The sequence below is a fragment of the Aeromicrobium sp. Leaf289 genome (assembly GCF_001423335.1).
GTDB lineage: Bacteria > Actinomycetota > Actinomycetes > Propionibacteriales > Nocardioidaceae > Aeromicrobium.
Genome location: NZ_LMNK01000002.1, coordinates 1,341,774 through 1,396,813, shown reverse-complemented (window position 1 = coordinate 1,396,813; position 55,040 = coordinate 1,341,774). Strand labels below are relative to the sequence as shown.

Genomic DNA, 55,040 nt, shown 5'->3' with positions numbered 1-55,040 from the left:
GGCCCGACGACGCCGACGATGCCGGCGCGCGGCAGCGAGAAGCTGATGTCGTCCCAGAGCGTCCGGCCCTCGAAGCCCTTGGTCAGGTTCTTGGCGTCCAGCACCACGTCACCCAGTCGGGGGCCGGCGGGGATGTTGATCTCGCTGGTGTCGATCTTGCGGTCGCGCTCGGCGGCGGCGGCCAGCTCCTCGTAGCGGGCCAGACGGGCCTTGCTCTTGGCCTGGCGTCCCTTCGCGTTGGAGCGGACCCACTCCAGCTCCTTCTCGAGCATCTTGGCGCGCTTGGCGTCCTTGGCCCCCTCGACCTTGAGCCGGTCCTTCTTGGTCTCGAGGTAGGTGGAGTAGTTGCCCTCGTAGCCGTGGATGCGACCGCGGTCGACCTCCGCGATCCACTCGGCCACGTTGTCGAGGAAGTAGCGGTCGTGGGTCACGGCCAGGACGGCGCCCGGGTAGGTCTTCAGGTGACCCTCGAGCCACTGCACGGACTCGGCGTCCAGGTGGTTGGTGGGCTCGTCGAGCAGCAGCAGGTCGGGCTGCTGGAGCAGCAGCTTGCACAGCGCCACCCGGCGGCGCTCACCACCGGACAGGTGGTCGACCAGCTCGTCCGGCGGCGGGCAGCGCAGCGCGTCCATGGCCTGGTCGAGCCGGGAGTCGAGGTCCCAGGCGTTGACGCTGTCGAGGAAGGTCTGCAGGTCACCGGTCTCGGCCATGAGGGCGTCGTAGTCGGCGTCGGGCTCGCCCATCTCGGCGTACGCCTCCTCGAGGCGCTTCATCTTGCCCTTGACCTCGGAGACGGCCTCCTCGACGTTCTCGAGCACGGTCTTGCCGTCGGTGAGCGGCGGCTCCTGCTGCAGCATGCCGACGGTGGCGTCGGGGTCGCGCACGAGGTCGCCGTTGTTGGGCTGGTCGAGCCCGGCCATCAGCTTGAGCAGCGACGACTTGCCCATGCCGTTCGGGCCGACGACGCCGATCTTGGCGCCGTGGAGGAAGGAGAGGGTGACGTCGTCGAGGACGACCTTGTCGCCGTGGGCCTTGCGGACGTTGCGGAGGGAGAGCACGTAGTCAGCCATAGGCGTCCCAGCCTAGCGAGACGTTCCTGCCGCGCGACCGTCGCGGGTCTCAGCCCAGGGCGCGGACGATCCCGCTGCGATACCGCTCGTACCGGTCCAGCTCCGCCTGGAGCGGCGCGAGGACCTTCTCCTGCGCCACCTCGTCGACGGCGCGACGGAGCACCGCCTCGGCCCGCTGGGCGCGTCGTCGAGCACTCGCGCGGACGGTCACGCGGGCCAGCACCGCCAGGACGACGCCCACGGCCAGACCACCCACGAGGAGCAGCAGCGGCAGGGAGAAGCCCACCACGACGGGCGCCTCGGGGACCTCCCACCCGGCGACCCGGCTCGCGAGCTCGACGGCGCCCCAGCCCACGCCGGCGACGAACGCGGCGAACGCGAGCCACTGGAGGACGTCGACGAGCCTCCACCACACGGGGGTGCGGGACAGCCCGAGGTCGATGCGGTCGATCGTGTCGTCGAGCTCGCGGACCACGTCGTCGCCGGTGCGGACCGATGCGTTCCGCACCGCGTCGCGCCAGGGGCGCTCGAGGCCGACCGCGGCCTTCTCGGCGATCTCGCGGACCGCGGACTCGGCCTGGGCCCGTTGGACGTGACCGATCGACGGCCGTACCGCCCGCGTGAGCGACGCGACCGACCCCGTCGGGTCGATGCCGAGCTCGCGGAGCGGGTCCTTGCGGAGCCGTCCCACCCAGCGCAGGGGTGGCCAGCCCGTGTGGCGTCGGGCCGTGCGCAGCGTCGAGGCCTCGACGGCCTCGACCAGCTGCGGGGCGCCCACGCTGTCGAGCAGGGCGAGGTCGAGGGCCTGCCGGTCGATGTCGGTGAGGCCGGGGATGTCGGCGCGGCCGCCGGTCGCGACGACCCGCTGGGCGGCCTCGGCCACGTCCTGGGCCAGCCGGTCCTTGGCCGACGCCTTCGCGCGGATGCGCCGCGCCAGCTCACGCTTGAGGTCGTCGACGCCGTCGCCCCGGTGCGCCGAGACGCCGATGACCGGGACGTCGGGCAGCCCCTCGCGCTCGAGGATCGCGCGCACGTCGCCGAGGGCGCGTTCGCGGTCGGAGTAGTGGATGCGGTCGATCTGGTTGAGCACCACCAGGGTCACGTCGCTGTAGCCGGCCATCGGTCGGATGTAGCGGTCGTGGATGGCGGCGTCGGCGTACTTCTGCGGGTCGAGCACCCAGACCAGCAGGTCGGCGTACTGCACCAGGCGGTCCATCTCGAGGTGGTGCGACACCTCGGTGGAGTCGTGGTCGGGCAGGTCGAGCAGGACGAGGCCGTCGAGCTTCGTGTCGGCCGAGGAGCGGTCGAGCATGCTCATCCGCGACACCTGGTGCCGCGCCGGGATCCCCATCCACTCGAGCAGCTCCTGCGCTCCGTCGGGGCCCCAGGAGCAGGCGAGCGCCCACGACGTGGTGGGCCGACGCACGCCGACGCCGGCGAGCTCGAGGTCGGTGAGGCAGTTGAACAGCGACGACTTGCCCGACCCGGTGGCACCGGCGAGCGCGACGATGGTGTGCTCGCCGGACAGCCGCAGCCGGTCGGACGCGCGCTCGGCCAGCGCCGCGGCAGGGTCGAGGACGTCGTCGGCGAGCCGGTCGCGCGCGGCCTCGACCGCCTCGCTCAGGCCGTCGAGCCGGGTGGCGACGTCGGATCGCTCGCCGCCGAAGACCTTCTCCGCGGCACGCGCGACGGGGCCGGGGCGCTCGGTCATGAGGCGGTCTCTCCGTCCAGGAAGTCGATGTGTCGTGCGTAGTCTGCCCGACGCGCGGCCTCGCGGAGCCTGGTCTGCGCCGCCTCGATCGTGGTGGGGTCGGTCAGGAGGTCGAGGTAGCGCTTCTGCTCGCTCTGCACCAGCGCCTGCATCGATGCGACGAGCGACGTGTGGGCCCGCTCGGCGAGGTCACGGACGGCCTGGTCCCCGAAGATCGCCTCCAGCAGCTTCTGCGCCACGACCGCCGTGCCACCGGCCACGCCGACCTCGGCGCCGGTGAGGCCGGCCGAGCCGCCGACGAAGACGACCACCATGAGCGCCACGCCGATGCCGTTGACGCCGAACGCCAGGAACTTGGCGGTCATGCGCTTGTCGGCACCCTCGGCGCGCACCATGTCGAGCACCTCGGCCTGCCAGTCCCGCACCAGGCGCTCGGCCTTGACCCGCACGTCGCGGGACGCGCGGTCGAGGCCGCGCTCGGTGGCGATGAGGGCACGACCGGACTCCAGGGACGACCAGGAGCGGTACACGGCCTCGGCCGCGGACTCCAGCTGCTCGACGACGATCGTCTGCAGACCGCTCTCGACGGCCTCGCTGACCTCGGCCGAGCGGGTGCGCTTGCCGGTGACCTGGTCGACCAACCGGTCCCGGATGCGGCTGACCCGCTCCTCGACCGACCGGAGCAGCTCGCCGTTGCCCACGTAGTCCTGCCAGCGCGACAGCACCTCGCCCCGCATCACGGTGCCGTCGCCCGCCTTGCGGGCCAGCAGGTCGGCGGCCTCGCGGTACACGCCGGTGGCGTCGTCGTGCAGGCGCTGGGCGGTGGCGCGCTGCTCGTCGAGCGCGTCGGCCACGCCGTGCGACCGCATGACGTTGTGGCGGACGGCGCCGTCGAGGGTGCCGAAGACCACCGCAGCGCGTCCCTCGGGGTCGGCCGCGAGGTCACGCAGCCACCCGATGATCGGTGCGACCGCCGCGCGGGGCAGCAGCCCGTCCTCGCCCACGGCGGACTCGGGCACCGTGAACAGCGGGGAGTCGGAGAGCCCGCGTGAGGTCATCATCCGGGCCAGGTGGCCCCGGACCTCGACCACGGCATCGTCGTGGGTGCGGTCGAGCACGACGGCCACGGAGGTGCTCCGCTCGGCGGCCTTGCCCAGGTAGTCCCACGGCACCTGGTCGGCGTAGCGCGCCGCGGAGGTGACGAACAGCCAGAGGTCGGCGGCGGCGAGCAGCTGGGACGCCAGCTCGCGGTTGCCCTGGTCGATGGAGTCGATGTCGGGCGCGTCGAGGATCGCCAGGCCCCGCGGCACCCCGGTGGACTCGGCGAGGCGCAGCGCGTGGACGTCGTTCGTCACGGCCTGCGTGCGCGGCAGCTCGGGCAGGATGCGGTCGGGCTGGAACCACTCGGCGTCGGCGGGGTGGTGCACCAGCACCGGCGAGCGGGTGGTCGGACGCAGCACGCCGGACTCGGTGACGGGCTCGCCGACGAGCGAGTTGACGAGCGTCGACTTGCCGGCACCGGTGGAGCCGCCCACGACCGCGAGCAGCGGAGCCTCCAGCTGCACGAGCCGCGGGATCACGTAGTCGGACAGCTGGTCGACGATCTCGGCGCGGGTCGAGCGCACGTCGGAGACGCCGGGCACCTCGAGTCCGAGGGGGGCGGCGGTCACGTCGGTGAGCAACCTGCTCAGCGCTCCCAGCAGCTCAGCCGAAGCATGTTCGCTGGGCACCGGCGGTCCTCCCGTCCTGACGTCGACGACCTGGGTTCTCTCCCGCCCCAGGGCTGGGGACCAGGTTAGTGGACCGGACACCACTCGCGCGCCGCTCCCACGCCCTCACGCGTGCGGGACGGCGCGGTGGGCCACCGGCAGCGGCGGTGGGAGCCTGAGCGCGGGCCGCAACGCGTACATGGCGTCGAGCAGCGCGTACGTCCGTTCGACACCGTGCGGCTTGGCGTGGCCGCTCATGATCGCGTCGTGCAGGAAGGCCATCTCGGTGGCCAGGCGCTGGTAGCGCCGCACGACCTTGGCGGCCACCCGGCCGTGGTTGGAACGGGCGTGCTTCCGGGCCTTCTTGCGGTACGAGAACCGCGAGAGGTAGGGGATCTCCGCCGGGTGGATCCAGCCACGCTCGGCCACGTAGGACAGCGAGCGCTCGAGCGTGCGCACCTGCCGGACTCGCGTGACGACGGCGATCACGCCGACGACCAGCAGCACGAGGCCGAGGGCCAGGTACACCAGGACGAACCCGGCGCCGCCGCCGTAGGACAGCGAGGCGTTCCAGAGGCCGTGCAGGGCGACGCTGACGGCCATGCCGAGCACCCCGATCACCACCTTGAGGACCTTCGAGCGGACCAGGACCGCCAGGCCGAGGGCGATGCCGAAGGCGGAGGTGAACAACGGGTGCGCGAACGGGCTCACGACGCCGCGCACGAAGAACGTGCCCGCAGCACCTTCGGCGCCGGCGACGGGGATCTCGGGCGATCCGAGGTAGCTGGCGGCGTAGTAGCCGATGTTCTCCACGAAGGCGAAGCCGAGGCCGACGAGCCCGGCGACGACGAGCCCGTCGAGGAAGCCGTCGATGATGCGGCGCCAGCGCAGGAAGGTGAACAGCAGGAAGAGGCCCTTGGCCGGCTCCTCGGACAGGGGCGCGACGAACGAGGCCAGCTGCTGGTCGGTGAGGTCGGCCACCTCGGCCACGACGAGCTGGACGACGAGCGCGATCGCGACGGCCCCGACACCACCCCACACGAAGGCCGCCACCTTGTAGCGACGGGGCTCCGGCTCGTAGCGGTCCAGCCACCAGTACACGAGCCACAGCACGGGCAGCGGGATGAAGGCGTACAGGACGGCCAGCCGCGCGCCCTCGGCGTCGCCCGCGCTGGCGGCGAAGATGCCGACCGCGACGAGCCCGATCACGACGCCGATGCCGACGAGCACCATGAGGAGGGTCCGGCCGCGCTGGCGCGGTGTCTCGCGGTAGCGGGGCAGACGGCGCGGGATCTCCCCGCGGCCCGCCTCCTGCGGCACGGCGACGTCGTCGGCGTAGGGCTGGCTCACCCGCAGGAGCCTAGGCGAACCGGTCCTCCCCCGCCCTCTGCCACGCAGGCCGTCCTCCGGCCTTCCCCGTGCATCGGGGCACCAGCGCCCGGATCCGAGCGCGTGGTGGGCCGCGGTGCTCCGAAACGCAGCGCCGTCGCGGCCACTACGCTGGTCCTCGGCCCCCGTAGCTCAGTCGGATAGAGCAGAAGCCTTCTAATCTTCGGGTCGCAGGTTCGATTCCTGCCGGGGGCACTCACCCCCTGACGGTGGATCCGCAGCCGCAGAACGCCTCCTGACGTTGCTCAGGCACCGACGGGGGCTCAGGCCGGTGCGTCGAGGGCGGTGAGCTCGTCGGGCGTGAGGTCGACGTCGGCGACGCGGAGGGCGGAGTCGAGCTGCTCGACCCCGCTCACCCCGACGATGGGGCGGATCTGCGGCCGTGAGGCCAGCAGCCAGGCGAGCACGACCACCGAGCGGGGCACGCCGTGGTCGGCTGCGACCTCGTCCAGCACCGCCAGCCGCCGGGTGGAGCCCGGGTGCTCGTACGGCTCCGGGAACGGACGGTCGGCGCGGTCGTACGCACCCTGGACGAGCGGCGAGTACGCCCACAGCTCCACGTCGGGGTGCTCGGCGACGTAGTCGATCGTCTCGTCGGTCACGAAGCCGAAGCGGTGGTCCTTGCCCTCCACCGCGGCACCGGGCCGGGGATGCAGGTACGACGTGGTCAGCTGGAGCGCCGTCCAGGGCTCGAGCCCGCGGTCCAGCGCGATCGAACGCCCGCGCTCCACCCGCCACGTCGGGTGGTTGGAGACCCCGAGCCGTCGGACCGACCCGGCCTGCACGAGGGCGCCGAACGCCTCGACCGACTCCTCCAGCGGCGTTCCCCGGTCCTCGCCGTGCGCCCAGTACAGGTCGATCACGTCGACCCCGAGCCGACGCAGGCTCGCCTCGCAGCCGGCCCGCACGACGTCGGCCGACAGCCCCTCGACCGTGGCGCCGTCGGGGCGCGGGTGGTCGAGCGGCTCCACCCCCACCTTCGTGGCCAGCTGAACCCGGTCACGCCGGGAGCCGTCGGCGGCGAGCCACCGACCGAGCGTCTCCTCGCTCTGCCCGCCGTGACCCGACGCGTCGGACCAGAACGAGTAGCAGTTCGCGGTGTCGAGGGTGGTCCCCCCGGCGTCGACGAAGCGGTCGAGGAGCGCCCGAGAGGTCCGCTCGTCGGTCCGGGTGCCGAAGTACATGGTGCCGAGCACCAGCCGACTGACGTCCATGCTCCCGTTCTACCGCAGGAGCGCCGCCGTTCGCGCCGGCCCTCGGCTGCCCGCGGTGGCTAGACTTCGGTGCGGCGATGGATCCCGCCGGGGGCCACGTGCTCCGAACCGCCGACCGTGGCTGATGGTTTCCTGTCCGACGACAGGAGAGGTATGTCCGCATTCCCCGAGATCCCCGACGATCCCGATCTCGACGTCGCCGATCCGCGCACCGCGGGTGCCGCGCCGCGACCGGCGCACCTGCGACCGTCGCTCGTCGCGCTGGTGGCGCTGGGCGGCGCGGCCGGGTCGGCCGCACGCCACGGCGTCCAGGTCGCGCTCGGCTCCGTCGACCGCCTCCCGGTCGGCACCCTTGCGGCGAACGTGGTCGGCGCCTTCGCCCTCGGCCTCCTGCTCGAGCTGCTCACCCGCCCCGGGGCCGACCACGGCCGCCGTCGGGACCTGCGCCTGCTCCTCGGGACCGGCTTCCTCGGTGGCTTCACCACCTACAGCGCCTTCGCCCTCGAGACGGAACGACTGGTCGCGACCGGGGAGCCGGCACTCGCGCTCTCCTACGCCCTCGCGACGGTGGCAGGCGGCTTCGCGGCTTCCGTCCTGGGCGTGGCGGCGGGGCGGACGTGGCGCAGGAGAAGGGCCGCTCGGGGGCAGGCCGGTCGAGGACGGGCCGGTCGAGGACGGGCCGGTCGAGGACGGGGGTGGCGACCGTGACCACGCTGCTCATCGCACTCGCCGGCGGGCTCGGCTCCGCCGCGAGGTTCGTCGTCGACGCCGTCGTGACCGGGCGACTCGGGTCGCGACTCCCCTGGGGCGTCGTGCTGGTCAACCTGACCGGCTCGTTCGCCATCGGCGTCGTGGTCGGCTCGGCGTCGGGCCTCACCCAGACGGTGGTCGCCACCGGCTTCCTGGGCGGCTACACCACCTTCAGCACCGCGAGCCTGGACTCCGCGCGGCTCGCCCTGCGCGGGCGCGGAGGTGCTGCCGTCGCCCACGCCGCGGGCACGGCGTGCGCGTGCGTCCTGGCCGCAGCGGCCGGGATCGCCGTCGCGTGACGCACGAAGGGCCCCGCACGAGGTGCGGGGCCCTTCGGGACGAGCGGAGTCAGGCAGCGGAGGTGATGGCCTGCTGCAGACCGGCCGGGCTGACGTCCTCGACCTTCTTGCCGCCGACGTAGACGGTCGGGGTGCCGCTGACCTCACGGTCGCCGTCCTGTGCCGTCTCCTTGGCCTTCTCGATCCACGGGACGAACTTCTCCGTCTTGACGCACTGCTCGACACCCGTGATGCCGAGGCCGTCGAGCGCCTCGACCAGGGCCGAGTTCTCGGGGCCGGCGGTGCCCTCGTCGGGCTGGTTGGCGTAGAGGTAGTCGTGCACGGCCACGTAGTCCTCGACGCCTCCGGAGTCGAGGGCACAGATCGCCGCGTTGGTCGAGCGCGAGGAGTACTCGTTCAGGCTCTGGCCGTCGAGGAACGAGAAGGGGCGGTAGACGATCGTGATGGCACCGGACTCGACCTGCTGCTTGAGGAAGGCGCCGGACGCCTGCTCGAAGGAACGGCAGGCGGGGCACTGGAAGTCCTCGTACAGCTCCACCTCGACCGGCTCGGCGTCGGCGGTCGCCTCACCACCTGCCGCGGCGGTGTCGTAGACGATGCCGTAGTCCTCGGTGGCGTTCTTGGGCGCGACCAGGTCGGTGTTCTTGGCGTTCTGGTCCGACGTCGTCTTGATGGCGTAGCCACCGACGGCCACCAGCGCGATCACGACGACCACGATGGCCACCGTGATGACGTTGCGCTGGCGCTTCTCGGCCTTCTCGCGCTCCTTGCGCATCTGCTCGGCTCGCTGCTTGCGGTCGTTGCTCACGTGGTCTGGCTCCTGTGCGGCGTCGTGGGGCACGGCGGAAGCAGGGGCGGTCCGCCTGTCGTGGGGCACAACGATCGTCGCGTCCCCTCGGTTCCCCGGAAGGCTACCCGCCGTGGTCCCGTGCCCGGCGGCCTCGTCGGCCCCGCGCCATGGCCTAAGGTGCCAGGCGTGAACGACAAGCTGGTGTGGATCGACTGCGAGATGACCGGACTCTCCCTCGAGGACGACGCCCTCGTCGAGGTCGCGGCCCTGGTCACCGACTACGAGCTCAACGTGCTCGGCGACGGCGTGGACCTGGTGATCAAGCCGCCGGCGAAGGCGCTCGAGCAGATGAACGAGGTCGTCACCCGCATGCACACCGCGTCGGGACTCATCACCGAGCTCGACGCCGGGACGACGCTGCGCGACGCCGAGGAGCAGGTGCTCGACTACGTGCGCCAGTTCGTGAAGGAGCCCCGCAAGGCACCCCTCGCCGGCAACACCATCGGCACCGACCGCGCCTTCCTCGCCCGCGACATGACCGAGCTCGAGGGCTTCCTGCACTACCGGGTCGTCGACGTCTCCTCCATCAAGGAGCTGGCGCGCCAGTGGTTCCCCCGGGCCTACTTCGCCGCTCCCCCGAAGGCCGGCCACCACCGCGCCCTCGAGGACATCGCCGACAGCATCGACGAGCTGCGCTACTACCGACGCACCGTCTTCGTGCCCGACCCCGGGCCCGACTCCGACACCGCTCGCACCGTCGCCACGCAGATCACCGAGAAGCCGACGTTGGGCCCGTCCGACTCCTGACGGGCCACCGTCCAGGACCCCCACGACCGTGGGCTATGATCGTCCACGCCGTGGCGGGGTTCCGCCGCGCATGGTGGGCGTAGCTCAGTTGGTAGAGCACCGGCTTGTGGTGCCGGTGGCCGCGGGTTCAAGTCCCGTCGTCCACCCCGTCGAACGAAGCCCCCGGACCCGCCCGGTCCGGGGGCTTCGTCATCGGCTCGGGCACCGTGTAGGCTGGTCAGCAGTTGTAGACGTTGGTTGTGCCAGAAAGATCGAGCACCCGGGTTCCCCCGGATGCTCCGCTTCTCCCGGTTGATGCGCGTCGCGACACCCCCGTCGCATACGACACGCGTATGCGCACCACCGCAAGGAGAAACATTATGGCTACTGGAACCGTCAAGTGGTTCAACGCTGACAAGGGCTTCGGCTTCATCGCTCCCGACGAGGGCGGCGAGGACGTCTTCGCTCACTTCAGCGCCATCCAGGCGAACGGCTACCGTTCGCTCGAGGAGAACCAGAAGGTCGAGTTCGACGTCGAGCAGGGCCAGAAGGGCCTGCAGGCGGCCAACATCCGCCCCGTCTGATTCCTTCTCGTCACCACGACGAGACGCACGACGCCCCCACCGCTCGCGGTGGGGGCGTCGTCATGTTCGGGGCCGTGTCAGGGCCCGCGGTCGATCTCCACGTCGCCGGAGTCGCTGCGCACGAGCACGAGGCGCGCCCCCTCCTGCACGTCGCCGTCCCCGGCCGGGGCTCCGTCGGCTCCGGCTCCGGCGCCGACCCCCTCGACGTCGCCACTGCTCGACGTCGCCTCCACCTCGTAGGGCCGGTCCCCGTCGGGCAGGCCGAGGTCGACGTCGCCGCTGCCCGTGGTCACCTTCACCGCGAACGGCTGCTCGGCGAAGGTGGCCTCGACGTCACCCGACCCGGTGGTCACGGTCAGGTCCTGGACACCCAGGCCGTCGAGGTCGACGTCGCCCTCGCTCGCGCGGATCGTGACGACGCCGGCGGTGAGACCGGCCACCTCGACGTCGCCGCTCCCGCCGACGACGTCGACCTGCAGACCCTCCGGCACCGTGATCGTCAGGTCGACACCGCAGCCCGGGCTCAGCCACGCCCGGCAGTCGGCCACGACCTGGACCACGCTCCCGCGGCGTCCCAGGGCGAAGTCGGTGTCGAGCAGGCCGCTCGTGACCCGGGCCGAGTAGGTCGGCGACGCCACGTCGCCCTGCACGACGCGCACGTCGGCCGAGGGCACCTGGAGAGCGAGCTGGCGTGCGTCGCCGAGGTCGATGCTGCCGGTCTCGGTGCGCACGTCCTTCGTGAGGTGCGAGATCAGCGCGAACCCACCGACCGCGAGCGCGACCAGGACCAGCGTCGCCACCACGGGGACGAGCGTGCGCAGGAGGGGAGACGGACCCGCGTCGGGGTCGTCGGCGAGATCCAGGCCGTCGAGAGCCCCCGGCGGCGGATCGTGCATCACGACGCCGTGTCCGCTCCTGGGCCCGCTCCCCCGCCCTCGGCCGTGGCGACCGGCACGACGTCGGCCGCACCCATGCGTGCGGCGTCCGCGGTCTCGTCGTCGGGCATCGTCTGGGACTCCCGCTCGGCGGCGACCCGCTTGAGGTAGTGCTCGACCTCGAGCTCGCGCTGGTCGTCGGTCCAGCCGAGCGCGTCGCCCATGAGCGACGCCACCTCGCGGGCGACCTCGGTGCCACGGTCGAAGGTCTCGATGGAGATGCGGGTACGTCGGGCGATGATGTCGTCGAGGTGGCGCGAGCCCTCGTGGGTGGTGCCGTAGACGACCTCGGCGCGCAGGTAGTCGTCGGCGCCGGTCAGCGGCTCGCCGAGCGACGGATCGGTGGCCACGAGGTCGAGGACCTCGACCACCAGCGATCCGTACCGGTGCAGCAGGTGCTCGATGCGGCCGACGTTCAGGCCGCTGTCCTCGGCGAGGCGGTGCCGCTGGTTCCACAGCGCCTCGTAGCCGTCGGCGCCGAGGAGGGGCACGTCCTCCGTGCAGGAGCCCGGAACGTTGCGGTCGAGCTGGTGGGTCATGCCGTGCACGGCGGCGTCGACGGCGTCCTTGGCCATGATGCGGTAGGTCGTGTACTTGCCGCCGGCGATGACCACGAGGCCCTTGGTGCTGGTGGAGACCGCGTGCTCGCGCGACAGCTTGCTGGTGGCGTCGGACTCCCCGGCCAGCAGCGGCCGCAGCCCGGCGTAGACGCCCTCGACGTCGGCGTGCGTGAGCGGCTCCACGAGCACCGTGTTGACGTGCTCGAGCAGGTAGTCGATGTCGCTGCGGCTCGCCGCAGGGTGGTCCTTCGAGAGGTCCCAGTCGGTGTCGGTGGTGCCGATCACCCAGTGCCGTCCCCACGGGATGACGAAGAGCACCGACTTCTCGGTGCGCAGGATCAGGCCGCCCTCGCCGCGGATGCGGTCGCGCGGGACCACGAGGTGGATGCCCTTGGACGCGCGCACGTGGAACTGCCCGCGCTCGGCCGCCATGCCCTGCGTCTCGTCGGTCCAGACACCGGTGGCGTTGATCACGACGGCGGCACGGACGTCGAGCTCACGGCCGGACTCCAGGTCCTTGAGCCGGGCTCCGGTGACCCGCCCGCCCTCGCGGATCAGGTCGACGACGCGGGTGCGGCTGGCCACGTGCGCGCCGTAGGCCGTGGCGGTGCGGGCCAGGAACATGGTGTGCCGGGCGTCGTCGACCTGGGCGTCGTAGTAGCGCAGGGCGCCCACGAGCGCATCCTTGCGCAGGCCGGGGAAGATCTTGCGCGCGCCGCGGCGGGTGTGGTGGCGGTGCAGCGGCACACCCTTGCCGTAGCCGGACGCCTTGCTCATGGCGTCGTACAACGCCACGCCCGAGCCGGCGTAGAAGCGCTCCCACCCGCGGTGCTGCAGCGGGTAGAGGAACGCCACCTCGCGGACCAGGTGCGGTGCCAGCTTCTGCAGGTTGAGCCCACGCTCCTTCAGGGCCTCGGCGACGAGCCGGAAGTCGAGCATCTCGAGGTAGCGGAGCCCGCCGTGCATGAGCTTGCTGGAGCGGCTCGACGTGCCCGACGCGAAGTCGCGCGCCTCCACGAGACCGACCGAGAGGCCCCGGGTCGCCGCGTCGAGTGCCGACCCGGCACCCACCACGCCACCGCCGATCACCAGGACGTCGAGCGGTTGCTGCTCCATCGCGTCGAGCGCGGTCTGACGGGTGTGGGGCGACAGGGGTACGGGGCGCATGACTCCAGTCAATCAGGGACACCTGACGCGCGCGTCCCGAGCGGCGGCCGGCCTCGCCTAACCCCGGCGCCGCGTCGTCGTTGTCCTGACCATGGACCTCGTTCGACGCCACCCCGTCGCCGCCGCGGCCGTCGTCGCCGCGCTGCTCGTGCTGGTGGCCCTCGTCGTCCCGCTGCCGGGCGGCTCCGGCGACGGACCTGCCGGTGGTCCGGGGGCCGCAGGACCGGACGGGAGCACCCCGTCGGTGCCCAGGCCCACCTCGTCGCCGTCCATGACCACCGCGGCGGAGGCCGCCGACTCCACCTCCGGCCTCGTGCGACCGTCGGTCGTGCGGGGCCAGGAACCGGCCGGCCTGTCCGGGTCGGGCGGCGTCCTGAACGTCCGCGCCCATCGCATCACCCTGAGCGTCCGGTCCTCCGACCCGATCGGCGTGGTCGGCTACAACATCCCCACCAGCCGGGACCGCCCGAGCGGTACCGTGCGGGGGGTCGGCCGGTCGTGGTCGCTCAGCACCCGCGTCTACGGCCGCCCGGACTACGCCCAGATGTTCCTGCAGGCGGGGCCGGCCAGCGTGAGCATGACCTGCACCATCACCGTCGACGGCAAGGTCACCGAGCAGCGGACGACGAACGGGCCGTACGGCCAGCTGTTCTGCCAGGGCTGACCTGCTGCCAGGGTCGGTGCCGACCGCTCAGAACACCCCGGTGACGGCCTTGTAGAGCTCGTTCGCGCCCACGGCCAGGAACAGCAGGGCGCAGGCGCCCAGCGCCACGTTGCCGGTGACGCCGTTGCGCCACTCCCGGGGCGTGCGGTCGGAGTTCAGCAGCCCGAGGAGCGTGATGGCGAGGAACGGCATGAAGATCGCGCCCAGCACGCCGTACGCCAGGATGATCCCGACCGGCTCGTTGAGGAACAGCAGCGCCATGGGCGGGAACGTGAGCCACAGGACGTAGGCCCTGTAGTACGAGCCGCCCGAGAGCATCCGCGGGTCGTCCTTGGCCAGCCCGCGCGACGTGCCGAGGTAGTCGGCGAACATGAGGCTCACGCCGTTCCACACCCCGATGAGCGACGAGAACGACGACGCCCAGAAGCCGAGCAGGAAGACCTTGCCGAACACCTCGCCGTACCGCTCGTCGAGCACGTCGGAGAGGTCCACCAGGGCCTTGTCGCCCGTGGCGAGGGCGATGTTGGCGCTGTAGAGCAGCTCGGCACCCACGATGAGCATGGCCACGACGAACACCCCGGTCACGGCGTAGGCCACGCCGTTGTCGAGCCGCATGACCCTCATCCAGCCCGAGGACGCCCAGCCCTTCTCCCGCAACCAGTACCCGTAGGCGGCCAACGTGATGGTGCCGCCCACGCCGCCGGCGACGGCGAGCGTGTTGACGAGCGCGCCGTCGGGGATCGTGGGCACCAGGCCGGGGAGCATGTCGGGCAGGTTCGGCGTGGCCAGCACCGCCGCCCCGACCACCGTGACGAACATGATGCCGACGAAGATCGCCATGAGCTTCTCGACGAACCCGTAGCGACCCAGCCACACGACCGCGAACCCGAGGAGACCCATGCCGATCGCCCAAACCTTGAGGTCCGGCCCGTCCGGGAACAGCGCCACGAGCGGCAGCGCCGACGACGACATGGCAGTCGCGCCGTACACGAGGCCCCAGATGACGATGTACGGCCCGAAGTACCAGCTCGTCCAGCGGCCGAGCGAGCGCCAGCCCTGGAAGATCGTGCGGCCCGAGGCCAGCACGTAGCGACCGGCCCCCTCCACGAGCGCGATCTTGAAGACGGTCCCGAGCACGACGGCCCACAGCAGCGCGTAGCCGAACTTCGCCCCGGCCGACAGCGTGGCGACGAGGTCACCGGCTCCCACGCCGGTGCCTGCGACGACGATGCCGGGCCCGATCAGCTTCCAGCGCGCTGCAGGCTCGAGCCCGGTCCTGCCGGACCCGTCCGAGGCGGGCTGGTCAGGCGTCGGCTGGCCAGGAGTGGGCTGATCCATGTTCTCCCCCGAGGTCATCCGGACACCCTAGGAACCCGGTGCGCTGCCCGCCAGTCCGGTCGGACCGCGCAACGGTTCCGCTCCGGGCGGCACTCCCGTACGGTCGCAGCATGTGGTGGTGGATCCTGACCGGCGTGGTCGTGGCGGCGCTCGTGGTCGTCTGGCTCGTGCTGCAGCACCAGACCGACCTGCTCGGACGGTCGCGGCGGCACGAGGAGACCGACCCCGAGGTCGCACGGGCCCTGCGCGAGGTGCGACGGCAGATCGACCAGGGCAAGGGCTTCCCGCACCGCTGACCTGCCCAGGGGTCCACCGGACTGGCAGGCTTGGTGCATGGTGAGCAGATGGTTCGGCCGACCAGGCAGCGGTTGGTACGCGACGACTGGCGACGGGAAGGCCCAGCGCCAGGTCACCGCTGAGGTCGCGATCGTCGGCGGCGGGCACAACGCCCTCGTCGCCGCAACCTACCTGGCCCGTGCCGGGCTCGACGTGCTGCTGCTCGAGCGTCTCGACGACGTGGGCGGCGCGGCGGTCAGCGCGCAGACGTTCCCCGAGCACGACGCCCGCCTGTCGCGGTACTCCTACCTCGTCAGCCTCATGCCGCAGGCGCTCGTCGACGACCTGGGCCTGCGGCTGGAGCTGCGCTCGCGCGACACCGCCTCGTACACGCCGTACGAGCGCGACGGCGAGGCCCGGGGACTCCTGGTCGAGACCGGCGAGGGCGACGCCACGCGTGCCTCGTTCCGGGAGCTGACCGGCTCCGACGACGCCTTCGAGGCGTGGCAGGAGTTCTACGCCGAGGTGGCGATGCTGGCCGACGCCGTGGCCCCGACCTTCCTGCGGCCCCTCCCCCGGCGCGCCGACCTCGGTCCGGTCGTCGACCAGCAGGTCTGGACCGACGTCGTCGAGCAGCCGCTCGGGGTCGCTCTCGAGCGGCGCTTCGACGACGACCTCGTGCGCGGCGTCGTGGGCACCGACGGTCTCATCGGCACGTTCGCGTCGCTGCACGACCCGTCGCTCGCGCAGAACCGCTGCTTCCTCTACCACCTGGTGGGCAACGGCACGGGTGAGTGGCGGGTGCCCGTCGGCGGCATGGGTGCCGTCACAGGAGAGCTCGAGCGGGCGGCCCGGGCCGCCGGAGTCCGGTTCATGACCGGCGCGGAGGTGGACGCCGTGACGCCGTGGGGCCCGGACCCCTCCGTCGGTGACGAGGACCACTGGGTGGCGGTCGAGGGCGACGACGGCGACGGCGCCTTCCTCGTCAGGGCCGGCTGGGTCCTCAGCGGCATTGCACCGTCGGCGCTCCACGACCTCGTGCCCCAGCCTGACGACGAACCCCCTCGGCACCATCCCTCGGGCTCGCAGCTCAAGATCAACCTGCTCGTGTCCCGCCTCCCCCGACTGCGCTCGGGCGACGACCCGCGGATCGCGTTCGCGGGGACCTTCCACGTCGACGAGGCCATGAGCCAGGTGGAGGCGCTGCACGTCGCGGCGTCGCACGGCGAGCAGCCGTTCGCGTCCGGCGAGCTCTACTGCCACACGCTCACCGACCGTTCGATCCTCGGCCCCGAGCTCGCCGCGTCCGAGGCCCAGACGCTCACCTACTTCGGGCTGCACACGCCCTACGAGAACCTGCTCGACGACGGCGCGGCCGAGCGCGAGTACCGCCGGTTCCTGACCGCGATCGACGCCCACCTGGCCGAGCCGCTGGAGCCGCTGGTCCTGGGCGTCGAGGTGAAGACCCCGGCCGACGTCGAGGTCGCGCTCGCGATGCCGGGCGGGCACATCTTCCACGGCGACCTCGCCTGGCCGTGGCTCGAGGACGACGAGCCGGCGGACTCCCCGGCGCAGCGGTGGGGCGTGGCGACGGCGCACGACCGGGTGCTGCTGTGCGGCAGCGGCGCACGACGAGGCGGCGCGGTCAGCGGCATCGGAGGCCACAACGCCGCCCACGCGCTGCTCGAGATGCTGGGCCGTCGCCCCTGATTTCGTCACGCCGAGGACGGCTGGTAATGTACTTCCTCGCGCGCACCTCTAGCTCAATTGGCAGAGCAATTGACTCTTAATCAATGGGTTCTCGGTTCGAGTCCGAGGGGGTGTACCACCGACGTGGCTCCGAGCATCGCTCGGAGCCACGTCGCTCTTCCCCGGTCTCGCCGGCCGCAGCGGCGCGGGAACCGACACCACCTCCCGGACGTTGTGCCCGGCAGGAGGTTCCACCATGAAGTGCCCCACTGACGGTGCCACGTTGACCATGAGCGAGCGGTCCGGCGTCGAGATCGACTACTGCCCCGAGTGCCGAGGCGTGTGGCTCGACCGCGGCGAGCTCGACAAGATCCTCGATCGCGTCGCCACCGACATCGCCCCCGCTCCCGCTCCCCCGACGGCTCCCCGCGTCGCGCACCGCGACGACGACCGCACGTTCGGCTACGAGCGCCCCGACGACCGGTACCGGGACGACAAGTATCGGGGCGACCGGTACCGCAAGCCGAAGAAGAAGGAGCACTGGCTCATGGAGATCCTCGGCTGACCGACGCCGCGGAACAGTCGCGTCGGGCTCGGCGTTGACACCTCCATGAAGATCCTGCTGACCGGGGGAACCGGGTTCATCGGCGGCGCCGTGCTGCGCCGCCTCGTCGACGACGGCCACGACGTCACGGCCGTCGTGCGCAGCGCCGGGTCGGCCGAGACCGTGGCGGCCGCGGGTGCCACCGCACTCGAGGGCGACCTCACCGACGTCGCATGGCTCTCCGCGACCCTGCGCGAGCACGACGGTGCGGTGCACACCGCCTCGCCGGGGGACGCGACGTCGCCGGCCCTGGACGACGCGGTCGTCGACGCCGTGGTCTCGGCGTTCGGCGGGACGTCCCGACCCTTCGTCCACACCGGCGGGGTCTGGACCTACGGCGACGGCGACGCGATCACCGAGCAGACCCCTCCGGCCCCACCCGCCCTGACGGCCTGGCGACGCGAGCGCGAGCAGCGGCTGCTGGATGCCGACGTGCGCGCCACGGTGGTCGAGCCGGGCGTCGTCCACGCACCGGACCAGGGCATCCCCCAGCTCCTCGTCCACGCCCAGCGCACCGGCGAGGGCGCTCTCGAGCTCGTCGGCAGCGGCGAGCAGCACTGGGCCACGGTGCACGTCGACGACCTCGCCGAGCTCTACGCACTCGTCCTCACCTCCGGCGAGGGCCACGGACACCTGCTCGGCGTCAGCGGCCACTCCCCCAGCGTGCGCGACCTCGGACTGGCCCTCGCGGACGCGGTGGCGGGCACCACCACCGAGACGGTCCACGAGCGGCTCGGCGAGGCCTTCGGCGACGCCCTCCTGCTCGACCAGCAGGCCGACGGCGCCAAGGCGCGAAGCCTCGGCTGGACACCGTCACGCCCGACCCTCGTCGACGAGCTGCGGGCCTCGCGCGCCTGACCGGGCGATGACGCACATGTGGGTGGGCTGGCTGGAGGCCGAGCTGCTGCTCGGCGACGTGCACTCGCTCAAGGCCAAGCGTGGCGTGGTGCGGCCCGTGGTCCACGAGCTGCGACGTGCGCTCGAGGTCTCCGTGGCCGAGGTCGGCCACCTCGACCTCTACCGGCGCGCACTCGTCGGGGTCGCACTCACCTCGGGCGACCGGTCGCACGCCGAGTCCGTACTCGACCGGGCCGAGCGGATGCTCGCCTCCCGACCTGAGCTCGAGCTGCTCTCGGTGCGCCGACGGCTCGTCCGTTCCGACGACCTCGACTGACGCCTCAGGGCGCCGCCGAGGTGGCGGCCCGACCCGCCCGGTGCTCGAAGATCAGGTGGGTCTCGGTGCCCGCGACCTGCGGCAGGCCGCTCACCTCGTTGACGATGTCGCGCAGGTCCTCGGTGTCCGCGCACCCCACGTGGAGCAGGTAGTCGTAGGAGCCGGACACGTAGAAGGTGTTCAGCACGTAGGCCCGCGACGCCATGACGGGCGCGAAGTCCGGCAGCGACGTGCGCGAGTCGCGCGTCAGGGACACCGCGATCATGGCCTGGATCTCGAGCCCGAGCACCGCCGGGTCGACGTCGGCGTGGACACCGCGCACCACCCCGCGCTCCACGAGCGACCGCACCCGGCCCAGGCACGTGGACGGCGCGACGCCCACCCGTCGGGCCAGCTCGTTGTTGGGGAGGCGGCCGTCCTGCTGGAGCAGGGCGACCAGCCGCCGGTCGACGTCGTCGAGTGGTCGAACATCCTTCGGCACGGCGCCACCTCGCGGGGCTGGGAGTCGGTCAGCACACGGAACAAGTCATACCCTACAGAATGATCTTCAGGTTTCTTGCGGTCTTTCGAGTCGAAAGTTCACGATAGGTCCATGCGTATCGGCGTTCCTACGGAGATCAAGAACCACGAGTACCGCGTCGCGATGACGCCCGAGGGCGTCCGCGAGCTGGTTGCCCACGGCCACGACGTCGTGGTGCAGGCCGGTGCCGGCCTGGGGTCCTCGATGCCCGACGAGGAGTACCGGGCCGCCGGCGCCTCCGTGCTGGACGACCCCGACGAGGTGTGGGGCACCACCGACATGGTCATGAAGGTCAAGGAGCCCATCGAGCCGGAGTGGCACCGCATGCGGGAGGGCCAGGTGCTGTTCACCTACCTGCACCTCGCCGCCGACCCGGCGTGCACCCGCGCGGTGCTCGACAGCGGCACCACCGCGATCGCCTACGAGACCGTGCAGCGCGCCGACCGCTCCCTCCCGCTCCTCGCGCCCATGTCGGAGGTGGCCGGCCGCCTCGCCACCCAGGTCGGCGCGTACCACCTGATGCGCCAGGACGGCGGGCGCGGCGTGCTCATGGGCGGCGTCCCCGGCACCCTGCCTGCGGCCGTCACCGTCATCGGTGGTGGCGTCTCCGGCGAGCACGCCGCCACCATGGCCGTCGGCCTGGGGGCCGACGTGACGATCCTGGACCTCAGCGTGCCGCGGCTGCGCGAGCTGGACGCACGGTTCGCCGGCCGGGTGCGCACGGTGCACTCCAACGCCGCCGAGATCGAGCGGACGGTCACCTCGTCCGACCTCGTCATCGGCGCCGTGCTGCTGCCGGGAGCGAAGGCTCCCACGTTGGTGAGCAACGACCTGGTCGCGGCCATGCGGCCCGGCTCCGTGCTGGTCGACATCGCGATCGACCAGGGCGGCTGCTTCGAGGACTCGCGCCCCACCACCCACGACGCGCCGACGTTCCGGGTCCACGACTCGGTCTTCTACTGCGTGGCGAACATGCCGGGCTCCGTGCCGCGGACCTCCACGTACGCGCTGACCAACGTCACGATGCCCTACGCCCTGGCGCTCGCCGACCACGGCTGGCAGGCGGCGCTGGCCGCCGACCCCGCCCTGGCCCTCGGGCTGAACGCGCACGCCGGCCGGCTCTACAACCGCCCCGTGGCCGACGCGCTCGACCTCGAGGCGCTGGACGTCGCGCGGGTGCTGGCCGCCTGAGGCCTCAGGCCGCGAGGCGTGCGAGCAGCGCCACCCCGCCGACGGCGGTGGTGACCGCTGCGGCCAGCCACGCGCCACCAAACAGCTCGAGGCTCTCGTGGAACGACCGGGGCGGGCGCGGCTCGCTCGGCGGCGTGTGGTGCGAGTGCTGGTGCGCGGTCGAGGTCATGCCTCGAGCCTGCTCCCGAGCGGCGTCAAGGCTCCAGCGGGCGGGGCGTCAAGATCGCGTCAGGACAGGTCCGAGAGCAGGCGGTAGCCGAGCCCTGGGTCCGTGATCAGCATCCGGGGATGGGCCGGGTCGTCCTCCAGCTTGCGGCGAAGCTGCGCGAGGTACACCCGCAGGTAGTGGGTCTCCCGTTCGTACGACGGGCCCCACACCTCGGTCAGCAGCGTGCTCTGGCGCACGAGCCGCCCCTCCGCGCGAGCCAGCACCTCGACGATCTTCCACTCGGTCGGGGTCAGGTGGACGGTCTCACCCGCACGCGCAGCCCTGCGGTCCTCGACGTCGAGCTCCAGGTCACCGACCCTCACCACCGGGGCCGGTGTCGGCTGGGCCCGGCGCACCGCGGCACGGACGCGCGCCAGGAGCTCCTCCATCCCGAACGGCTTCGTGACGTAGTCGTCGGCACCGAGGTCGAGCGCCTCGACCTTGTCGTCGGACTCGTGGCGGGCCGAGAGCACGACGACCGGCACCTGCGACGTCTGGCGGATGCGGCGCAGCACCTCCGTCCCGTCCAGGTCGGGCAGGCCGAGGTCGAGCAGCACGACGTCGGGCACCCGTTCGGCGAGGGACTGCAGCGCGGACCTGCCGTCCGCGACGGTCTCGACCTCGTAGCCGCGGGCCCGCATCGCGATGCCGAGGGTGCGCAGGATCGCGGCGTCGTCGTCGACCGCGAGCACGACGGTCACCGGTGCACCTCCGTCTCCACCGTGGCGACGGGCCGGCTCAGCGCGCACCCCGACGCCGGTGCACGTCGAGCGCCACCAGGGAGGCGGAGGCCAGCGCAGCGGCCAGGGCGGTCGGGCGTGGCACCGCCCGGGTGGACCAGGCGTGCCAGAAGACCGCCTGGTCGAGGGCCTGCAACGGCCCGAACGCGGCGAGCCCGTCGGGGTGACCGGTGAGCGCCCTCGCGCAGAGGTACACGTTGCGCGCCCCGAACAGGCGCCACCCGACCGAGCCCGCCCCCGTCAGCTGGTCGGACGGGATGCCGAAGACCCGCTGCAGCACCGTGGGCGCGAGCAGCGCCGACAGCCCGACCGAGCCACCGATCGCCAGCATCGCCTTCTCGGTGCGGTCGAGGTCCACGTCGGTCGGCATGCGCCCAGTATGGACGGGTCACGCGACTCACGAGGCCGCCCTCGGAAGCTCGACGACGAGCGTGAGGCCACCACCGGGGGTGTCCTCGGCCGTGAGGGTGCCGGCCATGGCCTCGGTGAGGCCCCGCGCGACGGCGAGGCCGAGCCCGACGCCGGAGCCGCGCGGCACGTCGCCGAGACGCTGGAACGGCGCGAACATCTCGTCGCGACGTTGCTCGGGCACGCCGGGACCACGGTCCACGACGCGCACCACCACCCGACCGCCGACCGCGGTGGCGTCGACCCGCACCGTCGCCCCGTCCGCGTGCTTGAGCGCGTTCTCGACGATGTTGGCCAGCACACGCTCCAGCAGGGCGGCGTCGGCCCGCGCCTCCGGGAGGTCGTCGGGGACGTCCACCTCGACCCCGGCACCGGTCACGACCCGCTGCACGACCGCGCCGACGTCGACCGGGTCGGTGCGGGCCACCACGGCACCGGTCTGGAGCCGACTCATGTCGAGCAGGTCGACGACGAGGGCGTCGAGGCGGTCCGCGCCGTCCTCGATCGTCTCCAGGAGGTCCGCCCGGTCCTGGTCGGACCAGGGGACGCCGGGGTCGCGCAGGCTGCTCACCGCCGCCTTGACGGCGGCCAGCGGCGTGCGCAGGTCGTGCGAGACCGCCGCCAGCAGCGCCGTCCTGGTCCGCTCCCCCTCGGCCAGCACCCGTTGCTCGGCCTTCACGGCCGAGGCCGCGCGACGCTCCAGCAGCACGGTGACGTGGGCGACGACGGCGGCCAGCAGGGCGTCGTCACCGCCCGGCGCGCCGTCCCCGACGAGGACCAGCTCGTGGTCGGTCCCCACCGGGACCACCGTCTCCGTGCCGACGAGCTCGCCGTGGCGCCCCAGGACCGTGCCGTCGACCGAGCGCAGGACCACGCCGTCGACGTCGACCAGCTCGACCGTCGTGCGCAGCAGCCGGTCCAGGTCCTGGCCCGCATGGACGAGCTGGTGGGCCAGGACGCTCAACGTGGCGGCCTCCTCACGGGCTCGCCTCGCCAGCAGCGCGAGCCGCGCCGCCCGGTCGACGACGAGGGCCACCGAGATGCCGACGAGGACGAAGAGCACCACGGCGACCGCGTTCTCGCCCGTGGCGATCCGCAGCGTCCGGACGGGAGGCGTGAAGAAGTAGTTCAGCACCCCGCCGCTGACGAGCGACGCGGCCACGGCCGGACGCAGCCCGCCGAGCAGCGCCGTGCCGACGACGAGCACCATGAAGAGCATGGCCTCCGTGGGCAGGCCGTGCAGCTCGGGCGTGGCGAGGAGCAGCGCCGCCAGGGCGAACGGCCCGAGCACACCGACGACGAACCCGGCGAGCGTGCGCCGGTGCCCCAGGGCCGACTGCTCGCGCACCCGCGCCTCGCGGCGGCGCGCCTCGTCGTGCGTGACGATGTGCACGTCGATGTCGCCGGACTCGGTCACGATCGTCTCCCCGATGCCCGGCCGCAGCAGGGTGGAGAGGCGACCGCGACGACTCGCGCCGATCAGCACCTGGGTGGCGTTGCGACCGCGGGCGAAGTCGAGGATCGCGGTCGCGGCGTCGTCGCCAACCGCGGTGTGGAAGGACCCACCGAGGTCCTGCACCGTCCGTCGCAGCTCCTCCAGCCGGGCCGGTCCGGTCTGGCGCAGCCCGTCGCCTCGCGAGACGTACAGCGCCGACCACGGCGCACCGCCCTCGGCTGCGGTCCCTCTCGACGCGATGCGCGCGGCGCGGCGCAGGAGCGACTCCGACTCCGGCCCGCCCGTGACGCCGACGACGATCCGCTCGCGCGTGGCCCAGGTCGCGTCGATCTCGTGCCGCTCCCGGTAGCGCTCGAGCCCCTCGTCGACCCGCTCCGCGAGCCACAGCAGCGCCAGCTCGCGCAGCGCTGCCAGGTTCCCCTCGCGGAAGAACTGCGACAGGGCCGCGTCCACGCGGTCGGCGGGGTACACGTTGCCGTGCGCGAGTCGGCGTCGCAGGGCCGAGGGGCTCATGTCGACCAGCTCGATGGCCTCGGCCGCGCGGACGAAGGAGTCGGGCACGGTCTCGCGCTGCCGGACACCGGTGATCGCCTCGGTGACGTCGTTGAGCGACTCCAGGTGCTGCACGTTCACCGTGGTGACGACGTCGATGCCGGCCTCGAGCAGCTCCTCCACGTCCTGCCAGCGCTTGGCGCTCCGGGAGCCGGGCGCATTGGTGTGGGCGAGCTCGTCGACCAGGCACACCTGCGGCGCGCGGGCGAGCACGGCGTCGACGTCGAGCTCGGTGAGGGTGGTCCGACCGTGCTCGACGCTGCGTCGCGGCACGACCTCGAGGTCGCCCAGCTGCTCCGCCGTGCGCAGTCGGCCGTGCGTCTCGACGACGCCGACGACCACGTCGGTGCCTCGCGCCGCACGCCGCGCACCCTCGTCGAGCATCGCGTAGGTCTTCCCGACTCCGGGCGCAGCGCCGAGGTAGACGCGCAGGCAGCCGCGTCCCGGCTCGCTCGACCCGCTGCTGCGCACGGACTCAGTCTGCACCCGGCAGGCTCGCGTTCAGCTCGAGGACGTTCACGGTGGGCTCCCCGAGGTAGCCGAGGACCCTCCCCGACGTCGCCTCCTCGACCAGCCGGCGCACCTGGTCGACGGGCAGGCCCCGCTCGCGCGCCACCCGCGCCACCTGCAGGTCCGCGTACGCGGGACTGACGTGCGGGTCCAGGCCCGAGCCGGAGGCCGTGACCGCGTCGGGCGGCACGGCAGCGGGCTCGACGCCCTCCTCGGCCGCCACGGCGGCACGACGCTCCTCGATGGCGGCGACGAGGTCGGGGTTCGAGGGGCCGAGGTTGGACGGGGCCGACGCGAGGCCGTCGTAGGAGCCGGCCGACGGTCGTGGGTGGAACCACGTGGGTCCCTCGAAGGTCTGACCCAGCAGCCGGGAGCCGACGACCTGGCCGTCGACGCGCAGCAGGCTGCCGTCGGCGCGGTCGGGGACGGCGCGACCGACCGCCCACACCGCGGCCGGGTAGAGCACGCCGAGAAGGACCGTGAGCACGAGGAGCACCCGTGCGGCGGCGAAGGACTGACGAAGGAGGTCGCGAAGCACGACGATCACCCGATTCCTGGGATCTGAGAGACGAGCAGGTCGATGAGCTTGATGCCGACGAAGGGGACGACGACGCCGCCGAGGCCGAACACCAGCAGGTTGCGGCGCAGCACGCTCGCGGCGTCGGCCGCGCGGCTGCGCACCCCCTTCAAGGCGATGGGGATGAGGGCGACGATCACCAATGCGTTGAACACGACGGCCGAGAGGATCGCCGACTCCGGCGTGGCCAGCCGCATCACGTTGAGCGTGTCGAGCGACGGGTAGGCCGCCACGAACATGGCCGGCACGATCGCGAAGTACTTCGCGAGGTCGTTGGCGATCGAGAACGTCGTGAGCGCACCGCGGGTGATGAGCAGCTGCTTGCCGATGCGCACGACGTCGATGAGCTTCGTGGGATCGGAGTCGAGGTCGACCATGTTGCCGGCCTCCTTGGCCGCCGACGTCCCCGACGCCATCGCCACGCCGACGTCGGCCGCGGCCAGGGCCGGCGCGTCGTTGGTGCCGTCACCGGTCATGGCCACCAGACGCCCGCCGGCCTGCTCCTCGCGGATGAGGCGCATCTTGTCCTCGGGCGTCGCCTCGGCCAGCACGTCGTCGACGCCTGCCTCCTCGGCGATCGCCCGGGCGGTGAGGGCGTTGTCGCCCGTCACCATGACCGTCCGGATCCCCATGCGTCGCAGCTCCGCGAACCGCTCGACCATGCCCTCCTTGACCACGTCCTTGAGGTGCACGACGCCGAGGGCCCGGGCCGGCCCGGCGTCGCCCTGCCGCTCGGCCACGACGAGAGGCGTGCCGCCGGAGCGGGAGATCTCGTCGATCGCCTCGGTCACGGTCGGCGACAGCGGCGTCTCGACCCACGCGGTCACCGCGCTGCCCGCTCCCTTGCGCAACGAGCGGCCGTCGGGCAGGTCCACACCGGACATGCGCGTCTGCGCCGTGAACTCGACGGCCTCGGCGCCGCTCGGCAGGGATGCACCCGTGCCGCTGCCGCCGGTCTCGGCGACCGCCAGGTCGACGATGGACCGGCCCTCGGGCGTCAGGTCGGCCAGCGAGGCCACCCGCGCCGCCTCGGTCAGCTCGGCGAGGGTCACGCCCTCGGCCGGCACGAACCTCGACGCTCGGCGGTTGCCGTAGGTGATGGTGCCGGTCTTGTCGAGCAGCAGGGTGCTGACGTCTCCTGCGGCCTCCACCGCGCGGCCGGACATCGCGAGCACGTTCACCCGCACCAGCCGGTCCATGCCGGCGATCCCGATCGCGGACAGCAGCGCCCCGATGGTGGTCGGGATGAGGCAGACCAGCAGCGCGACGAGGACGACGGTCGGCTGGGGCGCTCCGGCGTAGTCGGCCATCGGCGCGATGGTCACGACGGCGAGCAGGAAGATGATGGTCAGGCTGACGAGCAGGATCGACAAGGCGATCTCGTTGGGGGTCCTGCGCCGCTCGGCTCCCTCCACGAGCGAGATCATGCGGTCGAGGAAGGTCTCCCCCGGCGCAGCCGTGACGCGCACGACGATCTCGTCGGAGAGCACGCGCGTGCCGCCGGTGACGGCCGAGCGGTCGCCGCCTGCCTCGCGGACGACGGGGGCGGACTCCCCGGTGATGGCGGACTCGTCGACGGTGGCGACGCCCTCGACGACGTCTCCGTCGCCCGGGATCACCTCGCCGGCGGCCACGCGGACCCGGTCGCCGACCCGCAGCTCGGTCCCGGGCACCACCTGCTCGACGCCGTCGGCGTCGATCCGCCGGGCGGTCACGTCGGTGCGGGCAGCACGCAGCGAGTCGGCCTGCGCCTTGCCGCGGCCCTCCGCGACGGCCTCGGCGAGGTTGCCGAAGACGACCGTCAGCCACAGCCAGACGGCGATGGCGAGGGTGAACACGCTCGGGTCGACCACCGCCGCGACCGTCGTGACGAGCGAGCCGATCCAGACGACGAACATGACCGGGCTGCGCCACAGGTGGCGCGGGTCGAGCTTGCGCAGCGCGGCCGGCAGCTGCGCGAGAAGCTGCCGCGACAGCGGGGTGGTGGCCGAGGTGCGGGTCATCGGGAGGCTCCTGTCAGGGCCTCGGCCACCGGGCCGAGGGCGAGGGTCGGGAAGAACGTGAGCGCGGAGACGAGGAGCACGACGCCCACGACCAGCCCCCCGAACAGCGGGGTGTCGGTGGGCAGCGTGCCCGCCGTGGTCGGCACGCGTCGCTGGCGTGCCAGCGATCCCGCGAGCAGCACCACGAGCACGATCGGCACGAACCGGCCGAGAAGCATGGCCGCCGCGAGCGTCAGCTGGAAGAACGTCGACGTCACCGTGAGGCCGCCGAACGCGCTGCCGTTGTTGTTGGCCGCCGAGGTGAACGCGTAGACCACCTCGGAGAAGCCGTGACCGCCTGGGTTGCCCATCGCCGCCACGCTGGACGGCAGGGCGATGGCCGTGCCGACGCCCACGAGCACCAGGGCGGGCGAGGCGAGCGTGTAGAGCGCCACGAAGGTCATCTCCTTCGTGCCGATCTTCTTGCCGAGCAGCTCGGGGGTCCGGCCCACCATCAGTCCGGCGACGAAGACCGCCAGGATCGCGGCCACGAGGATGCCGTAGAGCCCGGCGCCCACGCCGCCGGGCGACACCTCGCCCAGCATCATGTTCGTCAGCACCGCGCCGCCACCGAGGGGCGAGAACGAGTCGTGGGCCGCGTTGACGGCACCTGTCGACGTGCCCGTGGTCGAGACGGCGAACAGGGCCGAGGCCCACTCCCCGAACCGGGTCTCCTTGCCCTCCATCGCCGCCCCGGCGGCCGTGGCGGCCTGGCCCTGCCCACCGACCTCGGCCCACGTCGTCACGGCCAGGGAACCGGCCCACAGGACGCTCATGACCCCGAGGAGGACGAGGCCCTGGCGCCGGCGACCGGTCAGCGTCCCGAAGGTGCGGGTGAGGCAGACGGGCACGACCAGCAGCAGGAAGATCTCGAGCAGGTTCGTGAGCGCGGTCGGGTTCTCGAACGGGTGGGCCGAGTTGGCGTTGAAGAAGCCGCCACCGTTGGTGCCGAGCTCCTTGATCGCCTCCTGGCTCGCCACGAGGCCGCCGGGGACCACCTGGGTGCCGCCGGCGAGGGTGCGGACCGTGACGTCGCCGAGGTTCTGCACGACACCCGCCAGCAGCAGGAGGACCGCGGCCACCGCGGAGAGCGGCAGCAGGATCCGCACGACCCCACGGACGAGGTCGACCCAGAAGCTGCCGAGCGTGGTCGTCTCGGTCCGCACGAGACCCCTCACGAGCGCCACGGCCACCGCGAGGCCGACCGCGGCGGACACGAAGTTCTGCACCGTCAGCCCGAGCGCCTGCGCGCTGAACCCGAGGGTGGACTCCCCCGCGTAGGACTGCCAGTTGGTGTTCGTCACGAACGAGACCGCCGTGTTGACGGCCATGTCCCACGGCATGCCGGGCAGACCGCGGCTCCACGGGAGGGCCGACTGGCCGACCAGGATGGCGAGGAGCAGCGCGAGGCTCACGGCGGAGAACGCGAGCACGCTCAGCGCGTAGCCGCGTGCGCTCTGCTCGGCGTCGGGGTCGATGCCGCCGACGCGGTAGACGGCTCGCTCGACGCGCAGGTGACGGCTGGAGGTGAAGACACGGGCCATGTGGTCGCCCAGCGGGACGTAGACCACGGCGAGGAGCGCGAGCAGCGTCGCGATCGTCAGGAGGCCGGAGACGGTGTCGGACATGGGCGGCTCAGAACCGGTCGGGCCGCACGAGGGCCACGACGAGGTAGACCAGCAGCGCGACGACGCCGAGCAGCTGGAGGGCGGTGACGAGGGACATGCCCCCAGCCCACACCCGTCACGGCCGCTCGACGCCCGTCCTGACGGGCTTCTGACGCGTCTTGACGCCTTCTTGACGCGCCTTCTCGACGCAGCGCCCCGAGGCGCAGGGTTCAGGCGGTCAGACGGGCCACGGCGGCGGCGATGCGCTCGTCGGTGGCGGTGAACGCGACCCGCACGTGGTGCGCACCGCGCTCGCCGTAGAAGTCACCGGGTGCCACCAGGATGCCGCGCTCGGCGAGCCAGGCCACGGTGTCGCGGCAGCCCTCCCCGCGGGTGGCCCAGAGGTAGAGCGCCCCCTCGGAGTGGGTGATCGTGAAGCCGGCCGACTCCAGGGCGCGGCGCAGGGCGTCTCGCCGCTCGGCGTAGCGCCGACGCTGCAGCTCCACGTGCTCGTCGTCGGCGATCGCTGCGGCGAAGGCGTGCTGCACCGGGGTCGGCACCATGAAGCCGAGGTGCTTGCGCACCGCCAGCAGCTCGGCCACCACTGCGCGGTCGCCTGCCACGAACCCGGCGCGATAGCCCGCCAGGTTGGACCGCTTGGACGTCGAGTGGACCGCCAGCAGTCCTTCGTGGCTGCCCTCGCACACGTCGGGGTGCAGCACCGAGACCGGCTCCGCGTCCCAGCCGAAGTCGGCGTAGCACTCGTCGGACACGAGCAGCGCGCCTCGTTCGCGACACCAGCGCACCACGGCCCGCAGGTGCTCGGCGCCGAGCACCTCGCCGTGCGGGTTGGCCGGGGAGTTCACGTACACCAGGGACGGCACGTCGGTGAGCCCGTCGGCGACCGGGTCACCGAGGACCACGCGGGCGCCGGCGAAGCGGGCACCCACCTCGTAGGTGGGGTACGCCAGCGACGGCAGCACGACGGTGTCGGCCGGGCCCAGCGCGAGCTGGGTCGGCAGGTTGGCGATGAGCTCCTTGGAGCCGACGGTGAGCAGCACCTGGTCGGCGGCGAGCCCCGTGACACCGAGCCGACGGCGGAGCCAGTCGACCGCGGCCTGGCGGACCGCGTCGGGTCCGAGCACCGTCGGGTAGCCGGGAGCGTCCGACGCCGCGGCGAGCGCCTCACGGGCGACCGCGGGCGTGGGGTCCACGGGGGTGCCGATCGACAGGTCGACGATGCCGTCGGGGTGGGCGTTCGCGCGCTGCTTCGCGTCGGCGAGCGTGTCCCACGGGAAGTCCGGGAACCGCGCGGACAGCCGGGGCCGGTCCATCACTGCCTGCTCATCGGCCGCGGATCACTCCTGGTTCTGCGGCGGGAGCGCAGCGATGAACGGGTGGTCCTTGTCGATGACACCCGTGCGCGCCGCACCACCGGGAGACCCGAGGTCGTCGAAGAAGTTCACGTTGGCGTCGTAGTACTCCTTCCACTCGGACGGGGTGTCGTCCTCGTAGAAGATCGCCTCGACCGGGCACACCGGCTCGCAGGCACCGCAGTCGACGCACTCGTCGGGGTGGATGTAGAGCATCCGCTTGCCCTCGTAGATGCAGTCGACGGGACACTCGTCCACGCACGCGCGGTCCTTGAGGTCCACACACGGCTGGGCGATCACGTACGTCACGGGAGACTCCTTCGACACGAGCACGGCTGCACGACCCGAGGGCTCACGGGCAGGCCGAGGACCAGTATCGCGCCTCGGCCAAGGGCGTCCGCACCCAGGTCTGCCTCATGAGACGGTACTGCCGTGAGCGACGTGGAGATCCTGGTCGGGCAGCGCGCGACGGTGCGCCACCGGCTCGACGACGGCAGTGCCACCGACGTGGTCGGGCGCGTCGTCGAGGCCGGTCCGAACGGCGTGACGGTCGAGCGTCGTGACGGGTCCGAGGTCGTGGTCGCCGCCGACCGCGTCGTGGCGCTGAAGGTCGTCCCGCCGCGTCCGGCGCGCAGCCGTCGCGCCCTCGACGTGGGCGTCGACGAGCTCGTCCGCGTCACGTCGCGAGGGTGGCCGGCGCCGGACGTGGAGCGGCTCGGGGACTGGGAGCTGAGGGCCGCGGGCTCGTTCACCGGGCGCGCGAACTCGGTGGCCGTCGTGGGCGAGCCGGGGCTGCCCCCGGCGGAGGCCGTGGCGCAGGTCCTGGCGTTCTACGCCGCGCGCGGACTGCCGCCCCAGGCCCAGGTGGTGGTCGGCTCGGACTGGGAGCGCCGGTTCCTGGATGCCGGCTGGTTGCCGAGGGCGGGCTACCGCGGCGGTGCGGTGGTGCAGGTCGCCGACCTCGTCGACGCGCCAGAGGCCGACCCCCGCGTGGACGTGGTGGGGGCCGCGTCCGACCGCTGGCTCTCGCGCTACGGACGGGTGGACGACGCCGCTGCCGCCCGAGCCGTCCTCGAAGGACCGCGCACGGTCGGGTTCGCCGAGCTGGAGGACGGCGGGGTGCCTGCTGCGGCCGTCGGACGCGTGGTGGTGACCGGGGAGTGGGCCGGTGTCGCCGCCGTGGAGACCCTCCCCGACCACCGGCGTCGCGGCCTCGCGGACGCCGTCGTGCGCACGTGCCTGGCCTGGGCGCACGAGCGCGGCGCGACCCGCGTGTACCTGCAGACCATGCCGGACAACACGGGCGCTCTGGCGCTGTACGCCCCCCACGGCTTCGTCACCCACCACGAGTACCGCTACCTCGAGCCCTCACAGGAGGCTCACAGCCGATCCAGCGGGGGCCACAGCGCCGGCGCCTAGCGTGACCGCATGAGCACCCACCACGACGAGGTCGAGGACCACGACCTCGGACTCTCCCACGACCTCCCGACCCTGTGGCACCGCCGCCGCCTGCTGGGCCTCTTCGGCGGCGCCGGTGCGGCGGTCGCCCTGGCCGCCTGCTCCACCGACTCCACGGGAACCGCGACCGCCACGTCGAGTGGTCCTCCCGAGGGCGGCGGACCCGGCACCTCGGCCGAGGTCGGGGACGGCGAGATCCCCGAGGAGACGAACGGCCCCTACCCCGCGGACGGCACCAACGGCGTGAACGTCCTCACCGAGTCGGGCATCGTGCGCAGCGACATCCGCTCGAGCTTCGGTGGTGCGAGCGGGGTCGCCGAGGGCATCGCCCTGACCCTGACGCTCACCGTCGTCGACGTGAGCAGCGCCGACGACGCCGGCACCGCTGCAGCCGGGGCGGCGGTGTACGTGTGGCACTGCGACCGCGACGGGAGCTACTCGATGTACTCCGACGACGTGGCGGACGAGAACTACCTGCGTGGCGTGCAGGAGGCCGACGCCGACGGCACGGTGACGTTCACGTCGATCTTCCCGGCCTGCTACGCCGGGCGGTGGCCGCACGTGCACTTCGAGGTGTACCCGAGCCTCGACGACGCGACGTCGGCGAGCAACCGGCTGAGGACGTCCCAGCTGGCCTTCCCGGAGGACGTCTGCGCCGACGTGTACGCCACCGACGGCTACGGGAGCAGCGTCTCGAACCTCGCCCAGGTCTCGCTCGACTCCGACAACGTGTTCAGCGACGGCTACTCCCTGCAGCTCGCGAAGGTCAGCGGCTCCGTCGCCGACGGCTACACCGCGTCCCTGCGGGTCCCGATCTGACGGCCGCAGGTGGTTCGGGACCGGGGATGGCCGACCCTCAGTCGTCCTTCGGCTCCTCGCCGCAGACGATCCGGGCCGCTGCCTGGTAGTTGGCCGTGTCCGTCTCGCGCTTGACGACCTTCCCGCCCTTGCTGAGGGTGCGGTAGATGTCGATGTCGAACCCCTGCAGCGGAGCCTGGGGCACGCAGTCGTCGGAGTCGTCGTAGCGCGTGGCGGGGGCGCGGAAGTTGCGGCGCTCGGACTTGCCGGCCTTCACCTCGAACTCCTTGGTGCCCCACATCTGGACCGTGGTGCGGCCGACGCCGCCCGGGCTGCTCTTCTGCACGAACGCGCGGATGAGCACACCGCTCTGGAGGTTGTTGCGGAAGCGCAGGTCGAGCGAGCCGAAGTAGACGGTCGCCTCGCGGCCCACCGGGTAGCGGTCGATGTAGAAGGCGTGCGGGTGGTGCTCCACGTCCTCGAGGCCGGCGAAGAACGCCGCGTTGTAGGTGGTGGTGACCACCTGCGACACACCTCCGCCCAGCTCGTCCTGGAAGCGGCCGTTGTTGATGACCGAGCCGGTCGTGAACCCGTTGGCCGCGGTGCGCTCGCCGACGGTGTCGTTGAAGGAGAACGTGTCGCCCGGCTTCAGGATGGTGCCGTCGAGGATCTCGGCCGCGCGGCCCTGGTTGACGTTGCGGTACTCGGCGTGCGGGTACTCGGTGGTGAACTCGCCGATCTTCTCGACGATCTTCAGCGCCTTGGCGTCCTCGGTGGTGAACACCGGCTCGACGACCTTGGCCTCGACCTGGACGGTGCGCTCGTCGCCGGTCTCGGTGAGCACCGGCACGAGCTTCTCAGCCATCTCCTGCGGCTGCAGGCCGACGCCCTCCTTGCCGGGCACCACGACGGGCTTGTCGTCGCGGATCTCGACCGTGGCATCGACGGCCTTCCTGCCGATGCCGGTCGTGGCGTCGGTGAGCGGCTCGGCCAGCTTCTCGGGGTCGATGACCGGGGCCATCGCCCCGTCCACGGGCTCGACGGTGAGCGCGGGCGCGTACGCGGTGACCGGGAGGTCCACGTCCTTGTCGCCGACCTCGATGGTCACGGGCGCGGCGACGGCGGGCTCGGCGACCTCGGTCATCGCCTGACGCAGCCCGTCCTCGTCGACCGCGGGCTCGACGGCGGCGGTGGGCACCTTCGCCGGGTCGGTCTGCACGAGGTACTGGTCCTGCACGAGCTGGGCGGTGTCGTCCTTGCGGACCACCAGGCCGGGCTTGGGCGCACGGGGCTTCGGCTTCGCCTCGGGGAAGGTGATGAGGGCCTCGGTGACCGGCACGTCGACGGCCTCGGCGACACCGTCGACAGCCGCCTTCAGGGCTGCGTCGTCGACGTCGAGGGCGGGCGCGTGCTCGTGGCTGCCGAAGAACAGGGCGACCATGTCGCGCGGGTCCCAGCTGCGGACGCCGCCCGCCTGGTCGACCGACGCGTCGACGTCGAGAGCCAGCCCGGCCTCCGCCGGGTCGATCTCGAAGGACTCGTCGGCGTGGGTGAGGGTGACGGGGTCGCCCTCACGCGGGGTGAGCTCCTCGTCGACGGCGGCGCGGGCGGCGGCCGGTGACAGCCCGCCCACGTCGACGCCGCCGATGCTCGCGTCGGCGGGCATGCGGGTGCCCGTCAGGACGTAGCCGCCCACGTACAGGCCGCCCAGGACGACGACGGCGGCGAGCAGGGCCCAGCGGCCCCGACGGCGCGGGCGCTCGTCCGACGGCTCCTCTCCCCCGGTGGGCGGGATGCCGGCGGCCCCGTCGTGGCGGTCCGTCGAGGACTCCTCGTGCGGGCCGTCGTGGAGCGGGAGCGCGTCGTCCTCGGGCTCGTGCCGGAGCTCGTCGTCCGGCGGCGGGGTGCTCAGCGCCGAGCCGGCGAGGGCCGCGGCGACGGCCGACCGCGTGCGCGTCTCGTCGCGACGGTCGTCGTCCGGGTCCTCGTGCAGGTCGTCGTGCTCGTCCTCGACGGGGTCGGCGTCGATCGCGTGCGGCGGCGGGACCGAGTCGTCGTCGACGTCGTCCTCGTCGAGGTCGTCCTCCTCGGGGTCGTCCACGTCCTCGAACGGCTCGTCCTCAGCGACGGCCTCGGCCGGGGTCGCGGTCTCGTCGACGTCGACGTCCGGCTCGACGGCGTCCTCGGAGAGGGCGATGTCCTCGTCCGCGGGGTCCTCGTCCGCTGCTGCGTCGAGGGCGGGGTCCTCCTGCGCCTCGACGTCGGTGTCGTCCGCGGGTGTCGTGTCACCGAGGTCGAGCTCGGCGTCGTCGTGCTCGGCGAGGGGCTCGGCGTCGGTGAAGGTGTCGTCGAGGTGCCGGTCGTCGGCTCCCTCGGCTCCCGTCTCCCCCTCGCCGGGGCGCGGGTGCTCGGAGTCGGGTCCCTCGACGTCCGGCCGCTCAGGTCGCTCGTCGCTCATGCCTTCTCCTGGATGGTCTTCTCGCTGAGGGGCGACCGCACGATCGTCCCGTAGTGCGACCGGTAGTACAGCAACGGGTCGTCCACCCCGTCGCGCACGGCCGCGCCCGTCACTGCACCCATGATGACGGAGTGGTCGCCACCGTCGTGCACGGCGTGCGTGGTGCACTCCAGCCAGGCCAGGGCGTCGTCGAGCAGCGGCGCGCCGTTGGCGCCGCGGTGGAACGGCACGCCGGCGAGCTGGTCCTCCAGTGGTCGGCCGCGGTCGGCGAACCATGCCGAGGCGTCGCGCCCCTCCTCGGTGAGGATCGAGACGCCCCACGTACCTGTCGTGAGCACCGCGTCGTGGAACCGGCTCGCCCTGTGCGAACACACCAGCACCATCGGGGGCTCCAGCGACACCGAGCAGAAGGCGCTGGCCGTCATGGCGTGGTCGACGCCGTCGAGGACGGTGGTGACCACCGTGACACCGCTCGCGAACCTGCCGAGGGCGTCGCGGAAGGCACGCTGGTCGACGGACGCGGTCATCGTTCCAGCCTAGGAGCGAGCAGGACCGCGGCGGCGCACACCCCCAGGCCCCCGATCATCCAGGTCCAGCCGATCGCGTCGGCGGCCACGAGGTAGGAGCCCGACGGCTGCAGCTGCTGGAGCAGCAGCACCAGGGTCCAGCCGAGCCCGAACCAGGCGGCCCCCACCCGCACCGCGAAGCCGCAGGCCACGGCCACGAGGGCCACGGTGACCAGGCTGAGCACCAGGCCGCCGGGCCGGTCGGCCCCCATCACCTCGAACGTCGTGCGGTGCACGAGGGACCCCAGGACCCCCACCCAGACGCCGAGCAGCACCACGACCAGGCGGGCGAGGGCCGCCGCCGCGCTCACACCCCGGTGCCGGCGAAGAGGTCGTCCTCGAACGTGGTGCCCGGCGCCGGCGCCGCGACACCCTTGACGAGGCGGTAGTGCTCGGTGCCCCACGCGCGCTGGGCGACGTCGTTGGACAGCGCGAAGAACGGCCCGTCGACGGCGATCTGCGTGGCGTGGGCCCGCATGGCGTCGAGCTTGGCGTCGACCCAGGTGCTGCCGTCGACCACGGCGTCGAGGTCCTCGTCGCGGATCGCGAACGGCGGCAGGTTGTCGGGGTCCATGCCCTCCATGAACTGCAGGTCCCCGGCCTCGCGGATCTCCTTGATGCCCTGACGCATGGCCGACTCCGACATCGCCGTCCAGTAGACCTTCGCCACGTCCCAGGCCTCGCCGAGGTCGTGGCGGTAGGACCGTGCCGCCGCGAGGGCGACGGCGTAGTGCGCCACCCGGTTGGCCTGCACGTGGTCGGGGTGGCCGTAGTTGCCGAACTCGTCGTAGGTCACGAGGACCTGCGGCCGGATCTCGCGGATGACGGCGACGAGCTCGTTCGTGGCCTCCAGCAGGTCGGCGTGCCAGAACGCGTTCGCGTGGATCTCGTCGGCGGCGGTGGCGTTGCCGTTCTCGTCCCACTTCATGCCGGAGTCGCGGAAGCGGCCGTCGCCACCGAGGCGGCGGAAGTCGGTGACGCCCAGGATCCCCATCGCGTCGGTGAGCTCGGTGAGCCGGTGCGCGCCGAGCTCGTCGTCCTGGTCGGCCGCCAGGTGCTCGAGCTCGGGAACGAGGATCTCGCCCATCTCGCCGAGGGTGCAGGTGACGAGGGTGACGTGGGCCCCCTCGCTCACGTACTTCGCCATGGTGGCGCCGTTGTTGATGGTCTCGTCGTCGGGGTGGGCGTGGACGAGCAGGAGACGACGTGCGGGCAGGGCCATGGCGCCAGCGTATCGACGCGGCACGAGCGCGGGCACGGGAGCGCAGGAGGGGCGCGAGGGCACGGATGGTGAGATGGGTGCCATGACGGTCTCCTACCCTCGCCTCGCCGCCCGCACCGCACGCTTCACGCTCGGCATCCCGCGCAACGTGACGGTCTCGCCGGACGGCGGCACCGTGTGGTTCGTGCGCACCGCCGACGGCGTCAGCCGCACCGGTGCCCTGTGGGCCCACGACGTGGCCACCGGGCAGGAGCGGGTGCTGGTGGACCCCGACGCCCTCCTCGCCGACGGCGAGCAGCTGTCGGCAGCCGAGCGCGCGCGACGGGAGCGCTCGCGGGAGACCGGCGCCGGTGTGGTCGACTACGCCGTCGACACGGCGGGGCGGTGGGCCTCCTTCGCCCTCTCGGGCAAGGCGTGGGCGGTCGACCTGGCCGCCGGTGCCGTGCACGAGCTGCCCACCGTCGACGGCGTGATCGACCCGCGGGTCGACCCCACCGGTCGACGGGTGGCCTACACCGCTGCCGACGGCGCCCTCAGGGTCGTCGACCTGCAGGGCGAGGAGAGGACGGGCGACGAGCAGGTGCTGGCGGCTCCGGAGACGGCGACCCAGGTCTGGGGCCAGGCCGAGTTCATCGCCGCGGAGGAGATGAGTCGGTACCGCGGGTTCTGGTGGGCCCTCGACGGCTCCTCGCTGCTCGTGGAGCGCTACGACGACGCCCCGGTGCAGGTCTGGCACGTGGCCGACCCCGAGAACCCCGACCGCGAGCCGGTCGCCCAGCGCTACCCGGCCGCCGGCACCCCCAACAGCGAGGTGACGCTCTGGCACGTCGCGCTCGACGGCACCCGCACCGAGGTGCAGTGGGACCGCGAGCGGTTCGAGTACCTGTCGAGCGTCACGTGGACCGAGCACGGCGCCCCCGTGCTGCAGGTGATGAGCCGCGACCAGCGCAGCGCCCGGGTGCTGTCGGTCGACGTCGCGGACGGCTCCACCGAGACGCTGCGCGAGCTCTCCGACGCGGCCTGGGTGGAGGTCACGAGCGCGCCGCGCCGTGCGCCGGGCGGCCGTCTGGTCACCGTGGAGGACGTGGACGGCTCGCGTCGGCTCGTCGTCGACGGCACGCCCGTCGGGTCGTCGGAGTGGCAGGTGCGCGGCATCGTCAGCACCCACCCCGACGCGGTGGTCGTGACCGCGTCGGCGGAGCCCACCGAGGTGCAGGTGCTGCGCGTCGGCCTGGGCGGGACGTCCGACGTCGAGCCGCTCACGTCGGGCCAGGCCGTGCACGGTGCGGCCGTCGGCGGCGGGACCACGGTGGTGAGCCGCTCCGCGCTCGACGCGGTCGGCACCACCTTGACGGTGCACCGCGAGGGCACGGCCGAGACCACGCAGCTGTCGGTCGTCGCAGAGCCGGCGCCGTTCGAGCCCGACGTGACCGTCGTGTCGGTCGGTGAGCGCGAGCTCCGCGCCGCCGTCCTCTTCCCGCGTGACCACGTGCGGGGCTCACGCCGCCTGCCGGTGCTCATGGACCCCTACGGCGGTCCGCACGCCCAGCGCGTGCTCGCGTCGGCCCGCATGTTCCTGGAGGCGCAGTGGCTGGCCGACCAGGGCTTCTGCGTGATCGTGGCCGACGGTCGCGGGACGCCTGGTCGCGGGGCGGTGTGGGAGCGGGAGATCCTCGACGCGTTCGCCGAGGTCACCCTGGCCGACCAGGTCGACGCACTCGCCGGCGTGGCCGAGCGCTTCCCCGACGACGTCGACACCTCGCGCGTCGGCATCACGGGCTGGTCCTACGGCGGCTACCTGTCCGCCCTGGCCGTGCTGGCGCGACCCGACGTCTTCCACGCCGCGGTGGCCGGCGCTCCCGTGACCGAGTGGCGCCTGTACGACACCTGCTACACCGAGCGCTACCTGGGGCACCCCGACGAGCGGCCCGACGTGTACGACCGCAACTCGCTGCTGCCGCTCGCCCCGCGTCTGGAGCGTCCGCTCATGCTCATCCACGGCCTGGCCGACGACAACGTGGTGGCCGCGCACACCCTGCGCCTGTCGTCGGCCCTGCTCGCGGCCGGCAAGGCGCACACCGTGCTCCCCCTGTCGGGCGTCACCCACATGACGCCCCAGGAGGTCGTGGCCGAGAACCTCAAGGTGCTGCAGGTGGACTTCCTGCGCACCCACCTCGGGGCCTGAGCTCTCCGCGCTGCTCGGACCATCCTCGACCTGCGGCCGCGCTGCCGGTCCTTCGTCAACCTGCGGCTGCGCTGCCGGTCCTTCGTCGACCCGCGGCTGCGCTGCCGGTCCCTCCTCGACCTGCGGCTGCGCTGCTTCCGCTCCGAGTCGGTCTGGTCTCCGAAAGGGCCTCGACCTGACGGTGGGCCAGGGGTCGGTCGAGCTCCCGGGCCGCGGCTGGGCGGTCAGCGGTAGATGACACGCCGAATGCGGAAGTCAGAGGTAGGTGGCGCGCGGATAGCGGGTCTCCATCCGCGGGCCACCTCCCTCCACCCTCGCCCGTAGCGCGGGCCACCTACCTCCCGGGAGCGACGGGACGCAGGCCCGAGAACCCGGGCCACCACGCACCCAGCTCCCCGGTCGAGGCCCCTTTCGGGGCCCACCTCCGCGCAGAGCCGAGGCAGCGCACCCGCAGGACCAGCACCCGCCGAGCCAGCGCAGCCGCAGGACAGGACGAGGACGACGCCTACCCCTCCCGCTTCAGCCGCTTCGGGCCGTCGGGCAGGTCGGGGGCCGGAGCATCCTCGGACAGCCGCTCGTCGCCCGGCAGCCAGCCGCCGTACACGTCGACCATCTCGACGACCCGCTCGTCGAAGGGCTCGACGACGACCGCCCACGCATGGTCCTCGGCGTCGTCCTCGCCCGCGAAGCCCTCGCGTCGGGCGGTCACCGTGTAGCCCTCGGCCTCCAGCGCCTTGACGAGCTCGTCGGCGTCGTCGCGCTCGTCGAACCAGATCTCGCTCATGGCGACGATGGTAGGACGGGGTTCGGAGGGGCGGGACTCAGCCGTGGTGCAGCGTGAAGTCGTCGAAGTCGAAGCCCGGCGACACCATGCAGCTGACGAGCGCCTCCTCGTCGGTCGGGACGGTGCGCTGCCACCGCCCTGCAGGGACGAGCACCTGGCTCGACTCCCCCGCCCCGACGCCGACGTGGTGCCGCTGCCCGGCAGCGGGCGCCCGACCGTCGCCCCCGAGCTCCAGCACGACGGTCCCGGTGTGCGCGAGCCACAGCTCGTCGGACGCCACGCGATGCCACGCCGACGACTCGCCCGCGGGCAGCAGGAACCAGATGAGGGTCGCGGTGGGGCGGACCCGTCCGTCGGGCAGCGTGACGTCGACCGGGGAGCGCCAGGTCTGCCGGTACCACCCGCCCTCGGGGTGGGGCTCGAGACCGAGCCGACGTGCGGTGGCAGGTGCCTCGGAGGGGGTGGAGCTCATGGCCGCACGGTAGTAGCCTGGGGGTCCCCGATCCGTGAGGTGATCTGCCACCGTGAAGTTCTGAGGTCCGAGCCCTGCGCGCGTCCGCTCGACGCTGCGCGCCTCGTCGACCTCGTTCACGGTTGCTCCTGCGACCCCGGGCGCGTGCCCGGACTCTCGGGACGTCCTGACGTCGTGTCCTCCTGACGGCGCGCTCGCGCGGCTCACACCGCTCCAGCCCGCCACGACCCTCAGGAGGCCCCCATGGCTGCATCCCTGTCCTTCCACCACGTCACTCACACCTGGCCCGACGGCGCACCCGCCCTGTCCGACGTCGACCTCGACCTCGGGCCCGGGCTGCACGGGCTCGTCGGCAGCAACGGCAGCGGCAAGTCCACGCTGCTGCGCCTCGCTCACGGCGACCTCGTCCCCACGGGCGGCTCCGTCCTGACCACGGGGTCGCTGGAGCTGCTGCCGCAGGACCCGGTGCGGACCGTCGAGGGGCTCACCGTGGCCGACGTCCTCGACGTCGCCGACACCCTCGTCGCGCTGCGCGCCATCGAGGCGGGCAGCACCGACCAGGCCGACTTCGACCGGGTCGGGGACGACTGGGACGTCGAGGAACGAGCCGCGGCCTGGCTCGCTCGGCTCGGGCTCGGCTCGCTCGGCCTGTCGCGCGAGGCGTCGAGCCTCTCCGGCGGCGAGCTCGTGCTGCTGGCCCTGGCCGCCCGCCTGCTGCGCAGGCCCGACGTGGTGCTGCTCGACGAGCCCACGAACAACCTCGACCGACGCGCCCGCGCGCACCTGACGTCGGCGCTCGGCGCGTTCGGCGGGGTCGCCCTCGTCGCGAGCCACGACCGCGAGCTCCTCGAGCGCATGGACACGATCGTGGAGGTGCACGCCGGACGGGTGCGCACCGTCACGGGCGGGTTCTCCGTCTACGAGCAGGTCGTGGCGGCCGAGCAGGAGGCGGCGGGGCGCGCCGTCCGCGACGCCAAGGCGGACGTGCGGCGTCAGGAACGTGAGCTGGTCGAGGCCCGCGCCAAGCTCGCCCAGCGGAAGCGGACGGCGCACAAGGCCGAGGCCGAGAAGCGGGTGCCGAAGATCGTCGCCCACGGCCGGCGCATGGCGGCCGAGGTGTCGGCCGGGAAGCTCCGCGGCGCGCACGAGGAGCACGTGGCCCGCGCACGAGCCGACCTCGACGCGGCCGAGGAGCTGGTCCGCGACGACCGCGAGATCCGCCTGGAGCTGCCCGACACGGCCGTTCCGCGCACCCGTGACGTGCTGGTCACCGAGGGGCTCGTGCTCCCGCACGTCGGCACCGAGGTGGCCCTGCACCTGAGGGGGCCGGAGCGCGTGGCACTGACCGGGCCCAACGGCAGCGGCAAGACCACCTTCCTGGAGGTGGCTCTCGGCCGGCTCGCCCCGGCCACCGGGTCCGCGACCGTGAGCGTGCCCGTCGGCAGGCTCGCCCAGCGGCCGACGCTCCCGGACGAGGACGCCTCCGTCCTCGAGAACGTGCGTCGGGTGGCTCCGGAGGCCGACCCCCAGCACGTGCGGGCCCAGCTGGCACGGCTGCTGTTCCGTGGCCGTGCGGCGGAGCGGATCGTGGTGACGCTGTCCGGGGGCGAGCGGCTGCGCGCGGCCCTCGCGTGCGTGCTGCTGGCCGACCCCGCGCCCCAGCTGCTGCTGCTGGACGAGCCGACGAACGACCTGGACCTCGTGAGCGTCGGGCACCTCGTGGAGGCGCTGCGCGGCTACCGGGGGGCGCTCCTGGTGGTCAGCCACGACGAGCGGTTCCTCGACGAGCTCGAGCTCGACCGCCGGGTGGCGCTCCCGTCGCCCAGCGGACCGGTGCGACCCGCACGAGACTAGGAGCGTGAACCCCGACGGACCCCCGCTGGACGGGCCGAGCATCATGCGCCAGACGTGGGCCGACATCGCCTTCGTGCACTGGGCGGTCGACCCGTCGACCGTCGAGCGATTCATGCCGCCCGGGGTGCGCCCCGACGTGCTCGACGGCAGCACCTACGTGGGCCTCATCCCCTTCCGGATGCAACGTGCCGGGTTCGGGACGGGGCCCGCGGTGCCGTGGCTGGGCACGTTCCACGAGACCAACGTGCGCCTCTACTCGGTCGACGACGCAGGCCGCCACGGCGTGGTGTTCCTGTCGCTGGAGTCCTCACGGCTGCTCGTGTCGGCCCTGGCCCGGATCGTCTTCGGCACGCCGTACACCTGGGCCCGGATGCGGGTCGACCAGCACGACGACCGGCACCGCTACACGTCGCGTCGTCGGTGGCCGGGGCCGCGCGGGGCGGGCGGGCGGATCGAGGTGCGCCCCGTCGAGCCGCTCCACGAGCCGAGCGAGCTGGAGCACTTCGTGACCGCCCGGTTCGGGCTGCACACCCGGGTCCTCGGCCGGACCTGGTGGGTCCCCAACACGCACCAGGCATGGCCGCTGCACCGCGCCGAGCTGGTGTCGCTCGACGACACCCTGGTCGAGGCGGCCGGCCTTCCCGGGCTGGCGGCCACGGAGCCGACGTCGGTGCTGTGGTCCGAGGGCACCTTCACGACGTTCGGGACGCCGCGCGGCGCCGTCCCTCGCCGGGCAGCAGCACTCGGGTGAGCACCACGCCCCACACCGCTGCGAGCGGGAACATCAGCAGCCCGTAGACCGCCGCCGGCACCGAGATGTCGGTGTCGTCGAGCACCTCGACGGCCACGTAGATGGCCAGGGTGGCGTTGTGCACACCGATCTCGAACGAGCTGGCCACCGCCTGCGCTGGCGTGAGGCCGACGAGCCGCGGCACGAAGAACCCCACCACGAGGCTCACGACGCAGAACAGCGTGGCGGCCGCGCCCACCTGCGCCAGGTAGTCACCTGCGTCCGAGCCGGTGCTGGCCAGGATCCCGAGCACGAGGACCAGCAGGATCACGGCCGACGCGATGCGCACCGGCTTGTCGGCGCGCTGGGCGAAGCCAGGGCTCTTCGCGCGCACGAGCATGCCCACGAGCACGGGGGCGAGCACGACGACGAAGACCTCGACGACCTTGCGGAACTGCAGCGACACCTCGTCGTCGAGCCCGTAGTGGGCGATCGCGAGATTGGTGATGAGCGGCAACGACCCGATCGCGATGATCGAGTTGATCGCCGTCAAGGACACGTTCAGGGCGACGTCGCCCCGGAACAGGTGGCTGTAGAGGTTGGCCGACGTGCCACCCGGCGACGCGGCGAGCAGCAGCATGCCGACGGCGAGCAGCGGGTCGAGGTCGAACGCGGTGACCAGGCCGAAGCAGACGACCGGCAGCACGACGAGCTGGCAGGCCAGGGCCACCGTGACCGCCTTCGGGTGGCGGGCCACGCGCCGGAAGTCGTCGGGCGTGAGCGAGAGGCCCAGCCCGAACATGATGATCCCGAGCGCGATGGGCAGCCCGACGGTCGAGAGCGCGGAGTCCATGGGCGAATCCTAGGAGTGATGCGGGTCACATCCTGGTCGGCGCTCCGGTCGATCGAGTGGTCCTGTCGGTCAGCAAAGGGCGTCGAGGATCGCGGGGATCCGCTCCCGGAAGGCCGCCACGCGGTCGCGCGTGCGCTGCGGCTCGCCGACCTTCTGCAGGTTCGCGATGCCGGCATCTCCCCGGGCGATGCCCGCGGCGATCCGCTCGCTGGCCGTCGTCATCCGCGCCACCACGGCGTCGAGGAGCGTCACCGGGCCCCACTCCCCGTAGGCCTCCACGACGAGGTCCAGACGTCGGGCGGTCTCCTGCGCACCGATGTCGCGGTAGAGCGGGATGCCGGTCCAGACCGAGAAGGCGAGGTCGTCGATCGCACGCCCGGGGCCCGCCATGTCCCAGTCGATCATCGCGACGAAGTGGCCGCTCTGGATGATCCAGTTGTACGCGCCGGGGTCGTGGTGGCAGATGATCTGGTCGGCCTCCAGGAGCACCGGCTCGTCGCCGGTGCCGCGCCACCGCAGCGGCTCGTCGGGGCGGAAGTCCTCCACCAGGTCGTGGTACTCACGCAGCCACGTGACCGCCTCGACCAGCACCGTGTCGAGCACGACCTCCTGGTCGACCGGCACGCCGCGACCCTCGACGTAGCTGAGCACCTCGCGACCCTCCTCGTCGACACCCTCGACCCGTGGCACACCGCCGAGGCCCTCCGCGGCGAGGTGGTCGAGCAGGGCGTGGACGGCCGGCGTCCAGGGCCCCGTGGGGCGGCGGACGGTGCGTCCGATGCGGATCGCTCCCCCGACGGCACCCGGCAGGTGCTCGACGTCGGCGCTTCCTCCGTCGTCCGGTCCCGTGTCCTGTGCGTCGTTCACGTGGCCCATCGTGGCACGCTGTCTCCCGTGGCTCACGGACACGCGCACTCCCTGGACGACCTCGACGTCGGCCCGCCCCGCCGGGGCCTGGCCGCGACCCTCGCCGTCGTGGTGGGGGCCATCTCGCTCGTGGCGGTCGTCGCCATGGTCATGCTGTGGCCGTCGGCGTCGGAGGTCCCGCGCGACGCCAACCCGCTGAGCGGCGAGGGTGTCAGCCTGGTCGACGCCACCGTCACCGCCGTCAAGCCGTTCGACTGCGGCTCGGGCGGGGTCGGGCCCGACAACCTGCCCACCGTGGCGGGCGACTGCGCCAACGTGACGGCCGAGACCGACGCCGGCGACGCCTCGTTCGTGCTCGACTCGGCGCGCTTCCAGGCCGGCATCGACGTCGGCGACGACATCGAGGTCATCCGCATCGCGCCCGCGGGCCAGGAGGCGACGTTCGAGTTCTACGACTTCCAGCGCAGCTTCCCGCTGCTGGCCCTCGCCATCGCGTTCGCCGTGCTGGTCGTGGCGGTCGCCCGCTGGCGTGGCCTGTTCGCGCTCGTCGGCATCGGCGTCACGCTGCTCGCGCTCATGCAGTTCATCCTCCCGGCCCTGCTGGCCGGCAGGGCCGCGCTCCCGGTGGCGATCGTGGGCTCGACGGTGATCATGACGCTCGTGCTGTACCTCGCGCACGGGGTGAGCATCCGCACCACCAGCGCCCTGTTCGGCACGTACTTCGGCATCGTCGCCACGGCGCTCTTGGGCGCGCTGGCGACCGACTGGTCGAGCCTGACCGGCATCGGCTCCGAGGACGACCGGACGCTGGTGGCCACCGTGCCCGACCTGTCGATGTCGGGGGTCGTGGCCGCGACGATGGTGATCGCGGGGCTCGGCGTGCTGAACGACGTGACCGTGACCCAGGCGAGCGCGGTGTGGGAGATGCGCGCGCTCCAGCCGACCGCCAACGCGGCCAAGCTGTTCACGTCGGCCATGCGGATCGGCCGCGACCACATCGCCTCGAGCGTGTACACCCTCGTGTTCGCGTACGCGGGCTCGGCGATGACGGTGCTGCTGCTCATCACGGCGTACTCCCGGCCCCTGGGTGAGATGGCGTCGACCGAGGAGCTGGGCCAGGAGATCGTCCGCACGCTCGTGGGTGCCATCGGACTCGTCCTCGCGGTTCCCGTGACGACCGCGATCGCCGTCGCCCTGGCCCCCGCGGCCGAGGACGAGCCCGAGCACGCGGGCGGCCACCGCCGCGCCCCCGCCTGACTCCCCCCACCTCCACCGCACGCCCCGTCTCGACGCGTTCGGGTCGATCTGCGTCGGACGAACCGACGCGAGCGCGTCAGGACGCGGGCCGTGGCGCGGTGGCGTGCGTACCCTCAGGACATGGAGTGGGTCGGGATCGTGCTGTTCGCCGTGGGCGTGCTGGCCGTGCTGGTGCTGGCGCTGTACTTGTTCCAGCGCTCGCTCGACAAGCCCGGCGGCCGCGAGGGCCTGGGCACGATGGGCAACGGCATGGGCGTCATGGACAACTTCTTCAGCCCCTCGCGTGCGGACGCCAAGGAGGAGCTCGAGCGGCAGAAGCGTGCCGCCCACGTCATGCCGTCGCCGGACGAGGACGACGACGAGCGCCACGGCCGGGTCCGGCGCAACCCCGACGGATCGCCGCGTTCCATCCGGATCTCCCGCCCTCCGACGCACGACTGACGACGCCCGGACGACCCCGCTCCCCGGCGACCTCGTCCTGGGACGGTCGCCCCAGTCGCGGTTCTCAGGAGGCGGCCCGGGACGAAGGGCCCTACCGTCGAGGGATGCAGACCGCCCGCACGATCCTCGCGAGCACGATCGGCTTCTACGCGTTCATGGGCGCACAGGCCCTCGACGCGCTGCGGACCGGCTCCTCCCGCCGCCGCTGAGCCTCAGGCTCGTCGCGCGCCCATCGCCTCGCGCATCCCCCGCGTGGCCAGCTGGTCGGCCAGCTCGTTGTCGCTGACCCCGGAGTGACCCTTCACCCAGAACCACTCCACCTCGTGCCGGTCGCACGCGGCCTTGAGCCGCTGCCAGAGGTCGACGTTCTTGACCGGCTGCTTCGCCGCCGTGCGCCAGCCGTTGCGCTCCCACCCGGCGAGCCAGGACGTGATGCCGCTGCGCACGTAGGTGCTGTCGGTGTGCAGGTGCACCGTGCTCGGCCGGTTCAGCATCTCCAGCGCCATGATCGGCGCCGTCAGCTCCATCCGGTTGTTGGTCGTCGAGCCCGGCTCGCCGCCGCACAGCTCGCGCACGTGCTCGCCGTAGCGCAGCACCGCGCCCCAGCCGCCCGGACCCGGGTTCGGCGTGCATCCCCCGTCGGTGTGGATGGTCACGACAGCGGTCTGCAGGGCTTCGGTCGACATGGCGGGCCCATCCTCGCACCCGACGGCCGCGCGCGGGGGTGCGCACCGCCGGGGCGCGTAGCGTGGCGGTCATGAGCCTGCACACCGCCGACGAGCGGACCGTCCTGGAAGGTCTGCTCGACGCGCAGCGGACCGAGATCGCCCTGCTGCTCGACGAGCTCGACGACGCCGAGGCGCGCACCCGGCTCGTGTCGTCGATGACCACCGTCCTGGGCCTCGTGAAGCACGCGACGTTCGTGGAGAAGGTCTGGTTCCACTCGCGCGTGGCCGGCGTCCCGCGCGAGGACCTGCGCCTGCCCCGCACGCCGGCCGAGAGCTTCGAGCTGGCCGAGGACGACACCATCGAGTCGGTGCGAGCCGACTACGACGACGCCTGTGACCGCTCGCGCGTCGTGGCCGCCCAGCACGACCTCGACGAGACCTGGCCGTGGCACGACGGCCCGGTCTCCCTGCGGTACCTCTACGGCCACATGATCGCCGAGCTGGCCCGGCACGCCGGGCACGGCGACATCCTCGTGGAGCAGTTCATCGCGCGGCGCCCCGTCGGCACGGACTGAGCGTGATCGACCCGGTCGTGGCGCTGGCCGTGGTCGGCGCCGCGCACGCGGCGTTCCAGACCACGGTGTCGGTGGTCGTCTACCCAGCACTCGCCGCGGTCGGGCGCGAGGGCTTCGCCGCCGCGCACGAGGCGCACTCGAGGCGCATCGTCGCGCTCGTGGCCCCGCTCTACGCCGCACTCCTCGCCATGGGCGGGTGGGCCGCGCTGGCCGATCCGCGCCCGCTCGTGCTGGCGGCGGTCGCGGCGCACGGCGTCACCCTCCTGCTCACGGCCTCGGTCGCCGCCCCGACCCACGGACGGCTCGGGTCGGACGGCCCCACCCCGGCGCTGCTGCGCCGACTGGCCCGCTCCGACCTCGCCCGCACGGCCGCCGCGTGGACCGGCCTCGTCCTGTCGCTCCTCGCCCTCGGCTGACCCGGGCCACGCACGATTCTCCCTCTGCGCGATGAGGGCTTCTCCCTTCGCGTGGACCGTGCCGCGTGAAGGAAGCATCCTTGCCCGCGGCTGTGTCGCTCAGGCGAGGTGCAGGGGGTCTCCGACCGCGAGGACGCCGGGCGTCTCGACGTCGGCGTACACCGCCAGGCAGAGGTCACGCTCCGCGCCGAGGTGCTTCAGCAACGACCCCTCCGCGGAGGTCCCGTCCTGCGCGACGTCGACCATCCGGCATCGCGGGACCCGCTCGACGACGCGAAGGACCACGCTCCCGAGGGTGAGCGAACGACCCACCCAGGTCTCCTCGACGAACGGCTCGTCGGTGTCGACGACGACGTTGACGCGCAGCCGACGCGGGTCCGCGTCGACGCTCCACCGCTCGGCGCACCACGCGAGGGTGGCCGTGCCGACCAGCGACACCGCCCCTTGGTCCTGGTGCCCGACACCTGCCTCCGGCAGCACCCGCACCGCGGCCTCCATGACGGTGCTCAGCTCGGCGTCGAGCACCGCGTCTCCCACCGTCCACGTACCCGCTCCGCTCGACACGACCACCTCGCCGGAGTCCGTCGTGCACGCCGCGTGCTCGAACACCGCGTCGCGCCGACGGAAGCGGCGGCTGTCCTTGCCCGATGCGAACCGTCCGTCCTCGTCCTCCACGGCGTACCAGCGGTCGCCCACCAGACCGCGCGCGTCGAGCTCGACGCTGTGCAGCGCCTCGCCGCCCATCGACTTCACCGGGTAGCGACGCAGGGCGACCACCGTCGGGCGAACGACACCGGGCGTCGTCACGGAGCCGTCGCCACCCGGACCCGGTTGCCGTCGGGGTCGACGACCTCGCAGTCGCGCGCCCACGGGTTCTCCTCCACCTCGACGCCGAGGTCGGCCGCGATCGCGTCGACGTCGGGCACCCAGAGGTAGACGAGCGACGGCCCGGGCGCGTCACCGGTGTGCTCGGACAGGTACACCCGGCACCCGTCGCGCACGACCCCGACGAACCGTGGGAGGCCCGGCTCGAACACGTGCCGGAACTCCTCGGCGAACCCGAGCCGCGCCCACCACGGCAGCGACGCGTCGACGTCGGCGACACGCAGGATCGGGACGGCGGAGACCTTCTGACGGCTCATGGCGTCACCCTCACACGACGGAGATCAGTCGGTCCACAGGACGACGACCCGACGCCGCCCCGGCGACGACCTCGACGTTCCGCGTCACGGGCTCGATGGCTTGCCTACCTGGGGATCGCTGCGACCGGATCCGAGGCGTCCTCCACGGGAGGACCTTCCCGCGAACGACGGGCCGCGCGACCATGTCCGACTCGGCCGGATGGGCTGCGACCTACACGTTGAAGCGGAACTCCACCACGTCGCCGTCGGCCATGACGTATTCCTTGCCCTCCATGCGGACCTTGCCGGCCGACTTCGCTGCGGCCATGGACCCGGCCTCGACGAGGTCGTCGAAGGAGACGATCTCGGCCTTGATGAAGCCCTTCTGGAAGTCGGTGTGGATCACGCCGGCGGCCTCGGGGGCGGTGGCGCCCTTCGGGATCGTCCAGGCGCGCGTCTCCTTGGGCCCGGCGGTCAGGTAGGTCTGCAGGCCGAGGGTGTCGAAGCCGACGCGGGCCAGCGCGTCGAGGCCCGGCTCCTCGACGCCCATCTCGGCGAGCATCTCCGCCCGCATGACCTCGGCCTCCTCGTCGTCACCCAGCTCGACCAGCTCGGCCTCGCTCTTGGCGTCGAGGAACACGGCCTCGGCGGGAGCCACGATGTCGCGCATCTTCTGCTTGAGGGCCTCGTCGGCCAGCTCGTCGGCGTCGCAGTTGAAGACGAAGAGGAACCGCTTGGCGGTCATCAGGTGCAGGTCGCGCAGGAGCGCGAGGTCGAGCCCGGCGTTCAGCACTCCGGTGCCGGCCTCGAGCGCGGTCTGGGCCTTCTGCACCTCGGCCAGCTGGGCCGCGAGCGACTTGTCCTTGCGCGACTCCTTCTCGAGCCGCGGGACCGCCTTCTCGACGGTCTGCAGGTCCGCGAGGATCAGCTCGGTCGAGATGGTCTCGATGTCGCTGCTCGGGTCGACCTTGCCGTCGACGTGCGTGACGTCCTCGTCGCGGAACACGCGGGTGACCTGGCAGATCGCGTCGGACTCGCGGATGTGCGAGAGGAACGCGTTGCCCATGCCCTCGCCCTCGGACGCGCCGCGGACGATGCCGGCGATGTCGACGAACTGGACCGTCGCCGGGAGGATCTTGGCCGAGCCGTGGATCTCCGCGAGCTTCTCGAGCCGCGAGTCCGGCACGCCGACCACGCCGACGTTCGGCTCGATCGTCGCGAACGGGTAGTTCGCCGCGAGGACGTCGTTCTTGGTCAGGGCGTTGAAGAGGGTCGACTTGCCCGCGTTGGGGAGTCCGACGATGCCGATGCTGAGTGCCACGAGGAACCAGCCTACTGGTCCGGCTCACGCAGCCCGACGGCGCGCATCAGCCCCAGACCCGCACCCACAGGCGACGCCAGAAGCCCTCGGTCGCGGCCAGCTTGGCCCGACGTCGGCGCAGGGCCGCGGTCTCCCCGTCCGCAGCGCCGGCCCAGCCGCCGGTGGCCAGCCCGGTGCCCACGGCCTGCTCGGGCGACGCGCCGCCGACCATGGCCGAGCCCGCGCCCGAGAACTCGGCGAGCCGGCGGTAGCAGTCGCCGCACAGCAGCCGCCCCGACACGGTCTCGTGGGCGCCGGGACGGCTGCCGCACTGCGTGCAGGTGCTCATGCGGCGAACCTACTCCCGCACCTCGGTGGCGTCGAGGTGCTCGGGACGCAGCGTGAAGTGCCGGCTGACCCCGCCGTACCAGGGGTCGTCGGGCACCTCGCCGAGGTCCTCCGCGCCGAGCCGCCGAGCCACCGCCGCCGACGGCGCGTTGTCGGGGTACATGCCGATGACGAGCGAGGCGTGTCCGGCGGCGAAGGCGCTGCGGGCGTGGGCCGCCGCGCCCTCGGTGGCGTACCCGTGCCCGGCGCTGTCGGGGTGCAGGTGCCAGCCCAGCTCGTACTCCCCCACGAACCCGCCGTCGATGCGCTCCATCCGCGACACCAGCACCGTCCCCGCCATCACCCCGGTCTCGCGCACCTCGAGCGCGCGCCACGCCTGCAGCGGGTCCTCGGCCTCGCGAGCGTTGACCCGCACGACCCACGCGCGGGCGGCGTCGAGGTCGGCCATGGGCACGAACGGCGGGTTGTCGAGCCAGCGGATCACGTCGAGCCTGGAGAGGATCGAGAGCACCCTCGGGGCGTCCGCGTCGACGAAGCGGCGCACCGCGAGCCGCGGCGTCTCCACGCGCTCGGGGAAGTCCGACCCGGTGAGCATGAGCCCGAGCGTACGGACCCAGGTGCCACGATGGCCGCATGACCGTCATCAAGATCAACGCCATCACCGTGCCCGACGACGCCGGCGACGAGCTGGCCCACCGCTTCGCCGCCCGCGCCGGTGCCGTGGACGGAGCCGACGGGTTCGAGGGCTTCGAGCTGCTCCAGCCCACCGACGAGCGCACCCAGTGGCTCGTCATCACCCGCTGGCGCGACGAGGACGCCTTCCAGGCCTGGCTGGCCTCGCCGTCGTTCGCGCACGGCCACCGGTCGGAGTCCGAGCGCGGTGGCGGCGACGCGCCCAGGCCGGTGTCGACCCACAGCGAGGTCTGGTCGTACCAGGTCGCCGGCGGATCGACCGGCAACCCCGCGGCCGCCCCCACCCCCGGACCCGCCTGAGACCCGCCGTTCCAGCGCGCCGCCACGACTCTGTCGGTCCGATGCCCTAGCGTCACAGGCATGGCAGCCTCCGTGGCACCCTCGCCTGCCGGACTGGCCCGTCACGATCTCGGGGCCCGGCAGTCGATCCTGTTCGCCACGATGGCCCTCGCCGCCATCACCTCGCTCGACGTCGTCACCGACGGTCGCCTCGGCCTGATCTTCTCCGTGGGCTTCGTGCTCGTCGTGGTCACGGTGCCGCTCGCGGTCGACGTCCGCTCGCTGCTGCCGGCCGGCGTCCTGCCGCCCGTGCTGCTCCTCGTGTTCGTGGGCGTCGTGGCGGCCGCATCGCCCGACGCGGTCGAGGTCTCCGGCCTGCCCGACGGCACCGGCTGGTTCGGACGCACCCTCACCGGCGTCATCGACCGCGGCGTCACGCTCATGGTCGGCCACGGACTGGCCCTCGCCGCGGTCGTGGCCCGGATCGTGACCGACCCCCACCACCCGCGTCGCGCGCGGGTCGCCCGTCCGGCCCGTCGCACGGTCTGACCCGTGGAGGAGTACCTGCGGCTCAACCGCGCCATGTGGGACAGCCGTGCCGCACGGCACGCCGCCGCGGCGTCCTACGACCTCGACCGCTACCGCCGTGACTCGGCCGCGATCAGCGACGTCGTCCGCTTCGACCTGCCACGGCTCGGCGACGTCAGCGGCCTCGACACGGTGCACCTGCAGTGCCACATCGGCACCGACACCCTCAGCCTGCACCGCCTCGGGGCCACCGTCACCGGGCTCGACCTCTCCCCCGCGTCGCTCGCGGAGGCCCGCGCGCTCGCGGCCGAGGTCGGCGCCGACATCGGCTACGTCGAGTCCGACGTGTTCGACGCACCGGAGGCGCTGGGCCGCGAACGCTTCGACCTCGTCTACACCGGCATCGGTGCGATCTGCTGGCTGCCCAGCATCGACCGGTGGGCCGCCACCGTCGCTGCGCTCCTGCGCCCCGGCGGGCGGCTGGTGTTCCGCGACTGCCACCCCATGCTCGGCACCCTCGACGTCGTGGACGACCGCATCGAGCTGGTCTACCCGTACGCCGAGCACGTCGAGCCCCTCGTCTTCGAGGACACCGCGTCCTACGTCGACCCGGCCGACCACACGCTGCCCGGGCTGCCGTCCCGGGAGTGGGCGCACGGTCTCGCGGAGATCCTCACCGCGCTCATGGCGCACGGCATGGTCCTCGAGACGGTGCTCGAGCACGACAGCGTGCCGTGGGTCGCGCTGCCGGGCCACATGACGCCGCACCCCGAGGCGCCCGGCGAGTTCCGGCTGACCGACCGGCCCGAGCGGCTCGCCGCCAGCTTCACGATCGTCGCGAGCCTCAGCCGCTGAGGGCGTCCAGCACCTTCTGAACCCGCCGGGCCCGGGTGTCGTCGCCCTTCGCGTCGGCCACGCTGCGCGCGTGCTCCTTGCGCCGCGAAGGGGCGAGCGCGTCGAAGGCGGCGCGGAGACCGGCGGACCCCAGCGCCTCGGCCAGCGCGGGTGGCACCTCGACCTCGCGCGGGGCGTCGTCGCGCCGGATCACCACGTCGACGGTCTGCCAGACCTCGACGCCCAACGTGGCACGGGCGGCCTTGCTGAGCCCCACCAGGTTCTCGCCGCCCATCCGGGCCAGCCGCAGGGGCACCGTCGTCCCACCGATCGTCACGGCCACGGGGAAGGTCTTCCCGTCTCCCAGCCCGGCCACCTGCTCGTCGGTGAGCACGACGGCCGCCGCCGGCCCGCGGGGCTCCAGCGTCGTGGTCATGCGCAGCTCTGTCATGGGTCCTCCTGGGGTCGGGGAGTCAGCGTAGGTCTCGTCCGCGTGGGGTTGCCAGGGGTCCGGGGGCTGCCTAGCGTGGACACGACCGGGCCCAGCCAGGGCCGACTTCGGGGGAAGCAGGTCGCACCATGACCGCACGCACGTCCGTCCGCCTCACCACCGGCTTGCTCGCCGTCGGGCTGGCCACCACCGCGCTCGTCGCCACGACGTCGGCCGCCGAGGCCCGCACGCCGGCCCCGGGACCACCCTCAGGCTCGTCGACCGCCGTCGGCTCGGGTGGAGCCGTGTCGTCCGTCGACGCCGAGGCGTCCCGCGTGGGACTCGAGGTGCTGAAGCGTGGCGGCAACGCGGCCGACGCCGCCGTGGCCACCGCATCGGCGCTGGGCGTCACCGAGCCCTACAGCGCCGGGATCGGCGGTGGCGGCTACTTCGTCTACTACGACGCGAAGCGCAAGAAGGTGTCGACGATCGACGGCCGTGAGACCGCGCCCGCCGGCATCACCCGTGACGCGTTCATCGACCCCGAGACCGGCGAGCCCTACCCGTTCACGCCCGACCTCGTCTCGTCCGGCGTGGCCGTCGGCGTCCCCGGCACCCCGGCCACCTGGGAGGCGGCGCTGCGCGACCACGGCAGGTGGTCGCTGCGCAAGGCCCTGGCGCCGTCCATCGCCCTGGCCTCGAGGGGCTTCCGTGTCGACGAGACGTTCCGCAGCCAGACGCTCGACAACGCCGAGCGCTTCGCGGCCTTCCCCGCCACGGCGAAGCTGTTCCTGCCGGGCGGCGACGCACCGAAGGTCGGCAGCACGTTCCGCAACCCCGATCTCGCCCGCACGCTCTCGCTCCTCGCGGCGAAGGGACCACGCGCCTTCTACACCGGCGCGGTCGCCCGCGACGTCGCCCGCACCGTGCAGGCACCGCCCAAGGACCCTGCCGCCGACCTGCCCGCACCCGCCGGCTCCATGACCGAGCGCGACCTCGCCGGGTACCGCGTGGACCGCCAGGCGCCGACACGGGCCCGCTACCGCGGCCTCGACGTGTTCGGCATGGCGCCGTCGTCCTCCGGTGGCATCGCGGTGGGCGAGGCGCTCAACATCCTCGAGGGGTTCCGGCTCGGTGGGGGGCAGCGCCTCGGCACGTCGTTGCACCTGTTCCTCGAGACCTCCGCCCGGGTCTTCGCCGACCGCGCCGCCTACGTCGGCGACGTGCCGGGCGTGCCGACGTCGACGCTGCTCAGCCAGCGCTTCGCCGACTCGCGGGCCTGCACCATCGACCCCACCAAGGCGTCGAGCCGCCCCGTCGCCGCCGGCGCACTGGACGGCTCCGGTTGTGCCACGGTGGCCAACGAGGAGAAGCCCGACACCGAGAACATCTCCACCACCCACCTGTCCGTCGTCGACCGGTGGGGCAACGCCGCCTCGTACACGCTCACGATCGAGCAGACCGGTGGGTCGGGCATCACCGTCCCCGGCCGCGGTTTCCTGCTCAACAACGAGCTGACCGACTTCACGGCCGTCTACGACCCGAAGGACCCGAACCGCATCGAGCCCGGCAAGCGTCCGCGTTCGTCGATGTCGCCCACCATCGTGCTCGACCGTGGCCGCGTGAAGTACGTCGTCGGCTCGCCGGGCGGCGCCACCATCATCACCACGGTGCTGCAGGTGCTGGTGAACCGCATCGACCTCGGCATGACCCTGCCGCAGGCCGTGGCCGCACCGCGCGCGTCGCAGCGCAACGTCGCGGTGACGCCCGCCGAGCCCGCGTTCATCGAGCAGTACGGCTCGCTGCTCGCCCCATTCGGCCAGCAGCTCACGCCGTCGGGCGACGCCTTCACCTCGCAGGCCGAGATCGGCGCAGCCGCCGCGATCGAGCAGGACCGGCGCGGTCGGCTCATCGCGGTCGCCGAGCCCGAGCGCCGCGGTGGCGGCACCGCTCTGGTCGTCAAGCCCGACCGGCGGCGCTGAGCGCCGCGACCCGGGTCGGCGATTCCCA

59 protein-coding genes and 3 tRNA genes (1 of these 62 only partly in view) are annotated in these 55,040 nt (G+C 72.8%); 27 read left to right on the top strand and 35 right to left on the bottom strand.

Annotated elements, in window-relative coordinates; genetic code table 11:
* From ettA to ASF37_RS10800, 4 genes are all read right to left on the bottom strand, one after another.
* Positions 1-1,070, bottom strand: partial view of an energy-dependent translational throttle protein EttA gene (gene ettA, locus ASF37_RS10815; RefSeq protein WP_055964887.1) — the 5' portion only. The gene continues 613 nt to the left of window position 1, outside the view; only the first 1,070 of its 1,683 coding nucleotides appear in the window; it begins with the start codon at positions 1,068-1,070; its stop codon lies beyond the left edge, outside the window.
* 49 nt (positions 1,071-1,119) lie between these two features.
* Positions 1,120-2,781 (bottom strand): GTPase, encoded by a 1,662-nt coding sequence (locus ASF37_RS10810; protein ID WP_056580331.1) that lies wholly within the window; start codon positions 2,779-2,781, stop codon positions 1,120-1,122.
* Entirely contained in the window at positions 2,778-4,451 is a 1,674-nt protein-coding gene (locus ASF37_RS10805) for a dynamin family protein (protein WP_235492899.1), read from the bottom strand. Before ASF37_RS10805 ends, ASF37_RS10810 begins: the two co-directional genes overlap by 4 nt.
* A 165-nt stretch (positions 4,452-4,616) precedes the next feature.
* A complete protein-coding gene (locus tag ASF37_RS10800; protein ID WP_055964883.1) occupies positions 4,617-5,840 on the bottom strand; it encodes a PrsW family intramembrane metalloprotease in 1,224 nt (407 codons plus the stop codon).
* A gap of 160 nt (positions 5,841-6,000) precedes the next feature.
* On the opposite strand from ASF37_RS10800, the gene ASF37_RS10795 reads away from it, so the two are divergent.
* Positions 6,001-6,074, top strand: a tRNA-Arg gene (locus ASF37_RS10795).
* Between the two features lie 68 nt (positions 6,075-6,142).
* Here ASF37_RS10795 and ASF37_RS10790 read toward each other — a convergent pair.
* Positions 6,143-7,093, bottom strand: coding sequence for an aldo/keto reductase (locus ASF37_RS10790; protein ID WP_056580329.1), 951 nt, complete (start codon positions 7,091-7,093; stop codon positions 6,143-6,145).
* A 153-nt stretch (positions 7,094-7,246) separates the two neighbouring features.
* Here ASF37_RS10790 and crcB point away from each other — a divergent pair, with 153 nt between their 5' ends.
* Both crcB and ASF37_RS10780 read left to right on the top strand, forming a co-directional pair.
* Positions 7,247-7,801 carry a fluoride efflux transporter CrcB gene (gene crcB, locus ASF37_RS10785; RefSeq protein ID WP_055964877.1) on the top strand — a complete coding sequence of 185 codons (555 nt, stop codon included), beginning with the start codon at positions 7,247-7,249 and terminating at the stop codon, positions 7,799-7,801.
* A complete protein-coding gene (locus ASF37_RS10780) occupies positions 7,798-8,142 on the top strand; it encodes a CrcB family protein (RefSeq protein ID WP_055966326.1) in 345 nt (114 codons plus the stop codon). Before crcB ends, ASF37_RS10780 begins: the two co-directional genes overlap by 4 nt.
* Positions 8,143-8,191: 49 nt before the next feature.
* Here the strand turns inward: ASF37_RS10780 and ASF37_RS10775 are convergent, their stop codons facing one another.
* Positions 8,192-8,950: a thioredoxin domain-containing protein gene (locus ASF37_RS10775; protein WP_055964876.1), complete on the bottom strand. Its 759-nt coding sequence runs from the start codon at positions 8,948-8,950 to the stop codon at positions 8,192-8,194.
* 168 nt (positions 8,951-9,118) lie between these two features.
* Between ASF37_RS10775 and orn the strand changes: the two genes are divergently transcribed.
* The 3 genes from orn (at position 9,119) to ASF37_RS10760 (ending at position 10,302) form a co-directional block, all read left to right on the top strand.
* Positions 9,119-9,739, top strand: a complete 621-nt coding sequence (orn, locus tag ASF37_RS10770; protein ID WP_055964872.1) for an oligoribonuclease — start codon at positions 9,119-9,121, stop codon at positions 9,737-9,739.
* 73 nt (positions 9,740-9,812) lie between these two features.
* A tRNA-His gene (locus ASF37_RS10765) sits at positions 9,813-9,885 on the top strand.
* A 213-nt stretch (positions 9,886-10,098) separates the two neighbouring features.
* Positions 10,099-10,302, top strand: a complete 204-nt coding sequence (locus ASF37_RS10760) for a cold-shock protein (protein WP_055964870.1) — start codon at positions 10,099-10,101, stop codon at positions 10,300-10,302.
* Positions 10,303-10,379: 77 nt separating this feature from the next.
* Here ASF37_RS10760 and ASF37_RS10755 read toward each other — a convergent pair whose 3' ends face one another.
* Positions 10,380-11,198 carry a DUF4097 family beta strand repeat-containing protein gene (locus ASF37_RS10755; protein WP_056553117.1) on the bottom strand — a complete coding sequence of 273 codons (819 nt, stop codon included), beginning with the start codon at positions 11,196-11,198 and terminating at the stop codon, positions 10,380-10,382.
* Positions 11,198-12,964 (bottom strand): glycerol-3-phosphate dehydrogenase/oxidase, encoded by a 1,767-nt coding sequence (locus ASF37_RS10750; RefSeq protein ID WP_056580325.1) that lies wholly within the window; start codon positions 12,962-12,964, stop codon positions 11,198-11,200. The genes ASF37_RS10755 and ASF37_RS10750 overlap by 1 nt, the downstream gene beginning before the upstream one ends.
* 91 nt (positions 12,965-13,055) lie before the next feature.
* Between ASF37_RS10750 and ASF37_RS10745 the strand changes: the two genes are divergently transcribed.
* A complete protein-coding gene (locus ASF37_RS10745; RefSeq protein ID WP_055964860.1) occupies positions 13,056-13,628 on the top strand; it encodes a hypothetical protein in 573 nt (190 codons plus the stop codon).
* Positions 13,629-13,655: 27 nt separating this feature from the next.
* Here the strand turns inward: ASF37_RS10745 and ASF37_RS10740 are convergent, their stop codons facing one another.
* Positions 13,656-14,984 (bottom strand): Nramp family divalent metal transporter, encoded by a 1,329-nt coding sequence (locus ASF37_RS10740; RefSeq protein WP_235499980.1) that lies wholly within the window; start codon positions 14,982-14,984, stop codon positions 13,656-13,658.
* A 92-nt stretch (positions 14,985-15,076) separates the two neighbouring features.
* Here ASF37_RS10740 and ASF37_RS10735 point away from each other — a divergent pair, with 92 nt between their 5' ends.
* From ASF37_RS10735 to ASF37_RS10710, 6 genes are all read left to right on the top strand, one after another.
* Complete coding sequence (locus ASF37_RS10735; RefSeq protein ID WP_056580321.1) at positions 15,077-15,262, top strand: hypothetical protein; 186 nt, start codon at positions 15,077-15,079, stop codon at positions 15,260-15,262.
* A gap of 37 nt (positions 15,263-15,299) precedes the next feature.
* Positions 15,300-16,952 carry an NAD(P)/FAD-dependent oxidoreductase gene (locus ASF37_RS10730; protein ID WP_082506473.1) on the top strand — a complete coding sequence of 551 codons (1,653 nt, stop codon included), beginning with the start codon at positions 15,300-15,302 and terminating at the stop codon, positions 16,950-16,952.
* Positions 16,953-16,994: 42 nt separating this feature from the next.
* Positions 16,995-17,070 (top strand) — tRNA-Lys (locus ASF37_RS10725).
* Between the two features lie 117 nt (positions 17,071-17,187).
* Complete coding sequence (locus ASF37_RS10720) at positions 17,188-17,496, top strand: zf-TFIIB domain-containing protein (RefSeq protein ID WP_055964851.1); 309 nt, start codon at positions 17,188-17,190, stop codon at positions 17,494-17,496.
* A 45-nt stretch (positions 17,497-17,541) separates the two neighbouring features.
* Positions 17,542-18,393: an NAD-dependent epimerase/dehydratase family protein gene (locus ASF37_RS10715; RefSeq protein ID WP_056580319.1), complete on the top strand. Its 852-nt coding sequence runs from the start codon at positions 17,542-17,544 to the stop codon at positions 18,391-18,393.
* Between the two features lie 7 nt (positions 18,394-18,400).
* Entirely contained in the window at positions 18,401-18,709 is a 309-nt protein-coding gene (locus tag ASF37_RS10710) for a DUF503 domain-containing protein (RefSeq protein ID WP_235492901.1), read from the top strand.
* A gap of 4 nt (positions 18,710-18,713) precedes the next feature.
* Here the strand turns inward: ASF37_RS10710 and ASF37_RS10705 are convergent, their stop codons facing one another.
* On the bottom strand, positions 18,714-19,190 hold the full coding sequence (locus tag ASF37_RS10705) for an Lrp/AsnC family transcriptional regulator (protein ID WP_056580318.1): 477 nt from the start codon (positions 19,188-19,190) through the stop codon (positions 18,714-18,716).
* A 111-nt stretch (positions 19,191-19,301) separates the two neighbouring features.
* Between ASF37_RS10705 and ald the strand changes: the two genes are divergently transcribed.
* A complete protein-coding gene (ald, locus tag ASF37_RS10700; protein WP_056553145.1) occupies positions 19,302-20,420 on the top strand; it encodes an alanine dehydrogenase in 1,119 nt (372 codons plus the stop codon).
* Between the two features lie 4 nt (positions 20,421-20,424).
* On the opposite strand, the gene ASF37_RS17160 is transcribed toward ald, so the two are convergent.
* The 10 genes from ASF37_RS17160 to fdxA all read right to left on the bottom strand — a co-directional run bounded on the left by ASF37_RS17160 (position 20,425) and on the right by fdxA (position 30,202).
* Entirely contained in the window at positions 20,425-20,589 is a 165-nt protein-coding gene (locus ASF37_RS17160) for a hypothetical protein (RefSeq protein WP_156366896.1), read from the bottom strand.
* Between the two features lie 59 nt (positions 20,590-20,648).
* A complete protein-coding gene (locus ASF37_RS10695) occupies positions 20,649-21,329 on the bottom strand; it encodes a response regulator (protein WP_056553148.1) in 681 nt (226 codons plus the stop codon).
* A gap of 37 nt (positions 21,330-21,366) precedes the next feature.
* On the bottom strand, positions 21,367-21,738 hold the full coding sequence (locus ASF37_RS10690; protein ID WP_056553152.1) for a hypothetical protein: 372 nt from the start codon (positions 21,736-21,738) through the stop codon (positions 21,367-21,369).
* A 27-nt stretch (positions 21,739-21,765) separates the two neighbouring features.
* Entirely contained in the window at positions 21,766-24,255 is a 2,490-nt protein-coding gene (locus tag ASF37_RS10685) for an ATP-binding protein (RefSeq protein WP_235499119.1), read from the bottom strand.
* Between the two features lie 4 nt (positions 24,256-24,259).
* Positions 24,260-24,838 (bottom strand): potassium-transporting ATPase subunit KdpC, encoded by a 579-nt coding sequence (gene kdpC / locus ASF37_RS10680; protein ID WP_055966314.1) that lies wholly within the window; start codon positions 24,836-24,838, stop codon positions 24,260-24,262.
* Positions 24,838-26,874, bottom strand: a complete 2,037-nt coding sequence (kdpB, locus tag ASF37_RS10675) for a potassium-transporting ATPase subunit KdpB (protein WP_056580316.1) — start codon at positions 26,872-26,874, stop codon at positions 24,838-24,840. Before kdpB ends, kdpC begins: the two co-directional genes overlap by 1 nt.
* Entirely contained in the window at positions 26,871-28,541 is a 1,671-nt protein-coding gene (kdpA, locus tag ASF37_RS10670; RefSeq protein WP_055964835.1) for a potassium-transporting ATPase subunit KdpA, read from the bottom strand. The genes kdpB and kdpA overlap by 4 nt, the downstream gene beginning before the upstream one ends.
* A 7-nt stretch (positions 28,542-28,548) precedes the next feature.
* Positions 28,549-28,638 carry a K(+)-transporting ATPase subunit F gene (gene kdpF / locus ASF37_RS16885; protein ID WP_082480680.1) on the bottom strand — a complete coding sequence of 30 codons (90 nt, stop codon included), beginning with the start codon at positions 28,636-28,638 and terminating at the stop codon, positions 28,549-28,551.
* 112 nt (positions 28,639-28,750) lie between these two features.
* Entirely contained in the window at positions 28,751-29,854 is a 1,104-nt protein-coding gene (gene dapC, locus ASF37_RS10665) for a succinyldiaminopimelate transaminase (RefSeq protein ID WP_055964833.1), read from the bottom strand.
* A gap of 24 nt (positions 29,855-29,878) precedes the next feature.
* Positions 29,879-30,202, bottom strand: a complete 324-nt coding sequence (gene fdxA / locus ASF37_RS10660) for a ferredoxin (RefSeq protein ID WP_055964831.1) — start codon at positions 30,200-30,202, stop codon at positions 29,879-29,881.
* A 123-nt stretch (positions 30,203-30,325) separates the two neighbouring features.
* Between fdxA and ASF37_RS10655 the strand changes: the two genes are divergently transcribed.
* Both ASF37_RS10655 and ASF37_RS10650 read left to right on the top strand, forming a co-directional pair.
* The gene (locus ASF37_RS10655) at positions 30,326-31,312 is read left to right on the top strand and encodes a GNAT family N-acetyltransferase (RefSeq protein WP_056580314.1); all 987 of its coding nucleotides are present in this window, start codon (positions 30,326-30,328) and stop codon (positions 31,310-31,312) included.
* Between the two features lie 9 nt (positions 31,313-31,321).
* Positions 31,322-32,170 carry an intradiol ring-cleavage dioxygenase gene (locus ASF37_RS10650; RefSeq protein ID WP_056575699.1) on the top strand — a complete coding sequence of 283 codons (849 nt, stop codon included), beginning with the start codon at positions 31,322-31,324 and terminating at the stop codon, positions 32,168-32,170.
* 37 nt (positions 32,171-32,207) lie between these two features.
* On the opposite strand, the gene ASF37_RS10645 is transcribed toward ASF37_RS10650, so the two are convergent.
* Genes ASF37_RS10645 through mshB form a run of 4 tightly spaced genes read right to left on the bottom strand, consistent with a single transcriptional unit; the run spans position 32,208 to position 36,395 of the window.
* A complete protein-coding gene (locus tag ASF37_RS10645; protein ID WP_056580312.1) occupies positions 32,208-34,607 on the bottom strand; it encodes a VanW family protein in 2,400 nt (799 codons plus the stop codon).
* A complete protein-coding gene (locus tag ASF37_RS10640) occupies positions 34,604-35,134 on the bottom strand; it encodes a flavin reductase family protein (protein WP_055964818.1) in 531 nt (176 codons plus the stop codon). Before ASF37_RS10640 ends, ASF37_RS10645 begins: the two co-directional genes overlap by 4 nt.
* Entirely contained in the window at positions 35,131-35,484 is a 354-nt protein-coding gene (locus tag ASF37_RS10635; RefSeq protein WP_055964814.1) for a hypothetical protein, read from the bottom strand. The genes ASF37_RS10640 and ASF37_RS10635 overlap by 4 nt, the downstream gene beginning before the upstream one ends.
* Entirely contained in the window at positions 35,481-36,395 is a 915-nt protein-coding gene (gene mshB, locus ASF37_RS10630) for an N-acetyl-1-D-myo-inositol-2-amino-2-deoxy-alpha-D-glucopyranoside deacetylase (protein WP_056580310.1), read from the bottom strand. The genes ASF37_RS10635 and mshB overlap by 4 nt, the downstream gene beginning before the upstream one ends.
* Before the next feature lie 82 nt (positions 36,396-36,477).
* Between mshB and ASF37_RS10625 the strand changes: the two genes are divergently transcribed.
* Complete coding sequence (locus ASF37_RS10625; protein WP_056580591.1) at positions 36,478-38,580, top strand: prolyl oligopeptidase family serine peptidase; 2,103 nt, start codon at positions 36,478-36,480, stop codon at positions 38,578-38,580.
* A gap of 505 nt (positions 38,581-39,085) precedes the next feature.
* Here ASF37_RS10625 and ASF37_RS10620 read toward each other — a convergent pair.
* Together ASF37_RS10620 and ASF37_RS10615 are read right to left on the bottom strand one after the other, a co-directional pair.
* A complete protein-coding gene (locus ASF37_RS10620; protein ID WP_055964808.1) occupies positions 39,086-39,364 on the bottom strand; it encodes a hypothetical protein in 279 nt (92 codons plus the stop codon).
* Between the two features lie 37 nt (positions 39,365-39,401).
* A complete protein-coding gene (locus ASF37_RS10615; RefSeq protein WP_055966307.1) occupies positions 39,402-39,836 on the bottom strand; it encodes a cupin domain-containing protein in 435 nt (144 codons plus the stop codon).
* 243 nt (positions 39,837-40,079) lie between these two features.
* On the opposite strand from ASF37_RS10615, the gene ASF37_RS10610 reads away from it, so the two are divergent.
* Positions 40,080-41,690, top strand: a complete 1,611-nt coding sequence (locus tag ASF37_RS10610; RefSeq protein WP_056580309.1) for an ATP-binding cassette domain-containing protein — start codon at positions 40,080-40,082, stop codon at positions 41,688-41,690.
* Positions 41,691-41,694: 4 nt separating this feature from the next.
* Positions 41,695-42,441 (top strand): YqjF family protein, encoded by a 747-nt coding sequence (locus ASF37_RS10605; protein ID WP_235499979.1) that lies wholly within the window; start codon positions 41,695-41,697, stop codon positions 42,439-42,441.
* On the opposite strand, the gene ASF37_RS10600 is transcribed toward ASF37_RS10605, so the two are convergent.
* Entirely contained in the window at positions 42,383-43,273 is an 891-nt protein-coding gene (locus tag ASF37_RS10600) for a bile acid:sodium symporter family protein (RefSeq protein ID WP_055964802.1), read from the bottom strand. The genes ASF37_RS10605 and ASF37_RS10600 overlap by 59 nt on opposite strands.
* A gap of 69 nt (positions 43,274-43,342) precedes the next feature.
* On the bottom strand, positions 43,343-44,140 hold the full coding sequence (locus ASF37_RS10595) for a phosphotransferase (protein WP_235499978.1): 798 nt from the start codon (positions 44,138-44,140) through the stop codon (positions 43,343-43,345).
* Between the two features lie 27 nt (positions 44,141-44,167).
* On the opposite strand from ASF37_RS10595, the gene ASF37_RS10590 reads away from it, so the two are divergent.
* Positions 44,168-45,397 carry a YibE/F family protein gene (locus ASF37_RS10590; protein ID WP_156368167.1) on the top strand — a complete coding sequence of 410 codons (1,230 nt, stop codon included), beginning with the start codon at positions 44,168-44,170 and terminating at the stop codon, positions 45,395-45,397.
* Positions 45,398-45,517: 120 nt separating this feature from the next.
* A complete protein-coding gene (locus ASF37_RS10585; protein WP_055964792.1) occupies positions 45,518-45,838 on the top strand; it encodes a hypothetical protein in 321 nt (106 codons plus the stop codon).
* Positions 45,839-46,050: 212 nt separating this feature from the next.
* Here the strand turns inward: ASF37_RS10585 and rnhA are convergent, their stop codons facing one another.
* The gene (gene rnhA, locus ASF37_RS10580; RefSeq protein WP_055964788.1) at positions 46,051-46,524 is read right to left on the bottom strand and encodes a ribonuclease HI; all 474 of its coding nucleotides are present in this window, start codon (positions 46,522-46,524) and stop codon (positions 46,051-46,053) included.
* A 71-nt stretch (positions 46,525-46,595) separates the two neighbouring features.
* Here rnhA and ASF37_RS10575 point away from each other — a divergent pair, with 71 nt between their 5' ends.
* Positions 46,596-47,081 (top strand): DinB family protein, encoded by a 486-nt coding sequence (locus tag ASF37_RS10575; RefSeq protein ID WP_056580302.1) that lies wholly within the window; start codon positions 46,596-46,598, stop codon positions 47,079-47,081.
* A 2-nt stretch (positions 47,082-47,083) separates the two neighbouring features.
* The gene (locus ASF37_RS10570) at positions 47,084-47,497 is read left to right on the top strand and encodes a hypothetical protein (protein ID WP_056580300.1); all 414 of its coding nucleotides are present in this window, start codon (positions 47,084-47,086) and stop codon (positions 47,495-47,497) included.
* A gap of 99 nt (positions 47,498-47,596) precedes the next feature.
* Here the strand turns inward: ASF37_RS10570 and ASF37_RS10565 are convergent, their stop codons facing one another.
* The 5 genes from ASF37_RS10565 to ASF37_RS10545 all read right to left on the bottom strand — a co-directional run bounded on the left by ASF37_RS10565 (position 47,597) and on the right by ASF37_RS10545 (position 50,861).
* Positions 47,597-48,304: an MOSC domain-containing protein gene (locus ASF37_RS10565; protein WP_156368166.1), complete on the bottom strand. Its 708-nt coding sequence runs from the start codon at positions 48,302-48,304 to the stop codon at positions 47,597-47,599.
* Positions 48,301-48,639: a glyoxalase superfamily protein gene (locus tag ASF37_RS10560; protein ID WP_055964777.1), complete on the bottom strand. Its 339-nt coding sequence runs from the start codon at positions 48,637-48,639 to the stop codon at positions 48,301-48,303. Before ASF37_RS10560 ends, ASF37_RS10565 begins: the two co-directional genes overlap by 4 nt.
* Before the next feature lie 211 nt (positions 48,640-48,850).
* Positions 48,851-49,939 (bottom strand): redox-regulated ATPase YchF, encoded by a 1,089-nt coding sequence (gene ychF, locus ASF37_RS10555; RefSeq protein ID WP_055964773.1) that lies wholly within the window; start codon positions 49,937-49,939, stop codon positions 48,851-48,853.
* A 46-nt stretch (positions 49,940-49,985) separates the two neighbouring features.
* The gene (locus tag ASF37_RS10550; protein WP_055964770.1) at positions 49,986-50,267 is read right to left on the bottom strand and encodes a hypothetical protein; all 282 of its coding nucleotides are present in this window, start codon (positions 50,265-50,267) and stop codon (positions 49,986-49,988) included.
* 9 nt (positions 50,268-50,276) lie between these two features.
* Positions 50,277-50,861: a GNAT family N-acetyltransferase gene (locus ASF37_RS10545; RefSeq protein ID WP_056580296.1), complete on the bottom strand. Its 585-nt coding sequence runs from the start codon at positions 50,859-50,861 to the stop codon at positions 50,277-50,279.
* A 38-nt stretch (positions 50,862-50,899) separates the two neighbouring features.
* Here ASF37_RS10545 and ASF37_RS10540 point away from each other — a divergent pair, with 38 nt between their 5' ends.
* The 3 genes from ASF37_RS10540 to ASF37_RS10530 are packed head-to-tail and all read left to right on the top strand — an operon-like array spanning position 50,900 to position 52,621.
* Positions 50,900-51,259 (top strand): antibiotic biosynthesis monooxygenase, encoded by a 360-nt coding sequence (locus ASF37_RS10540; protein WP_056580294.1) that lies wholly within the window; start codon positions 50,900-50,902, stop codon positions 51,257-51,259.
* Positions 51,260-51,319: 60 nt separating this feature from the next.
* Positions 51,320-51,787, top strand: coding sequence for a DUF6542 domain-containing protein (locus ASF37_RS10535; RefSeq protein WP_056580292.1), 468 nt, complete (start codon positions 51,320-51,322; stop codon positions 51,785-51,787).
* Between the two features lie 3 nt (positions 51,788-51,790).
* Positions 51,791-52,621 carry a bifunctional 2-polyprenyl-6-hydroxyphenol methylase/3-demethylubiquinol 3-O-methyltransferase UbiG gene (locus ASF37_RS10530; RefSeq protein WP_056580291.1) on the top strand — a complete coding sequence of 277 codons (831 nt, stop codon included), beginning with the start codon at positions 51,791-51,793 and terminating at the stop codon, positions 52,619-52,621.
* Here the strand turns inward: ASF37_RS10530 and ASF37_RS10525 are convergent.
* The gene (locus ASF37_RS10525; protein WP_056580289.1) at positions 52,611-53,051 is read right to left on the bottom strand and encodes a YdeI/OmpD-associated family protein; all 441 of its coding nucleotides are present in this window, start codon (positions 53,049-53,051) and stop codon (positions 52,611-52,613) included. The genes ASF37_RS10530 and ASF37_RS10525 overlap by 11 nt on opposite strands.
* A 128-nt stretch (positions 53,052-53,179) precedes the next feature.
* On the opposite strand from ASF37_RS10525, the gene ggt reads away from it, so the two are divergent.
* On the top strand, positions 53,180-55,012 hold the full coding sequence (gene ggt, locus ASF37_RS10520; RefSeq protein ID WP_056580286.1) for a gamma-glutamyltransferase: 1,833 nt from the start codon (positions 53,180-53,182) through the stop codon (positions 55,010-55,012).
* The last annotated feature ends 28 nt before the right edge of the window (positions 55,013-55,040 follow it).

Coding starts and splice junctions, on each gene's coding strand:
- ASF37_RS10810 (WP_056580331.1), bottom strand. CDS start 2,781: ATGACCGAGCGCCCCGGCCCCGTCGCGCGTGCCGCGGAGAAGGTCTTC.
- ASF37_RS10790 (WP_056580329.1), bottom strand. CDS start 7,093: ATGGACGTCAGTCGGCTGGTGCTCGGCACCATGTACTTCGGCACCCGG.
- crcB (WP_055964877.1), top strand. CDS start 7,247: ATGTCCGCATTCCCCGAGATCCCCGACGATCCCGATCTCGACGTCGCC.
- ASF37_RS10760 (WP_055964870.1), top strand. CDS start 10,099: ATGGCTACTGGAACCGTCAAGTGGTTCAACGCTGACAAGGGCTTCGGC.
- ASF37_RS10755 (WP_056553117.1), bottom strand. CDS start 11,198: ATGCACGATCCGCCGCCGGGGGCTCTCGACGGCCTGGATCTCGCCGAC.
- ASF37_RS10750 (WP_056580325.1), bottom strand. CDS start 12,964: ATGCGCCCCGTACCCCTGTCGCCCCACACCCGTCAGACCGCGCTCGAC.
- ASF37_RS10745 (WP_055964860.1), top strand. CDS start 13,056: ATGGACCTCGTTCGACGCCACCCCGTCGCCGCCGCGGCCGTCGTCGCC.
- ASF37_RS10740 (WP_235499980.1), bottom strand. CDS start 14,984: ATGACCTCGGGGGAGAACATGGATCAGCCCACTCCTGGCCAGCCGACG.
- ASF37_RS10735 (WP_056580321.1), top strand. CDS start 15,077: ATGTGGTGGTGGATCCTGACCGGCGTGGTCGTGGCGGCGCTCGTGGTC.
- ASF37_RS10730 (WP_082506473.1), top strand. CDS start 15,300: ATGGTGAGCAGATGGTTCGGCCGACCAGGCAGCGGTTGGTACGCGACG.
- ASF37_RS10720 (WP_055964851.1), top strand. CDS start 17,188: ATGAAGTGCCCCACTGACGGTGCCACGTTGACCATGAGCGAGCGGTCC.
- ASF37_RS10715 (WP_056580319.1), top strand. CDS start 17,542: ATGAAGATCCTGCTGACCGGGGGAACCGGGTTCATCGGCGGCGCCGTG.
- ASF37_RS10710 (WP_235492901.1), top strand. CDS start 18,401: ATGACGCACATGTGGGTGGGCTGGCTGGAGGCCGAGCTGCTGCTCGGC.
- ald (WP_056553145.1), top strand. CDS start 19,302: ATGCGTATCGGCGTTCCTACGGAGATCAAGAACCACGAGTACCGCGTC.
- ASF37_RS17160 (WP_156366896.1), bottom strand. CDS start 20,589: ATGACCTCGACCGCGCACCAGCACTCGCACCACACGCCGCCGAGCGAG.
- ASF37_RS10690 (WP_056553152.1), bottom strand. CDS start 21,738: ATGCCGACCGACGTGGACCTCGACCGCACCGAGAAGGCGATGCTGGCG.
- kdpB (WP_056580316.1), bottom strand. CDS start 26,874: ATGACCCGCACCTCGGCCACCACCCCGCTGTCGCGGCAGCTTCTCGCG.
- kdpA (WP_055964835.1), bottom strand. CDS start 28,541: ATGTCCGACACCGTCTCCGGCCTCCTGACGATCGCGACGCTGCTCGCG.
- kdpF (WP_082480680.1), bottom strand. CDS start 28,638: ATGTCCCTCGTCACCGCCCTCCAGCTGCTCGGCGTCGTCGCGCTGCTG.
- dapC (WP_055964833.1), bottom strand. CDS start 29,854: ATGGACCGGCCCCGGCTGTCCGCGCGGTTCCCGGACTTCCCGTGGGAC.
- ASF37_RS10650 (WP_056575699.1), top strand. CDS start 31,322: ATGAGCACCCACCACGACGAGGTCGAGGACCACGACCTCGGACTCTCC.
- ASF37_RS10645 (WP_056580312.1), bottom strand. CDS start 34,607: ATGAGCGACGAGCGACCTGAGCGGCCGGACGTCGAGGGACCCGACTCC.
- ASF37_RS10640 (WP_055964818.1), bottom strand. CDS start 35,134: ATGACCGCGTCCGTCGACCAGCGTGCCTTCCGCGACGCCCTCGGCAGG.
- mshB (WP_056580310.1), bottom strand. CDS start 36,395: ATGGCCCTGCCCGCACGTCGTCTCCTGCTCGTCCACGCCCACCCCGAC.
- ASF37_RS10625 (WP_056580591.1), top strand. CDS start 36,478: ATGACGGTCTCCTACCCTCGCCTCGCCGCCCGCACCGCACGCTTCACG.
- ASF37_RS10620 (WP_055964808.1), bottom strand. CDS start 39,364: ATGAGCGAGATCTGGTTCGACGAGCGCGACGACGCCGACGAGCTCGTC.
- ASF37_RS10615 (WP_055966307.1), bottom strand. CDS start 39,836: ATGAGCTCCACCCCCTCCGAGGCACCTGCCACCGCACGTCGGCTCGGT.
- ASF37_RS10610 (WP_056580309.1), top strand. CDS start 40,080: ATGGCTGCATCCCTGTCCTTCCACCACGTCACTCACACCTGGCCCGAC.
- ASF37_RS10600 (WP_055964802.1), bottom strand. CDS start 43,273: ATGGACTCCGCGCTCTCGACCGTCGGGCTGCCCATCGCGCTCGGGATC.
- ASF37_RS10585 (WP_055964792.1), top strand. CDS start 45,518: ATGGAGTGGGTCGGGATCGTGCTGTTCGCCGTGGGCGTGCTGGCCGTG.
- rnhA (WP_055964788.1), bottom strand. CDS start 46,524: ATGTCGACCGAAGCCCTGCAGACCGCTGTCGTGACCATCCACACCGAC.
- ASF37_RS10575 (WP_056580302.1), top strand. CDS start 46,596: ATGAGCCTGCACACCGCCGACGAGCGGACCGTCCTGGAAGGTCTGCTC.
- ASF37_RS10560 (WP_055964777.1), bottom strand. CDS start 48,639: ATGAGCCGTCAGAAGGTCTCCGCCGTCCCGATCCTGCGTGTCGCCGAC.
- ASF37_RS10550 (WP_055964770.1), bottom strand. CDS start 50,267: ATGAGCACCTGCACGCAGTGCGGCAGCCGTCCCGGCGCCCACGAGACC.
- ASF37_RS10545 (WP_056580296.1), bottom strand. CDS start 50,861: ATGCTCACCGGGTCGGACTTCCCCGAGCGCGTGGAGACGCCGCGGCTC.
- ASF37_RS10540 (WP_056580294.1), top strand. CDS start 50,900: ATGACCGTCATCAAGATCAACGCCATCACCGTGCCCGACGACGCCGGC.
- ASF37_RS10535 (WP_056580292.1), top strand. CDS start 51,320: ATGGCAGCCTCCGTGGCACCCTCGCCTGCCGGACTGGCCCGTCACGAT.
- ASF37_RS10525 (WP_056580289.1), bottom strand. CDS start 53,051: ATGACAGAGCTGCGCATGACCACGACGCTGGAGCCCCGCGGGCCGGCG.
- ggt (WP_056580286.1), top strand. CDS start 53,180: ATGACCGCACGCACGTCCGTCCGCCTCACCACCGGCTTGCTCGCCGTC.